Source organism: Gluconobacter sp. P5B12 (assembly GCF_018812035.1).
GTDB lineage: Bacteria > Pseudomonadota > Alphaproteobacteria > Acetobacterales > Acetobacteraceae > Gluconobacter.
The window spans coordinates 115,344-173,014 of record NZ_JACRVV010000006.1; the positions used below are offsets into that span (position 1 = coordinate 115,344).

Here is a 57,671-nt window from a genome sequence, read left to right on the forward strand (position 1 = left end):
TTACGTTCTGAATCACGTTTGCCATAGTTCCTGCGCATATTCGCCAAGTTTATGCTTCACGATAACCTCTGAAAAGGGGAATGATATGCGTTATTTTCTCATTATTCTACTGGGGGCTGTCGTCACCCGTTTCTGGCTGCGGATAGCCTCTGTTCAAACCGTCCGGCGGGTCGCTGCACCCGTGCCGGCTCTTCCAACTCTATGATATTTATTTTTGTACGGCAGAGGCATAAGTCAGCCTGTAGAGCGAGCCGGAAAAATCGTCGCTAACGAGAATGCTGCCGTCAGGCATTGGTTGAACATCTGCCGGGCGGCCAAAAGTCCGTCCGTTCCGCCGAAAACCCCAGATTAAGGGCTCTGGTTGCTGTGGATGGTCTGCATTATCAAATTTTACTGTAACGACCTGATATCCTGATGGAACGCTCCGGTTCCACGACCCATGTTCTGCAATCAGCAATGCACCATTCAAGGAACGTGACGCGGCAGGACCTTCGTAAAATCGTAGACCTAATGCTGCGACATGGGCTCCTAGCTTCAGGACCGGCGGAGTAAACTCACTGCAGGAGTGGTCTGTTCCGTAATGGGGATCGGGGACATCTCCTTGGTGGCAATACGGATAGCCGAAAGACTGTTGGGGCCGTGTAAGGGTGTTCAATTCGTCAGAAGGGACGTCATCGCCCATCATATCGCGGCCGTTATCCGTAAACCACAGGTCCTTTCCTGTTTTTCGCCATGCTAGACCAACTGAGTTGCGAATGCCGTAAGCCACGTCCTGCCTGTTGGTGCCGTCGGGCTTTATGCTGATGATTTTTCCAAAATCATGCCCAACATCGCAGACGTTGCAGGGCGCCCCGATGGTTACGTACAGCCTTCCATCTGGCCCGAAAGCGATAAACTTCCAAAAATGGTCACCGTCTCTGAAGGGCAAATGATCTGTGATGACTTCCGGTTTTGGGGGATCATCCAGATGAGCCTCGATATCCCTTAAAACCAGAAGTCTTTCTGGTTCAGCGATGTAGAGATTTCCGTCGTGAAATGCGACGCCTGAAGGCGTCTCGAGGGCACTGGCGACAGTTCGGACCTGAACCGGTTTTCCGGGATTTCCAACACTGGAGACGGCATAGACCTTTCCGGGCCCCATGGAGCCAAGGAAAACAGTTCCCCTGTCTCCAAGGGCGATTTCCCGCGCGCCACGGACATCCGCGGATACGATCTCTAGATGGAAGCCCGGAGCGACAGACAAATGTTTCGTGGAGGGAGCACCCCATGCTGGCAGAAAAACGCATGAACCTATTATTGAGACGAGCAGAAGCTTCCGGAGCATGACGCACCTATTAATGGGGCAGTTCTTGAAGAACAGCGCCGTTCATAGCAAACGGATGAGGGGAACAGAGGTTTTTAGCTAAAGCCCACCTTCTTTCGTGCGCTTATCAGAAAATGTGATGTCACGAAGCATGTCTGGAAGCGGGTTCACCTTGTCCTTCCATGGTTCTCATGCGTTAGCGCTCCAGTTACCATCCTTAATGTACGCAATCTGTCCTGCTCACTGAAATGGCCATACCTCCAGAGAGCTGGCTGCGGACAGTCATGGGAGTTCCGGTTCTATGGTCGACACGTCTCCTCGTACGCCGCGCGCAGCAGAAGCAGCTCTGCGAATGCTGGCGCTTGATCTGCATTGGACATGGAATCACGAGGCGGATCTGCTTTGGCAGATGATCAATCCAGACCTCTGGGACAGAACTCATAATCCATGGATCACTCTGACCCGCACACCCCAGGCTCAGCTACGCGATGCTCTGCAGAATACGGACGTTCGGCGTCTTCTAAAAGCCAGTATAGAGCGCCGCAAATATGAGCTCGAACGTCCAACATGGTTTGCGGAAAACCATGGTCAAACGGAGCTGTCTGAGGTCGCCTATTTCAGCATGGAATATATGCTTAGCGAGGCACTCCCGATCTATTCTGGTGGTCTCGGAAATGTAGCCGCTGATCAGCTCAAGGCAGCGAGTGATCTGGGTGTTCCTGTTGTCGCTGTCGGGCTCCTTTATGCGCAGGGCTACTTTCGCCAGGTCATTACTCCAGCAGGCGAGCAGCGCGCGCTCTATCCGTTTAATGATCCTGACCAGCTTCCGATACAGCCAGTCCTGACCCCGGACGGGGACTGGTTCCGACTTTCTGTCCAGACAGCGACTGGTGAAATCTGGCTTCGGGCCTGGAAAGCCGTTGTAGGCCGGGCAACCCTCTATCTTCTGGATACGAACGATCCGTCCAATCCCCCGGCTGTTCGCTGCATTACAACTCAGCTTTATGGTGGAGATGCGGAGCTTCGCTTACGACAGGAGATGGTGCTGGGAATTGGGGGCTGGAGGTTGCTGCATGCTTTAGGGCACCGGCCAGATATCTGCCACCTGAACGAGGGGCATGCTGCATTTGCAGCGCTGGAGCGGGCCCGCTGCCTTTCGGAAGAAGAGGAAATCCCGTTCGCGCAGGCTCGGGCTATTGTCCGCGCTGGAACAATCTTCACAACCCACACTGCTGTGCCCGCCGGGTTTGATCTTTTCCCGCCCAAACTCATTGAGAGCCATCTCACGTTCTATGCCGAAGAGCGTCTCGGGATGCCCATTCAGGATTTTCTTGCGCTAGGGCGGCTTGATCCAGAGAATGGCGATGAATTCTTCAATATGGCTTATCTGGCCGTTCGGTGCAGCGGTGCTGTCAATGGCGTGAGCCAGTTGCATGGAGCTGTTAGCCGGTCCCTGTTCACGCCCTTATTCCCGCGGTGGCCACAAAGCGAAGTCCCAGTCTCTCATGTGACAAACGGCGTTCACACTCCGACCTGGGATTCAGTAGCGGCTGATGAACTTTGGACCCAGGTCGGGGGGAGAAGTCGGTGGGAAGGCAATCTGGAAGGTCTGGGCGATGCTGTGCGTCGCCTTGACGACACGACTCTTTGGCAAAGCCGGTGTGAGTCCCGCGCAGGATTTGTTCAGGCTCTGGGAGAGGAGCTCTCTGCCCGGCAATGTATCGTTGGTGAAGACGGGCTATGGTGTCTGCCCGCGCCAACCCTGAACCCGGAGGCTCTGACAATCGGGTTTGCGCGGAGGTTTGCCACTTACAAGCGCCCGGACCTTCTATTGTACGACGAGGAACGGCTCGTCCGTCTGTTGCGACATGCTGATCGCCCGGTTCAGATCATTCTTTCAGGTAAAGCTCATCCGCGTGATCAGGAGGGGCAAGCTATGATCACGCGCTGGGTCCGCTTCTGCCAACGTCAGGATATCGTAGGGAAAGTCATATTCCTCGCCGATTACGACATGGCTCTGGCGCAGAAAATGGTTCAGGGGGTGGATCTGTGGCTGAACACACCGCGGCGCCCTTGGGAGGCCAGCGGAACCAGCGGCATGAAAGTTTTGGTGAATGGTGGCCTGAACCTGTCGGAACTCGATGGATGGTGGGCTGAGGCCTATGCGCCAGCAGTTGGCTGGGCGCTCGGGGATGGTCTGGAACATGCGGGAGATCCGGCTTATGACCATTCTGACGCGCAGGAACTTTACAGACTATTGGAAGAGCATGTTCTTCCTGAGTTCTATGAACGCGATCCCAGCGGAATACCGCGCGCATGGGTGGCGAAAATGCGCGAAAGCATGGCGCGTCTGACGCCTCAGTTTTCCGCGAACCGAACGGTTCGCGACTATACGGAACAGTTCTATCTAACAGGCGCACAGCGCTACAGACGCCGCTTGACCGAACACGGGGAGGATGCTGGAACAGTTCTGGACCAGCAGAAAGCCCTCTCTGCCGGTTGGAGTAGTCTCAGGATCGGTGAGGTTGTCATTCCCGAGAGTGGGGGAGAACAGAAAGCTCATGCATTCATTCATCCCGGTATGCTCGACCCTGCTTTGTTTAGTGTTCAGTTCTATGCCAATCCGCAGAATGGTCATCCACGCATCAAGTCCCTGACACAGGCAGAACATCATCTTCAAGATGGTTGGATTGCCTATACTCTTGAGACCGAGCTCCCTGCGCCTGCGGCAGAGTGTACGCTACGGATCATTCCAGCAGAAGACATTCTCAGCGTTCCGCTGGAAGCTCCTTTTATCCTCTGGCAACGTTAGGGCATGAGGGCTTACGCTTCATGAGTGGTCATGCTGGAGGGGAAAGAACAATGATCCGAAGCCTTTTGCCGCAACGTATGACATTTCGCTTTCTGCCAGAAGCATGGCCTCTCATTCGACATCACCCGATTATTGCTCCATCGTTGAAAAGTATCAGGCCTCGCCATCGGGTCTGGACGTTTCATGACACGGCATCGTGTCTGCTGTCTCGCCATGATTGGGCGCTGTGCACAGGGCGGGAAGGCCGTTTTTCGGTTCAGGGGCTGGAGCCTGTAGCATGGTCTGGCTTACCGAATATGAAGTCTTCAGAACGATGGGTCTGGTCCAGGAAGGGATTACGTCCCGAGACAACGCTGCTTGAAGCCACTCCGGCTGCGAACCTGGATCTTTCAGGTGCATTGCTCCCAATATACCGATCGGATTTCTGGCAGTTACAGGGGGAGCAGGCGTCTGATGGTCACACCATCAGGATTACTCTATCTCGCGGATCGGTGCAGGCTGGAGAATTGGCGGAAGCTGTTTGTACGTTGGATCTGATGCTGGTCAGAGGGGATGTGAGCAGTCTCTACGGCATGGCGCAGACCCTGAATGATCTGCCCATCTGGCTGACCGGGGAGACCGTTCCTATGAGGGGCGTCCGGCTGGCAACAGGCCTCTATCCCGATGGTGCGATGATTAAAGCCCCTGTCTTTACAGGTGATGTAACTGTTGGGGAGGGCTGGAGCCAGTCTGTCCGAGGGCTTCTGGCGGCTTTTCTGACCCTTCAGCCGTCAGCCGAGCAGGGAAGCGTCGCGGGCGTTCACCAGATGCGAGTGGCTCTTCGGCGGCTACGGACAATCCTGAAAGCCTTTCGCCCTCTGTTTCCAAAAGGCGCGTTTGCGAATGAGGCGATGGTGTTGCAGAAAATTGGACGGTCTCTTGGGAATGTCAGAGATTGGGATGTTTTCCTGACGGAGATTGTACCGAACCACATGACCGAAAAGGCTCGGGCCGAATTTAGCCAATTTGCAGAAGAAAGACGATCAGACGCTTTAGGGCAGATGCGGCAGAATTTGACCGATCCGCGCATAACTTCTGCACTGCTTTCTTTGGGGCAGAGTACGGAAGATCCCGCTGCTGTCTTTGGGCCAAAACTCACCGGAGCACTTTTGGAAGATCATGCGCCTGTTTTGCTGGATAGAATGGCGCGCAAGGTCCAGCATCGGGGGCGTCATATCGGGAAACTATCAGACCTGCAGCTTCATAACGTCCGCAAGGCATTGAAAGGGCTGCGATACAGTATCGAGACTGTTCTTCCCCTTTATAAGGGCCGCCACCTCGAAACCTACATGAGCCATTGCAAGGATTTGCAGGAACTGTTCGGTCGTTTCAATGATGCCGCAACAGCAGAGGCCCTGGTGAACCAGGCGATCCGGGAAAGGCCGGATCTAGCCGAGGCAGGGGACGCGATCATCCAGGCTGCACATCAGGATCGGAAGAAAATCCTCAAGAAACTCCCCAAACGATGGAAGAATTTTTCGAAAGATGCCCCGTTCTGGTGCGAGTGAGGTTATTTCCTTGTGTGTAGCGGAAACCCTTGGTCATGCTCTGGCTTATGATTTTCAGAGGCAGCCGACAAATATGGCTGATTGCTGCCGGGAGTAAAGATCATGGAGAGACGCTGGGTTTTTTTGACAATCATTGTCGTGGTTGCCGGACTTATCATGATATTGTTGTGGTCTAGGCAGACCGATCCTGGAACGACCGGACCGGATACACATACCGAAAAAACGGCCCCACAAGCTCTGAACGCGGTAGATCCTTACCTATGGAGCCCCGCCCATTTGCAGAGAGCTTATGAAGCCGCCTGAAATATCCCTCAGAAATTCGACCTGAGTGTGAACATGAAGTTCCGCGGCTCTCCATAATAGTTGTAGTAGTAGAGATTGCCCAAGCGCTGATAATAGCGCTTGTTGGCAATATTATTGAGCGTCGCGGAGAGGGAAAGATACTTGTTCCACTGGTATCCCGCCTGAATGGATCCGATGATATATCCACCCTGCGTTACGGTGCGGTTTGTCCCGAAGGTACTGGTCTGCGCATTGAGCCCGCCGCCAATGCTCCAGACGTTTTTCTGCGCACCGCGATAGGGTTCGAAACGGTAATGTGTCCAGAGTTTCCATAGATGTTTGGGCGAGTTGCCAGCATAGGTCAGGCCAGACTGTGTCGCGCTACCGTTATTGACGATCCTGTTATCGTTGTACGTATAGCTGGCATTGATGTCCCAGCCTTCCAGAGGACGCCCGATCAATTCTGCTTCCGCGCCCTGACTGCGCGTCTTACCTGTGGCGACATAGCAGTCATCTATGCCACCGGGGCCACAGATAGCGCCGATTGTGCCGTTATATATAGCCTCATTTTTCTGGATGATCTTGTAGCCAGACAGGGTCATACCGAGGTGTCCGCGGAAGAACTCTCCCTTGATGCCTCCTTCAAGCTGATTGCCGCGGACAGGCGCAAGACGTCCCGTTGTGTCAAAGACGGACTGGGGCGAGAAGGTGGAGACGTAACTGGCATACATTGAGATGTTCGGTCGCAAGTGCCAAACCCCGCCAATATAGGGCGTCAGAATGCCTTGCTGGTCGATATCTGTGTTGGTTCTGCCCACATAGGGCGAGATTCGACGTGTCTTGCTGACGTACCCGCTAACGCGTCCACCGATCAGGATAGCAAAGCTTGAGATCGGTTTGATCTGCGCCTGACCATAAACGCCCCATTGTGTGGACGGCTCCCAATAGCGATTGGTGATTGTAGGGAGGGCAAGGGACGGGATGGCATTGTTAGCACTGATCGGGATTCCAGCCAGGGCCGTATAGGTGCGAGAGTTTGCACTGGCGCCCCCGCCTTCATAGAGGTAACGGTCATAGTTCGCTCCCATCATCAGGACGTGTTTCTGTCCAAAAAGATGAAGAGGCCCAGTGACGTAGGCGTCCAGACCGTCATTGGTCTCATCGTAGCGTGTGTTGGCCTCGACGAAATTCCCACTCTTTGCGCCGGCATTATAAGCGTTGAGATAAGCGTATTGCAGCGTCGTGGCTGAGATCCGATGACGGTAGTTGAAGCGCCCGCGCCAACCATGAGAAAAAAGATGTTCGAGTTGTGCCTCGATTTCTGTCATGGGCACTTCGGATTTACCCCAGTTCGCGCCTATGAAGGTGCTGGTGGGTAAATCAAGATCTGCACCATTGCTGGCTCTTGGAAGGCCCATGTAGCGGGTTGTATCGTTGCTTTGAGACGTCACGGAGACTGTCAGGGTGTCGTGACGCGTCAGGTGCACATCCGTAACCCCATAGATCGTCCATCGCCGATCATAGGCGTTGCTATAAAACTGATTACGGTCTGTTCCTGCGACGACCAGTCGTGCCGAGACGATTTTCGAATTCGCGATGGGGCCGCCAATATCAAAGGTGGCGTGATAGTTGTTCCACGAGCCGGCAGAGAATGAAGCATTCCCCTGAAACTGCTCTGTCGGGCGCTTATGAACGAAATTGACACTCCCGCCTGGTGTGCTGGAACCTTGCAGCATTCCATCCGGTCCCCGAAGGACTTCAATCCGATCATAGATGGACAAATCGTATTGCTGACTGAACGTAAGACCACTCATGGAAGGAACGCCGTCATACTGAGCCTGAAGCGAAAAGCCACGGGCTGTGTAGCCACCTGTTCCATCACCGTACATGTTAACGTTGACACCAGCGACCTGTTTGAGAGCTGCATCAATCGTATTGAGATTCTGGTCCTTCATCTGTTGACTGCTGAGAACAGAGATGGATTGCGGAATATCCATCGGTTTGAGAAGCATCTTGGTCGTGGAGACCGCGGAAACCGTATAGGTTCCGGTGCCGTCTGTGGACGCATTGCGTCGATGTCCCTGTACAAGAAGCTGTTCAATGCTACCAGGCGTATTATCTTCCTGCGCAACGTGTTTGCGCTGCACATTGTGAGACTGTGTCGAAGCGGAACGTTCCTTTGCGTTACTCGTCGCTAAAGATGATTTCTTGCGTGTATCTGGCGAACCCTCATCAACTGCAGCAGCGAAGGCACCATTGCATGTGCCAGAGAGGAGGAGCGCCGTAAAAAGCATTGGACCAAAATTTGTACGTTGAGGAACGTTCGACGCTGGAAGTCTCATGGAACGGGCTAACTGCCTCCGCTGGAATGAATTTTCACGGGAATTTCAACCGAGTTCCCGTCTTTCTTAAAGTTACAAATGATATTCATTCTCAAAAACTTCAATCTTTAATTCACTCAAATTCGCAGTTGTTACATTCAGCACAGCTTTCCTGCCACCTTGAGCGGGCAAGTATTTTCTACAAAAAAAAGAATTACGAAAGCGGATGTTTTTTCAAGAATCGTGCTGTGTGAAAGTCTTTCTATCCGTTCAGGCGTGAGTTGACCTCACGGTCTGCCTTTGAATGCCAAGCCCTTCGATTTCCAGCTCTACGACATCCCCTGGTTCGAGATAGACTGGGTGAGGCTTGATGCCCATTCCGACGCCGGCAGGTGTGCCTGTAGCAATGATATCGCCCGGCATCAGGGTCATGTAGTGGCTGACATGTGAAATGATGCTGCGGACGTCAAAGATCATGTTGGAGGTATGCCCCGTCTGCCGACGGTGTCCGTTGACATCTAACCGCATGGAAAGCGATTGCGGATCGGCGATTTCATCGGTCGTCACAAGCCATGGTCCCAAAGGCCCGAATGTGTCGCAGCCTTTGCCTTTGTCCCACTGGCTTGTCTGCATCTGAAATGAGCGTTCAGAGACATCATTGGCGACACAATATCCCGCCACATGCTCCAAAGCCTTCTCCGGGGAGACGTAGGACGCTTTTGTGCCGATAATGACTGCGAGTTCGACTTCCCAGTCCACTTTGGTGGCTTGTTGGGGAATCAGAATACCATCGCTCGGACCCGTCAGGGCAGAGATGGCTTTCATGAAGACGATTGGCTCTGAGGGGAGGGGAAGGCCTGCTTCCTCGGCATGATCCAGATAGTTCAGACCAATGCAGATGTACTTTCCGGCACCGGAGAACGGAATACCGTAGCGTGGTGCTTCTGAAATGACAGGGAGAGTATCCGGATTAATCGCCCGCAAGGCGTCCAACTGCTCTGGAGACAGATGGGCAGCTGTAATATCAGGCAAAACCCCTTCGAGGCTTCTCAGGATGCCAGTGTCATCAATGAGTCCGGGTGTTTCCTGATTCAAGGGACCAAAACGACAGAGCTTCATCCTGCAACACTTTCTGTCCAGAGTGGGGAAGCATGAGATTAGGCATGTTTAGGCGCTACTTCCAAGGGATTGAGGGGCCTGTTCATGGCCGCTGCCCCAAACGCGAAGGCGCCCCATTGTTCAAATTGATAACTTCAGTTATTGATATGTTATAACATACGTGTTTGACTATATGGGAGTTTCGGTTATGCCCCTGCTCAATGATGGTTCCCCGGAAGGGGATGAAAAGGGAACGCAGTGAAATGCTGCGGCTGCCCCCGCAACTGTGAGCGGTGAGGCTGATCACGATGGGTTCCGGGAACCCGGCCACTGGGGCGTCAGCCTTGGGAAGGCTCGCGATCTGCCGATGATCTGCAAGCCAGGAGACCTGCCATCGAAAATGGTCATGGACGAAGCGAAAGGGCGGGGTGCACCGGACGCAGCAGGATGTTTATCCTGCTCATCGTAGTGACGCATTGTTGAGTGAAGTTTGCGTTATCCATGAGGAAAATTAGTTTTGTCGGTGTGTTGCCCGTCGCGGCATTGACCGTCTTTCAGCCCGCATTTGCTCAGACAGAAGATGTCAGGAAGGCAGCAACCAAGGCGAAAGAGGAGCACATTACGGCGCATGGCCGGGCGCAGCCATTGAAGGACAGTGCTGTTATCGGGGGCAGGCTCGGGCTGACGGTTCAGCATAACCCTGCAACCATCAATGTCATTCAGCGCAGCGTGATGGAGCAGCGCGGCTATGCGCATGCTGAAGACGCCGCAGACAGCGCACCGGGCGTTTCTTCCGGTGGATCTCCTGGAAGTCCGGCGCAGATGATGATGCGCGGCTTCAGCGGAAATCAGGTTCTGATCCTTCGGGACGGAATTTATTACGGCCCGACCACGATGGTGAACCGTCCGCTCAACAGCTTTAATCTTGAGAGCGTTCAGGTTCTCAAGGGGCCGTCGTCCGTTCTTTACGGGCAGGGCGCTGTCGGCGGCACCGTGGACATGCGCACGCGTGATCCTGCATTTGATGGGCCGCATGCCAATGCGCTGATATCTTATGGCAGTTTCAATACATGGAATGCTGGCCTGGGCGGTTCGGTTCCCATTACTGACACGTTGGCCATTCGAAGTGATTTTAGTCGTACCTCGTCTGATGGATACGTTGCTGGCGCAGACCCACACAGCAACGATTTCACGACAACGTTGCTCTGGCACCCTTCGAAGAAATTTACAGCCCGCTTTGGCGTCGACTATCTGACAGATCGCTTGTCGACGTATTATGGAACCCCTTTGGTCCCGCTGGCTCAGGTCCATGATGGCGTGGGCGGCCTGCTGTCGTCTTCCAAGGGGTTAGGCGTAAGCCGGTCATCGCTCTGGCGGTATTACAATGCCAAGGATGCAAAAGCCGGCTCGGTCAATGTGACCCCGACGCTCCATCTGACGTGGCAGTCAACGGAGAACATGACGTTCCACAATAAAACCTATGTCCTTTACGCCAAGCGGAACTGGAATAACGCTGAATCCTACAGTTATATCGGTTCATCTGGGCAGACAGACGCAGCCGGAAGTGCCATTGCACCCGGTCGGGTCGGCCGGGATCGGTTCTATGTTTATATGAACCAGCATCAGGTTGGTGACACGCTGGATGGCCAGTTTGATTTTCATGTTTTCGGAATGAAGAACCGTCTGGTCGTCGGTGGAGACGCGTATTATGTGCGGCTCATCCGGAACCGTGGTTTTCCGGACGCGACATATGCAGACAGTGTTTCTCTGAGTAGCCCCGAAAGCACGGCCGTGGGGAGCTTTGCAGGGGAGTATCCATATACGAAATCTCCTACAACCATGGTGGACGCAGGCATCTTCATGGAAGATGTCCTGACCGTGCGGGACGATCTGCGTGTGGTGGGTGGATTTCGCTACGACTGGCTAAAACTGGATCGTCAGAATTATAGCCAGTCTGGTGCGTTCAACCCTGCGACCAGCTTCAAAGGGAACTACAATCCTGCCAACTTCAGGATTGGCCCTGTTTATGATCTGACAGACAACATCAGCCTTTACGGCGTGTATACGACGGCTGAAGATCCGCCGGGCTCTAATATCTTCCTGGTTAACAAAGGTCAGTTTTCGCGCCTGAGTCATTCCAGACAGGGGGAAATTGGCGCGAAGGGCTCTTTCTGGAAAGGCCGTCTGTCCTCTACATTGTCTCTGTATGATATCCGCCGTACCCGAGTTCTCGTTGCCACCGGTGTGGACAGCGTGGCAACGGCGGGCGTTCAGAAGTCACGGGGTGTGGAATGGCAAGGGGACCTCACGCTGGGCAAACACTGGAGCCTGTCCGGAAATGTAGCCTATACGTGGTCTCGTTATGGATCATTCCATCCTTCAGCGTCAGTGAATGCCTCCGGGAACGAGGTCCCGAACGTTCCGGCTGTAACGGCCAACCTGTGGGGTGTCTGGTCCCGGGTTGCAGATCTGCCGGTCGATCTGGGGGCTGGCATGCGTTACGTATCTGCCCGCAAGGGCGATTACGCCAATACCCTGAGTCTGAAAGATTATGCGCTCGTCAATCTTTTCGCGGCATGGCACGCCTATCGTGGCGTGACGGTTTATGGCCGGGTAGACAATGTGGGAAACAAGCACTTCATTCAGTGGGCGGATACCAGTTATCCGAGTGAAGTGATGCTGGGGGCGCCGCGGTCTTTCTCGATCAGTGTTCAGGCTGGTTTCTGATCGTGTCTGAGGTTGTGCTTCAGACGCATGCTGCCGGGTATGACCGCATACTCTCTTTGACGGATCTCTCCGTCAGGGAGGGTGAGCATGTTGCACTCATTGGCCCCAATGGTGCTGGGAAAAGCACGCTTCTGAGGCTGCTCGCTGGATTAATTTCGCCCACGGAAGGGGGGATATTTCTGGAAGGAACGCAGCTCTGCGCCCTTTCCAGACCTGCGGTAGCGCGCAAGGTTGCGTGGCTTTCCCAGACCGATGATGTAACTCCTGACTTCATAGTTGAGGATTACATCGCACTTGGTCGTCTCCCGTTTCGGGGCACTCCTCAGGCGCAGCAGGATACTGCGGCTCTGCAAACGGCGATCCAGTATTTCCGTGTCGAACCTTTTTTAAAACGGTCGATTGGCAGTCTTTCTGGTGGTGAGCGTCAGCGTGTGATGCTGGCGCGATGTCTGGCCCAGACCCCCAAAATACTGTTGCTGGATGAACCCACCAATCACCTGGACCTTGCGGCCAGAGCAGAGCTTTTAAATCTGCTTCGTGACCTCCCTCTGACAATCGTGGCCGTCCTGCATGACCTGTCTTTCGTGCCTGATTTTGCGCCGCGAACTCTCTTGATGAGGGACGGAAAAATCATTCTGGATGGGGCGTCTTCTGAGGTTTTGCTCTCTTCAGAACTAGGGCATGCGTTCGGCTTGAATGTTCATTCCGTTCAACTGGATGATGGCAGCACGACGTTCGTTTTTAGGCCGCGAGGCGCATGAAAGCGCCTGCCTTTATACTGTTTCTGGGGTTTTGTGGCTTTGCCGTGCAAACGGCCTTCGCCTACCCGGTTACCGTGCAGAGCTGCGGGAAGCCCGTAACGATCACGCATCAGCCAGAGCATGCTGTCATCCACGACGTTAATATGGCAGAAATGGCTTTTGCTTTGCATTTGCAGCCCTATATTCGTGGTTTGACGGGGATATCAGGCTGGGACAAATACACACCGGGATTTAAAGCTCAGCAGGGCGATATCCCGGAAATCGCGACCCATTATCCCAGTCTTGAACAATTGCTTGATGCTGGAACAGATTTTTTCTTTGCCGGCTGGAATTATGGGATGCATGTCGGTGGGGATGTGACACCTGAGACCTTGGCAATTCAGGGTATTCCGACGCTTGTTCTGTCTGAAAGCTGCTTCAGGGCAGGGCAGTCTACGGCTCTTCCAACGTTAGACCTTCTGTATAGCGACGAAGAAAAACTTGGACAGGTTTTTGGCCGGGAGCAGCAGGCTCGGCAACTTGTTGAAGGTTGGCAGAGGCGCGTTCAGCACATTCAGGATCGTCTTAAGGGCCATCACTCGTTACGTGTTTTTCTCTATGACAGTGGCCGCGATCGGCCATTTACAGCTGGTCAATATGCCCTCGCGACAGAGCTGATCCGGCTGGGCGGGGGCGAAAATATTTTTCGTGATTTACCGACAAACTGGGGCGCTGCCTCATGGGAAAACGCAGGTTTGCGTAATCCTGAAGCTATTTTGGTGATGGATTATGGGGCCGGTGTTTCAGACAGTCTGAAATTTCTGCGAAGCCAGCCATTGCTGATAGAGAGTACGGCCCTGAAGACAAACCGTGTTCTGGTTGTGCGTTATGATGAAATGACGCCGTCTCCCGCCAATATCGATGTGATCGAAAAGATTGCCACCTTTCTCCATCCGGACGCAGCACCTTGATGAAGCGTGTTCTTAGCATCAGCGCTTTGCCGGCTCTGAGTGTGCTGGCATTTTTGGAAGTTGCGCTCGGAAGTGCTTCTCTTCCCTGGCATTCGTTGCAAGCGGGTCTTTTGGGCGGTCCAGCCAGCCATGATATTGCCGCCCGGATCATCTGGTCCCTGCGAATGCCAAGGCTGGTTCTGGCCTTCTTGACCGGAGCAATTCTTGCCGGTGCAGGAGCGCTTCTTCAGGCCGTAACCCGTAATCCCTTGGCAGATCCGTTTCTCTTCGGGCTATCCTCGGGTGCAGCGACAGGCGCTGTTGCTGTCATCGTATTGTTGGGGGATGTTTTCGGCGTCTGGACGATCGCTTTTGGTGCAGTCGGTGGGGCATTTCTGGCAACTTCTGCGCTTCTACTGCTGGTATCTTTTAGATTACGGTCTGGCGTACGGGTCTCAACGGAACGGATGCTACTGTCCGGCCTGGCGATTTCCTTTGTCTTCTCTACTCTGACAAACCTGCTGATTTTCTGGGGTGACCGTAATACGGCGCAATCCGTCCTGTTCTGGACGATGGGCAGTTTTTCCGCCGCTCGCTGGTCGGCCCTGCCACTTGTCGTGTTGGGGCTTTTGCCCGTGATCTTCGGTAAATGGGCTTTTGGCGCTGATCTGGATGCCTTGATGGCCGGGGAGGAAACCGCAGCGTCCCTCGGGGTGCAAACCAGAAGGCTACGGCTTGGTGTTCTTGCCCTTTGCGCGTTTAGCTGTGCAACGACAGTAGCATTATGTGGGCCGATTGGCTTCGTCGGATTGATTGTGCCTCATCTCATAAGGCCCATCTGGGGACGGTCTGTTCGAAATATTCTTGTCCCCGCTATGGTCGCGGGGGGGATGCTGACAATCCTTTCAGATCTTCTCAGCCGCTGTCTTTTGCCGTCTCAGGAGCTGCCAGTTGGAATAGTCATTTCTGCGATAGGTGCCTGTTTCCTGATGGGTCTTCTAACAAGGCGCTGATGTGTCTTTGGCGCGTTTGCTTCAGAGAGACACCGTGATACCGCCGTCCACATACAAAACATGGCCATTCACAAACGAAGATGCGCCGGAAGCAAGGAAAATACAGGCCCCCGTCAGCTCATCAAGCTGTCCCCACCGACCCGCAGGTGTGCGTTTTTCCAGCCATGTTGAAAATTCTGCATCATTTACGAGCGCAGCGTTGAGAGGCGTGTCGAAGTAACCCGGCGCAATGGCATTGCACTGAAGGCCGTGTCTTGCCCACTCGGTTGCCATCCCCTTGGTCAGATTCCCTACGGCACCCTTGGTGGCCGTATAGGGGGAGATATTCGGGCGGGCGAGGGCCGTCTGGACGCTAGCGATATTGACGATCTTACCTCGTCCACGGCTTAGCATATGTCTCGCAACAGCCTGTCCAACATTGAAAATGGAGGTCAGGTTTGTTTGAAGAACCTTCTGAAACATTTCTGGTGGGAAGTCTTCCAAGGGCGCGCGGTGCTGCATTCCTGCATTGTTGACCAGAATATCAATGGGCCCGGTATCTTCTTCGAAGCGATCGACTGCCGTTCGAACAGCTACATGGTCGGTCACGTCAAAAACAAGTGTCTCGACACCTCCCAGTTCCTCGGCTGCGGCCGAGAGTTTGGAAGCATTCCGCCCATTCAGAACAACTTCAGCGCCCGCCGCTTGCAGGCCTTTAGCCAAACTGAAGCCGATACCTTGAGACGATCCCGTAATCAGAGCGCGACGTCCCGTCAGGTCAAAAAGAGATATACTCATGGAAAATCCTTCTTCCTTTACTGTGTCAGCGCTCTGCAAACGCGGATCAGATGAACATTGAAATACCAACGCAGAAGACCAGTCCCAGAACAGCAATGATCGTTTCCAGAACTGACCAGGTCTTGATTGTCTGCGGCACTGTCAGGCCAAGATATTCTTTCATCTGCCAGAAGCCGGCATCGTTCATGGGGCCGAAAGCCACGGACCCTGCGCCGGTGGCAATCACCATAAGTTCTGGCGATACGCCCTGCGAGTGCGCGAGGATTGGCCCCGCAATGCCGGAGGCCGTGCTCATGGCAACAGTAGAAGATCCGCAAGCGACGCGGACGATCGCGGCCAGAAGCCATGCGAGCACGAGAAGTGGAACGTGCGCGCTGACGGCCGCGTCCGTGATGGCTTTCGAGACGCCGCTATCAATGAGTTCACGACCAAAGCCCCCGCCCGCGCCAACCAGAAGCATGATCAGAGCCGTTGGGCCAAGACACTCATTGGTGAAGCGAAGAATGGTTTCCCGCGAAAATCCACGGGCCAGCCCCAGCACGTAAAACGACATGACGGTCGCCAGAAGCAGCGCAATGTCCGTATTGCCGATGAAGTGCAGGAACATGTTTGGTGCGCTTCTCGGAGTCGTAAACATGTCCGCGGAAGAGCCGATCAGCATCAGGATGACGGGGCATGTGATGGTTAGGACGGTAACCGTAAAACCTGGGAGGTTTGTCGGGATCTCACGCCGTACAAACTGTTCTGCCAACGCATTCTTTTCTGTGATGAGAACACGAGGGCTGATGAAGCGCGCAAATAGCGGGCCTGAGATGGCCGCAATCGGTGTTCCCAGCAGAACGCCCCAGAAAATCGTTGTGCCCGTGTTGGCGTGATAGGCCGAGAGGGCGAGCAGCGTTGCCGGGTGAGGCGGGATCATGGCGTGCGTAACGGAAAGCGCCGCCCCCATGGGAAGGGCCACTCGCAGCAGCGATGTTTCCGTTCGGGCTGCAAGAACGAAAGCGAGCGGGAAGAGCAGGACAACGCCAACTTCGAAGAAGACTGGCAGTCCCACAAGCAGGCCAATCACCATCATCGCCCAGTCAATCCGTTGACGACCCGCGCGCTCTGAAATTGTCAGGGCAATCCGGTCAGCACCGCCGGACTCAGCCAGCATTTTTCCCAGCATGGTCCCGAGAGCAATGATCGTGCCAACGTGCCCGAGGACGTGTCCGGCCCCGGCTTCGAATGATGCGACAACCTTGTCCGCAGGCATACCCGCGCAAAGAGCCAGCAGAATAGAGACGCTGAAGAGAACGATGAAAGGATTCAGACGAAAACGCGCAATGAGTACGACGACTGCAATGATTGCGGCTGTTGCCAGCAGAATGGCAAAGGTTGTTGTCATATGGAACGCAGCCCTGTCAGAACGAGGAAACAGTTCAGAAGCGGAAACCAGAAAAAACCGTTACGTGAAAGGCTCCTGCAGAGAACTGAAACTTTCTCAGACCCATACGCCGATTGCCTCAAAGAACGGATGTAAAGTCTGCGTCATGATCTCGGCAGAAGGCTTTCACCATCGCTCAAATGCGTGCGTTGAAGAATATGGAAGCTGTGAATTTTTAAATTATTCCTGCATTTTTTGGTCCTGACCCGACAGTAATGAAGCGCCTGAATGACGGGAACTTGAACGCAACGCATCAGTGAAGTGCCGCGTCAGGAGTCTGTACGGTGACAATGGCTACGGCTTTGTCGGTTCGTGCTACGGTGCCGTACGTCTGAACGCATTGACCTCAAGGACCACACAATGATCCCGTTTTCTGTTCTTGATCTCTCAATCATCACACGGGGCGCAGGCCCTCGTGAGGCGTTCAGGAATACAATCGATTTTGCCAAGCTAGCGGAAAATCTGGGGTTTCATCGCTACTGGCTGGCTGAACACCATTCCATGCCGGGAATTGCGTCTGCGGCAACGGCTATTCTGATCGGTCAGGTGGCTGGGGCAACGACCCGTATTCGGGTGGGCTCTGGCGGAATCATGCTCCCAAATCACTCGCCCCTTGTTGTTGCAGAGCAATTTGGAACATTGGAGACGCTCTTTCCTGGCCGCATAGATCTGGGTCTGGGCCGGGCACCAGGTGCCGACCAAAGAACAGCCCGTGCTCTGAGGCGCGATCCGTCAGCGCCTGACAGGTTTCCGGAAGATGTGGTTGAGCTTCTGCATTACTTCGAGCCCATGGCGGCGGAAGATACGCATTTGATACGTGCCATTCCCGGAATGGGCCTGCGCGTTCCGGTCTGGATTTTGGGGTCGTCTCTGTTTTCGGCCGTTCTGGCCGCCCAGTTGGGGCTACCGTACGCCTTTGCATCTCACTTCGCGCCAGCGCAGATGGAAGAGGCCATTGCTCTCTATCGGTCACGGTTTGAGCCGTCCGAAAGATGCGCGCGGCCTCATGTGATGCTGACAGTCAATGTCATTGCAGCGGATGAGGAAGCAGATGGCAAGCGCCTGGCGACGTCACTATACCAGTATTTCATGGCCTTGCGTCGCGGACGGCCTATCGCGTTTCCGCCTCCTGTCAGCAATATCCTGTCGTTGTGGTCGGCAGAGGAGCAGGCGCTGCTTGAGCAGACACTGGCTTATACGTTTGCCGGGTCCAGAGAGAGTGTGACGGGACACCTGAAACGCTTTTTGGAACGCCACAAGCCTGACGAGCTGATGGTGGCTGTCCCGATTCATGATCAGGACAGCCGCAAGCGCTCGCTTGAAATTACAGCCAGGATCAAGGCAGACGTGGGGGCTTGATTAAGCCTGGGACATGCGCCGCTTCAGGTCCTGATGGATTTGAATGAAAAGGTCTCTCTGGGCGTGGCTGCCACCAATGTCCTGCAAGTGAGGAAGCGCAGCGTTGAAAGAGAGCAGGGCTGAAGCATTTTCATTGTGAAGATAGGCGTTCAGCCCACGGCCTAAAGGAATGCCTACCAGATCCCATGCTCGCTGGTCTGGCAGGTTTTGCCCGGAGAGGCCCTCGATACGTCGCAGCAGATGCTGCCCTTCCGGACGATGGGCGCGAAGTAGTCCGTAAAGATATTGCAGGGTCAGAAAGGGCTGACTGACATCGTCCTGCCGTGAAGCGAGCCAGTTCGCCAGGTCCGTCCATCGGTCCTCGACATCAGCTCCCGCCAGCTCCAGACGGACCAGAAGGGATACTGCGCCAACCTGATCCTGTGAGAAGCTGCGTTCTCTGGTCCAGCAATGCTGGTCATAAACTGAAACAGCGTCGCTTACCCGATTGCGTGCAAGGTAAAAGAGAGCCAGATGCCACCATAGGTGGGTGTCCATGAAGGAAGTGAGCGTTTTCCAGCCAGTAGACCGCTCTTCAAGAAACGCAGTACCTTCATCAATGCGTCCCTGCGTCAGGAAAACATGAGCAAGGGCATGTTGGGCCCACGGCTCCGATGGATCCATGGCAAGAGCTGTGCGGGCAGAACGCTCAGCGGCAGGCAAATCGTGGCACTGCTCATAGGCAAAAGCCAGCATACCGTGGAGGGCGGCAACGTCTCCGGCGGCATCTTCGCTGCGTAACGCAACGGCCAGCATGTCCTCAAAGCGACCCCGGATGAAATCGTGGTACTGCCGAAGTTTCAGCGTCACCAGATCGCGCGGCCACTGGGCGAGAATACAATCTGTCAGGCGAATAATAGCCTCTGGGTCCTCACCAATAGAGGCCTCCAGAACTGAAAACAGAAGCTTTTCACGCGGAAGGGCACTCGTAACGGATTGAGCTGCGCGTTCATGATATCGGCGCGCTTCTGAGGGGACATCACCTGTTTCAGACAGCATCCAGAGCAGCCCGGCATAGGTGTTCGCCAGGCAGTCTTCTGACTGGTCTGCAACTTCGAGAATTTTGACCAGACGCAGGTCATATCCAAGGTAACCAAGGATAAAATCATTGATGCCAGCGATCGTAGACGCTTGGTCAGCAGAAATATCGTTGTTCAGAACGTCCTGAGTCATGGCGCCTCTCCCGGAGAGGAGGAAAGTCGCTGAAGTTCTTTTTCAATGTACTGGTTTACGATAACAGGCTGTTCCAGCATGATTTGATGACCACAGGCTGGCAGGATATCCAAGGTGCTGTTGGGGAGAAAATCATGCACTTTCTTGACTTCCGTCAGGGGTACGATGCCATCGTTCTGACCTGCAAGAATATGCACGGGTTTGTCAAAACGGCGCAGGATTTCCGTATTGACCGGGGCCGCACCTGAACGGACAGCATTGATCATGAACAGGCTGTTGCGCTTCGTCGCCTGACGCTCGGTTTTGAGTATCTCTGGATCTACATCTGGAGCCCATGCGAGCTTTTCGAAGCGCGCCTGTAAAGCCGGTCTTGCAAACGAGGCAAGCCAGAAGGGCAGTCGGTCCATCCAGTTTCCAAACATCGGCCCCTTCAGGGACGGGACAAGAGATGCCGGACCCAACAGAATGAGGCCATCAACGGGTATGTCCTCTCCAGCCGCAAGTAATCCGGAAATCCATTCCAGCGTGATGCGGCACCCAAAGGAATGAGCGACGATGATGCGTTTGCGGGAGGGGAAAGCTTCCAGAACAGCGGCAAGGTCTTGTACCGAAAACTGACTGGAAAAAACCTGTTCATGCTTGGAGCGCGCACTCTCGCCATGTCCAAGCGCATCCCATGCGACGAGATTGACGGGCTCTTTGGAAAACCGGTCCCACTGCAGCCGCCACTGCTGACGGTTCCCGCCCAATCCGTGCACGAAAAAGAGCGTTGTGTCGCTTCCAGTCTGTTTTGAAGATATGGCAAGCCTGCGGCCTGGAACGCGGAAGAATGTTTCTGCTGGTGGAAGTGTCTCAGTCATGGCTGGTATTCCTCCCAAAATGTTCCTGCCACGTGGGGCGAGTGGGCGCGCCTGGCAAGGGCGATGCCTCATAAACGCCGCGCGCGATCGCTCGGGCTGTGACCTGCGTGGCCGTATGCAGAATTTCGGTCCACTCCTCAATGGAAGCGGGCGCAGGTGCAGCGCCTGTAGCGATGCCGAACACTGCGTCTCCGTCCTGCGGAAGATGCGCGGGGAAAACGCCACGTGCGACGCCATCCTGCGCCAGAATGGCCAGCCGTTTGGCTTGCGCTTTCGTCAGGGTGGCATCAGTTGCAATAACGCCGATTGTGGTTCCAGCGACGTAATTCGGCTTCATGCGGAGTTTGAGGTCATCTGCTGTCAGATGTGGCGGGTAACCGAGCCCTCCGAATTCCGCGTCCTGTTCGAAAGGCGCGCTCCAGAAGTGCGGTCCGTCTCCAACTGTGGCCGTCCCGACAGCATTGACGACCATAAGCGCTGCGACGGTGTGCCCGCTGGAGGTTATGGCGCTGGCTGATCCAAGTCCCCCTCTCACGGTCGCGGTGGTTGCGCCGGTTCCGGCACCTTCGGTCCCTAGTTTGAAGGGACCGTGACATGCTGTTTGTGCGGCCTGATAGCCCAGTTCCGCATAAGGCGAGTATCGCCCCCAGTCCTTATCCCCGCCGTTTACAAGGTCAAAAAGACTGGCCTGCACCACAATAGGCACGCGGACCTGGCCGTCCGGCGTAGGAAGAGCGTCAAACTCTTCTCTCAGCCAGGCCTGAACACCAGCGGTTGCATCCAGACCATACGTCGATCCACCGGAGAGCACGATGGCGTGAATGCCATCCACCAGCATTTCTGGCTCCAGAAGCGCATTTTCCCGAAGGGCAGGGGCTCCGCCAAGAAAGCTGCCTGAGGCGACAACTGGCCGGTCGAACATAAGCGCCGTCACGCCAGTTCTTTGCTGAACATTGCGCACATTTCCGACGCGAATACCGGGAATGTCCGTGATGAGATTATGGCGGATTCTGGAAGTCATGGCGGGTGTGATTTCAGAGGCTAGCGTTAATGAGGGCACGGGTTGTCGGGTGTTGAGGGTGCGTCAAAACGTCCGCTGTAGGCCCCGTTTCGACAATTCTCCCACCATCTAAAACAGCAATACGATGTGAAATGTGTCGGATTACAGCCAAGTCATGGCTAACAAAAATATATGACAACCCATGACGCTCTTGCAGATCCAGCAGAAGGTTCAGAACGATGGCTTGAGTGGAGACGTCCAGCGCCGAAACAGCCTCGTCTGCCACGATAACATCAGGCCGGGTTACAAGCGCACGGGCGATTGCGATACGCTGTCTCTGGCCACCCGAAAATTCCCTTGGATAGCGGCTGATGGCGTCTTCCGGCAGAGCCACGTCGGCCAGAACGTCAAGAACACGGCGATTCCTCTCTTCAGCATTCAAACCGGTCTGATAAAGAGGTTCTGCGACGATTTTTTCAACGGTTTTCCGAGGGTCCAGAGCTCCTTGGGGGTCCTGGAAAATCATCTGGATGTGTGGTCTGAAGCGGTGTCGGGCAGCGCCGGTGATGGACGTAATATCCTGTTCTTCAAAGAAGATCTGGCCACTTTTAGCACCGACTAAACCCGTTAGGATACGAGCCAACGTGGATTTTCCGCTCCCTGAGGACCCAATGAGCCCCAGTGTTTCGCCCTTATCTACGTGAAGCGAGACATCTTGTAGAATGCTCTTCAGTTTCTGGGGGCGAAACAGCGATGTTCCCCAGCCTGCGACATCGTACCGGATATTCATGGCTTCCAGAAGATGGCTCATGGCTCCACCCCAGACGCCAGTTTTTCTGGCACTGGAAGGCGTGTCAGCGGCGGATGGTTCACTCCGTGCAGGGACATGCTCAGTAAAGCACGCGTGTATGGGTGCTGAGGTGCTGAAAAAAGTGTTTCCGTCTTTGCGCTTTCCACGAGTGTCCCGTGTTGAAGAACCAGAACATGACGGGCTTTATGGCGGATCAGGCCCAGATCATGGGAAATCATTAGAATGGCCATCTGATTTTCAGAAGCGAGATCCTGGACCAGATCCATGACCTCGGCTTGGGTCTGGCTATCCAGTGCGGTTGTGAACTCGTCAGCAATCAGCAGTGCTGGTTTGCATGCGATTGCGATAGCCAAGAGCACACGCTGTCGCTGACCGCCTGACAGCGTGTGAGGGTAGTCGCTGGCTGAAACCCCTGCGCGATTGAGGCCAACACGATCCAGAAGCTGATGAACGGCCTCTTTGATTTCGCGACCTGTCATGGCGGTGTGCAGTCGGAACGTATCCCCGATTTGCTGACCAATCCGCCGGATTGGGTTAAGCGCGGTCATGGGCTCCTGAAAAACCATGGCAACCTTCTGACCGCGCAGGCTTCGAAACTGGTGCTCCGGAAGAGAAATGAGGTTCTGCTCTTCAAACAGAGCCTGACCTGACGTTTCAAAGCCATCGGGGAGCAATCCCATAAGCGTACGGGCAAGCGTGGATTTTCCCGAACCAGATTCTCCCGTGACAGCGACCGTTTCACCAGCGTTTATGGTGAAGGACAAAGGGTGCAAAATGGCTGCGGAGCCAGCACGAACTGACAAATTTTGAACGGAAAGAAGGCGGCTCATGACGGCTGTCCTTTCAGTCGATTGAAAGGGCGCTCCAGAAGGTCACGCAGGCCGTCGCCAAGCAGATTAAACCCGAGCACCAGAACCATCACGGTTACACCCGGAATTGCAACAAGCAGGGGATGGTCAAAAATATGGATTTGATAAGATGCGAGCGTTCGTCCCAGATCCGGCTGAGGGGGCGGTGCCCCAAGCCCTAGGTAGGATAGGCCGGCTTCTGAGAGAATGGCCAACGCCAGAGAGGTCGAGGCATGAACGATCAGGATAGGCGCGATGTTCGGAAGAACATGGCGAAGGATCGTATCGATTGAGTTAAGTCCTGCCATGCGGGCGGCTGCAATGTAATCGAGCACAAGAATGGAGTGTGCGGCCTGTCGGGTAATCCGGATCTGGGCTGGGATGCCGAAAAGTGCAATAGCAAGAATTTCGCCAGTGGCAGAGGCGCCTTGCGCTGTGACGAGCATGGCGGCAATCAGAATAGGGGGAAAAGCCAGCCCCAGATCTGCTGTGCTCATCACGGCTTTGCCGCGCAAACCGCCGTAAGCCGCAACGAGCCCCAAGGCTGTCCCAATGACTGTCGCAAGTGTCACCGCAATCACGGCGATTACCGTGCTGTTGAAAGCCCCTGTCAGGACATAACTCGCAATGTCACGTCCGAACGGGTCCGTTCCCAGTGGGTGAGAGAAAGAAATCGGAGCGTAACGATGCGCGATATCAATCAGAGGAGAGCGGCCACCCCGCCAGATCCATGTAAGTGTTGCTGGGACAAGGCACGCCAGAAGAAGGGCACTTCCAGCAATTAGGCTCCTGTTCGTGCGAAGCCAGGTCATGCACTTTCTCCTGCAAGACGCGGGTCCAACCAGCGAACAATGATGGAAAGTGCCAGATTGAGCAGCAGGACACCCGCGACAATCAGCATGACAAGGTTTTGTACGACCGGAATGTCACGCTGGTTCACGGCTTCCAGAAGAAGTTTTCCGCAGCCGGGAATATTGAACACGCTTTCGACAATAATTGCTCCGGTCACCAGAACGGGAAGCTGAATGCCGATCAGGGTTAGAACCGGAATCAATGCATTCGGGATGGCGACTTTCCAGAGAACGGCCGTGCGGCTGTAGCCTTGAGCGCGTGCTGTCCGGATAAAGTCCTGATTCAGAACATCGATGAGAGAGGAGCGCATGAAGCGTGCTGTGATGGCTGCCTGGGGGATGGCCAGTGCGACTGTGGGCAGGAAAAGAGCGCGCAGTCCGGTGAAAAATCCTGCGTTCCAGCCCGTAAATCCTCCTGCCGGAAACCAGTGGAGCGTCAGGGAAAACAGCAGCGTCATCATCATGGCCAGCCAGAAATCCGGAATGGATTTGAGGAACTGCAACGTCGCCATGACGGCAAGATCAAGACCTTTTCCACGATGAGTGGCTGCGATGGCTCCCGTGGGTAACCCAATGAGAAGAGCGAGGCCCGTAGCCAGCAGGATCAGAGGGAGGGTGCTCTGGAAGCGCTCAAGGATCAGTCCACGAACGGGGACATCATAGGTGTAACTCGTTCCAGCCTCTCCGTGCATCAGGCCAGAAATCCAGCGCAGATACCGTGTTGCGGGGGAAGCATCGAGGCCTAGCTGGTGATGGAGAGCCGCAATGCTGTCCGGGCTTGCATCCAGCCCAAGCATCACTGTGGCAGGATCTCCCGGAAGGAGGTTCAACAGAGCGAACACGATCACACTGGCGACTGCGAGAACCACCAGTCTTCCTGAAATGGCAGAGGCAAGATTGGTCATCATGGTTGCCACGTCACATCTGCCATAGGGCAGGCTGCGATTTGCTGGTCGATCCATAAGCCTGAGATATGCCGGTTCAGAACGGTGTCCCGAGGGCGGGAATACAGGAAGACGTTGGGCTCATCCTGTGCGAGGCGATCTTGCAGTGCGACAGAAAGTCGATGCCGATCCTCCGCATTGTCGCTGGCTTCATACTGTTCGAATAGCTCATGAAACTGCGGGTTCTTGTAATGAAAGTAGATATTGTCCCGATCGTAGATCCCGATGTCATGCGGCTCTGTATGGGCAATGACTGTCATGTCAAAAGAGCCTTGGCCAAAAACACGGCCCAGCCATGATGGCCATTCCAACGGCTGCAACGTGACGATCAGGCCAACCTGCTCCAGGTAAGCGGCAACGATTTCGCTCGTATCGCGAGCATAGGTGATGGGCGGGTAAGAGAGCGTCAGTTGTGTTCCCGGTTTGATGCCAGCCTCTTTGAGAAGCTCCCGTGCACGTTCCGGATTGTATGGGTACCGATCGGGGAGTGCAGTGTAGTCTGGATCATTGGGAGCCATATGAGATTGCAGGACTGTCCCGTCTCCATCGGCCCCAGCCTGAATGAGGGCTTTTCGATCGATAGCGTAGGCAAGAGCCTGACGTACGCGTAGGTCATTGAATGGCCTGCGCGCATTGTTCAGTGCCAGAATGGCTTTGAACGGGAAGGTCCCGCGCACGACCTTGATGTTAGGATTTCCTGCAAAACGGCCAAGAATTTCAGGGGCAGGGAATGAGGGATAAGCATCCAGTTCCCCCGCCAGAAGCGCATTGCTGGCAGCAAGCGGATCAGGCATGAACCGGAACGTCACCGTTTTCAGGGCTGGCGCTTTTCCCCAATATTCGGAATTACGAGACAGCGTGACGTGATCGCCTCTTTGCCAATCTTGGAAGAAGAACGGTCCTGTCCCTATGGGATGGCTGGCGTTCTTGTCTGCAGATGAGGGTGACAGGATGGAGGCATCATTCCACGCAAGCTCATAGGTGAAGCTGCCATGGGCTTTTCTGAGTGTGATATCTGCGTGGGTGGCATTAGGGCAGCTTACATCCGCTATGTTTGTAAAAAACGTACGGTCGGGGTTTGTACTGGAAGTCGCCCCTGCACGCAGCAGCGAGAACCGCACATTGTCACAGGTGAGGGGCGTTCCATCATGGAAATGGACGTTCTCTTGCAAAGTAAAATGATAAACGCGGCCTTCATCTGAGACAGTCCAATCCCGTGCAAGCAGGGGTTGGACGTGCCCGTCGCGGTCCAGCCAGGTCAGGCCCTCATAGACATTGTTGTATGTGATTGTGCCGATGGCCTCACTTGGACTGCGGGTCGGGTCCAGGCCAGGCGGCTCAATAGAGACGCCAATGCTCATTGTGTCGCGCGTCTGAGCCAGCGCAGACGTGCCCAGACTCAGGCCTGCCATGGTTAAAAGCGCAAAAGTTGACTTCATGGGGTCTCGCCGGGAGCCGGGCGCTTCAGGCCAAGATGCTCGCGCAGGGTGGAGCCTTCATAGGCTGTGCGAAACAGGCCGCGTCTCTGAAGTTCTGGCACCACATGATCCACAAACGTTTCAAGGCTCTGCGGCAGAATGGGAGGCATGACATTGAACCCGTCTGCCGCGCCCTCCACAAACCACTCTTCAAGCTGATCTGCAATCTCCTTTGGGCCACCATAAATGGACCAATGGCCGCGAGCGCCGCTGACTTCGAGGTAGAGGTCGCGCAGGGTCATGTTGCGCTTCTTGGCCATTTCTACGAGCAGTGTCTGCCGGCTACGGTTTCCGTTGAAGTCGGCAGGGGCCTCTGGAAGGGGGGCATCAAGGGGGAGGCCACGGAGATCTGTGCCTGTCATGCCGCCAAGCAGAAATAGCCCGACGTCAGGGTGGGTAAGTTCGTCAAGTTCAGCCCTCAGATCTTCCGCTTCCATCTGTGTGCGTCCTACAAGCGGATAGACGCCTGGCATGACTTTCAGGGATGCGGGGTCTCGCCCAATTTCCCTCATACGGCGGTGGAGATCGAGGCGGAACGCTTTTGCTTCCTGAATGTCCTGCTGTGCGGTGAAAACCATTTCTGCGGTTTCCGCAGCCAGTTGGCGCCCCGGTTCGGAAGAGCCCGCTTGCACGAGAACGGGTCTGCCCTGTGGCGAGCGGGGAATATCGATCTGACCCGCTGCAGAGAGAAACTCGCCCTTGAAGTCGAAAGGACGTCGGCCCTCTGGCGCAAAAAAGGCGCCGCTTTCTGTGTCCCTCAGGAAGGCGTCATCGCTCCAGCTATCCCAGAAATTTTCTACAATCTGTGCAAACTCTCGGGCCTGACGATAACGGTCCGCATGTGGGACATGGCTCGGACGTCCGTAGTGAATGGATTCCTTGACGTTAGCCGTTGTGACAAGGTTCCATCCGGCACGTCCGCCGCTGATCTGGTCAAGTGAGAGGAACTGCCGGGCGAGGTGATAGGGGACAGAGTATGTTGTGCTGACAGTGCCGATCAGGCCAATCTTATCTGTTGTGGCAGCAAGCGCGGCAAGAAGCGTTAAAGGTTCGAAAGATGCTGCATATGTCATTCTGCGGAAGCCATCGATTGTGGCTTCGTCGATGGAGCTTGTAAAATCTGCGATGAACACGGCATCAAATAATCCCCGTTCAGCTAGGCGTGCCTGTTCAAGCTGACGCTTGAAATTGCTTCCTGCATCAGGGGCAGATCCAGCATGACGCCAAGCCGCCGCATGATGGCCAGTAGGGAGAAGAAATGCGGCGAGTTTCATCTGGGAAGCCATGGATCTTGATCTCTTGTTTTCAACGCGTTCAGAAACACAAAAAAATTGTTGCATTCACAACATAACCTGTTGTGAATCGTTTTTCTATCCCTTAAACGCAATTAAATAGTTGTTTTAAAGAACGACGAAGAAACTTAGTTATTAGGCGGAACCGATGCACGACGTCCTCACTGCTCCGTACCGCAGGAATGCCCTCCTTGTTCGTGGGCGTATCGCACTGATTTCCAGCGTTGCATTCCTGCCGCTCTGGAATGTTGCTGCGGCTGCGGAAGAGAATGCTACGAAAAAGCCCACCCAGGCTGCGTCACGGAAGGGAAGCACTGTTCCTACGGCGGCTCATTCCCAGATTGCATCCAAAGTGCATGCGGCTGAACCTTCACGGGTGGAAAATGTTGTCGTGACGTCTGAACGTCGTGCAGACAGCCCGCAGAACATTGGTACATCAATCAGTGTGGTTTCCGCAAAAATGCTGGAGAACCGAAACATTAACAATGTGTTCGATCTCCAGTATGCCACGCCATCACTTCAGATCCAGCCTTCCTATGGAAGTGGACAGTTCACGTATACCATCCGTGGTGTCGGCTTTAACAACTACTCCAGTAACAATTCCCCAACAGTCGGTATCTATATCGATGAGGTGGCAAACCCGGTTCCGTTCGGCATCAATGGAATGATGTTTGACATGCAGCGCGTGGAAGTTCTGCGTGGGCCTCAGGGCACGCTTTATGGACGCAACACCACGGGCGGCGCCATCAATTATATTACGAATAAGCCCACCGACAAGCTGGCTGGGGGCGTAAGTGCTCAGTATGGCCGTTTCGATAGCGCCAAGATCGACGGTTATATTTCCGGCCCAATCAATGACAAGCTGAAATTCCGTCTCTCCGGCGAAACACAGCAGGGCGGGGCGTGGCAGTACAACCCTGAAGCGCAAGCGCATCTTGGCAACGTCAATCGTGGTGCCGCCCGCTTGTTGGTGGACTATGCACCGTCAGAGAGCTGGAAAATCGAATGGAATCTGCATGGCAGCCGTGACCGGTCTGACGGAACAGGGGTTTACGCCTGGCGCCCGATTACCAGCCTGAGTTCGACCAATCCAATGCCGGCATCTACCAGTCGCTACAACACGCGCTGGGGTACGTCAGCGCAGTTTGCCAAGGAAACCGGACTGACACCGGACCAGAAGCCTTACAGCCATATTGATACGGGCGGGAGCAGCTTGCGGGTTGAGAAGCACCTTCGTGATTTCACGATCACGAACCTGGCCAGCTATGACTACATGCAGCGGAATGAATACGACAATTTTGATGACTCATCGCTGTCACTCGCCGATGTAAAATTTAACACGCGCGCCAATGTGGTGGCAAATGAACTGCGGTTCTCATCCAATACGTCTGGGCGTCTTCACTGGATCGGTGGCATTTACTACGGGCACCAGTGGTTGAATGATCGCTACCAGTCTGGCTTTGAAGCGCTCTATAATACAGATGGCGATGTCCGTTATTCACAGACGGTCAATACCATCAGCGGATTTGGTCAGGTTACGTATGACCTGACGCCAAAACTGCAACTGGTCGGTGGAATTCGTGTCGAACACGAAAAGCGGACACTCGACAATGTGTATGCTCATTATCTGGTCGGGGGCGTCGTCACGAACCCGAACAACTCTCTGGCTCAGCAGTCTCAGTCCTATACGCTGCCATCTGCAAAGTTCAGCGTTCAGTATCATCCGTTCAGTCATGACATGACGTATTTCACCTTCAGCAAAGGTGTGAAATCCGGTGGCTTCACGGTGTACAATTCATCTGACGTCACGCAGATGACCAACCCATTCAAACCTGAGCAGCTTTATTCTTTTGAAGTAGGCAACAAGCTGATCCTGCCACGGTATAATCTGCGGGTGAATGCCGACTTTTTCTACTATGACTATTTTGACCGTCAGGTTCAGTCCATCGCGTACAGCCCGACCACGGGCTCTGCCATTGGCCTGTTCGTCAATGCGCCACGTTCCCACATGTTTGGTGGGGAATATGAAGTCGAGTGGTCTCCGGTCCCTGGGCTGCATGTGGCGCAGTCTGGCGCTTATGTTGAAGGCGCATACGATGAGTTCAGTGCGGTCACGAGTTCCAGACGAGTTAATGGTGTCTGGGTTGGCGTGAAGCAGGACGTCTCAGGACGTGGCATTGAAGTCCCGCATTTCACAGCCAATGGTTCTGTGGATTATACGTGGCGCGTCGGCAAATACGACCTCATTTCTGGTGTTGATTACAGCCTGCGCACGACGAGTACGGCCCTGAACTCTGCCAATACGATTCCGGGATATACCCTCTGGGGTGGATATATCTCTTTTGCCCCGCATAAGGGGCACTGGAAGATCGAGGGCATTGGTCGCAACATCACGGACAAGCATTATGACGTGACGCGCGGCTATTTTGTGGGTGGCGACAACATTGCAGTTGCTGGCCGACCAGCAACCTGGGAAGTTCGCGTTCGCGCAGACTTCTGAAAAAGCGAGGGATGGCGTTCTTGCCATCCCTCTGATTTTTTTCAGAACGATGCCGCCACCGTGCCGAAGAACATGCGTGGCGGTGTAGGATAACCCACATACGTTGAGCCATCTCCCGCGGTGATGGTGGACCAGGAGCGCGTATTCGTCAGGTTGCTGACGTTGAACTGGAGCTTGAGGCTCTGCATGTGCGGGATATGTTTGAACGTATAACCAGAGCTGAAACCAAGCTGGAACCTTGGTGGCACCATGACGGTATTCGTGATTGTACCTGGACGAACGCCCATATAGGTTCCGAAGAGCTGAGCGTTGAAGCCTGCCTGATTGTAATTGATGGCGAACTTGTCAGACCAGACAGGAATAGCCGGGACTTTCTCGCCTTTTGTCGCGTAAAGCGTGGTGCCGTCTATGAAATCGCTTCCGTAAATGCTGCTGACATAGGATACGGCATCATAGATCGAGAAGTGCTGCCCGAACCGTAGTGTGAATGACAGATCCATACCATTTGTCGAAACGCTACCAAGGTTGGCTACAGTGCCACCAACGCCGGAAATTCCCTGATTAGGCGGCTTGATCGAGCCAAGACGATTGAAGAAATCGACATGGTAATATTCAAGCTGACCACTGATGCCCGTGAGTGGGCCGAGAAACAGCGGCCGATTGGTTCGAATGCCGGCTTCATATGTCCAGGACGTCTCTGGTTTTCCTGTTTTCTTGAAGTCTTCAAATGCTTCCTGGCTGGTTACGGCCCAAGGTGACGTGCTGCCATATCCGGTCTGGGCAAACGAATTCATGTTTTCCTGAATGTTGGCAAAGAGCTGCTCATGTGGCGTAAAATTCCACAAGGCACCAAAAGCAGGAAGAAAGGGCTTGTAAGACGGGATCGTTCCGCCAGCCACTGTGTGGGTGCTGGTATCAACAATCGTTTTTGCGCCTTTAACAGATGATGCCAGAGACTGCGGCAAAGCAGCGACGGGCAACGTGCCGTTGGTATAAACCATCTCGGACTTGAAGCCTGCTGTCAGAGTTAGATGCGGCGTTACACGCCAGCTATCCTGCAGGTGCGTGACAAATGTGTTCGTGTAAAACGCATTCATCCACTGAGTAAAAAGAGGATTGGTCGCGCGCTTATAAGGCGTCAGCGTGTCCGTTGCGGTGAGCGGATACCAAAGACGCCCTTGTGTATTGTTGTTGCGTTCGTACCATCCGCCAACCTCAATATTATGGTGGCCCAGATGATAGTGCAGGGTGCTGGTTAGGCCTCCGCGATAGTCTTTATACTCGGTCGTACGAACGGCAAAACCCGTTCCGCCGGTTGCATTCCAGACCTTCGGGTCAATTCCGGCATTGCTATACGTGAACTGACCATTCTTGATATATTTGGATCCAGTCGGGTCCAGGTAACTCCCAAGGATTGTCAAAATAGCGTTGGTGCGAATGGACGTTGCGACCACACCTGCGCCATCGTCATAGTGAAAGTAAAGCTGGTTATCCCACGTTAGGTTTGGAGAAAATTTGTGCGAGATTTTCAGATAGGTGAGGTAATCGGTTCGCTGCGCTGCTGAGTAATAGTATTTATTATTGGGCGTTCCCGGGGCTGCGGATTTGGAGGTCATGGCAGGGTAGTTGGCCATGGCAGCGTTCAAATCAGGGAAAAACGCACCGCGAGCATAGAGGTCTGTAGGCGCCGTTAGTCCTTGTGTGTTGGGCTCTGCCTTGTCCTGCCAATCAAAATACGCCGTGATGGTGGTGTTTTCACCTTTATGAACAAACTTGCCATTTACCTGATAGCCACCCTGATTGTTTCCTGCACCAAGATTCCAGGGTCTAGCATCTTGCCGTGAGAAAGAGACGTAGGCCGCGTTTCCGTTCCCAAAATTATCGGTGTCTAGGCGGGCATAGGTGCGAAACGTGGAATAGCTGCCGAAAGTCTGCCGGATTGTTGCGCCGGCTTTTGCTTTCGGGTCCCGCGTATTGAACTCAATCGTTCCGCCTAGGTTACTGGTGGACGCTGTTCCGAGTGCGCCGGCTCCAGAGGACAGGGACGTTTGGCCGATATTTTCGCTGATGGCGGCTCGTTGCGGAGAGAGGCCATTATAATTGCCATAAGCGCCTGCACCGAGCGGCACGCCATCAAGGGTGTAGCCAAGCTGACTGTTGGAGAAACCGTGAACGTAAATGCTTGAGTTCTGTTCGTTGTTGCCCCACGGATCAACATTGGTGAACGTCACGCCCGGTAGAAGATCCAGCGCCTGCATCGGGTTCTGACCCGGCATCATTTCCTGCATCTGGTCGCCGCTGATGCTCAACACAGACCGCGTCCGATGGCCAGTTGCAACAATCTGCTCAATGTCGCGCTCATCCCGGGTCCGCGATGCGCGTAGGTGCTTTGGGAGGCGTTTTGTAGCGGCACCACGTCGAATGACCATTCCGCCGCCTGGAGCAACCTCGGCAACCAGACCGCTCCCATTGAGCAACCGTGCGACGGCTGCGTCAGCTGACAGGGCACCATTAACGGACGGAGCCTCAAGGTGGTCCACCAGTTCAGGGGAGAAAATGACGCTCTGTCCGGTCTGTTGGCTCAGGGATTCCAGTGCCTGTGCCATTGGCTGACGGTTAATGTGAATATTCGCTGTGGCTGACGGTGTAGCCAGAGCAGAATGGGTCAAAATGGTCGTCCCTACAGTCAGAAGCAGAACTGCGCGAAGGGGGCACCGGACGTTGACGGCCATGTATTCTCTATCCTGTTGGTGATCGCAGAAGGCGGTCTCAACAGGAAGACAAACGAAAACTGAAAAACCTCAGCATTGTTCAACGGTTTTCATGAAACCGTCATAAAGCACGAAAGATGAAAACGTTTCCTTGTTCCTGGAGCGTCAAGGGAAGAAGGCGCGGAAGCATCCGCAAAAACATCTCGCCCTGCGACACAAAATAAACCCCGCTTAACCGCATATTTGAAACAGTTGGCGACGCCAGGATGATCTGACGTTGGCTATACCGTCGGATTTCTGAAACAGCCTCCTGCAGAGGCGTATTGCGGAAAATCAGACGTCCGGTCTGCCAGGAAAGAAGCGCTTCGATATTGGGATAATCGATGCTTACCGCACCATTCTGGGCAATGCGAAAGCGCTGCCCCGTCCGGATCCAGATATCACGCGCGGCAGTTGTTCCGCTTCGGAGCAATATCCTGCCCCGAAGCGCCGTGATGTCTGTGCAGTTCTGTTCCATGCGGACATTAGCTGAGGTCTGTCGTGAGAGCCGAACTGTGACGTTTCGAACTGAGAGGTAGAAATCTGATGGGCTTTCAGGTGAAAGCAGCACTTGTCCATGCTCCAGTCTCGCGCGTTGCCCATCTTCAGACAGCGTCATCCGGCTTCCTGAATCCAGGAGGCATGTGCCGTAATCAGGCAATGCAATGCGAAGAGTATGCCCAGTCGATGCCTGCAGAACACGGGATGCCCGCGCAGTCTTGTTCATCGGCACAAGTGCGATGAGCGCAGCTGAGGCAAGGGCCAGTGCACTTCTACGCCCTAACGAAAAACCATGCGTATCTGAGCGTTTTGCGGGTGTTGCAGGAATGCTTTGTGTTGGAACGCCGCCGCCAAGCTCCCAGTAATCCGTCAGGAGTTCAAAAGTATTGGCGTTACAGGTGTCCTCACGCATCCACTGTAAAAAGCGGGCACGATCCGTGTCGTTACAATCGTCAGCGTGCAGGCGCGCAATCCAGAGAGCGGCCTGTTCCCGAACTGCGAACTGCTTTTCGGAAGGCATTAATGGTCCATCCAGGAAGCAAGGAAGACAAGGGCTTTTGCAATATGCTTTTCCACGCTGCTTTCGCTCATTCCCAGCGTTAAAGCAATCTCCCGATACTTCATTTTTTCAACACGATTGAGAAGAAAGGCCTGCCTTGTCTTTTCGGGAAGCTGTCTGCAACCCTCGTGGAAGCGATCCATTCTTTGGCCTGACGCATAAACGTCTTCCTGGGATGGCCCAGGATCTTCTATTTCTAATGTAATATCCCGATCATCGCTGAAAGATTGCAGGCGCGATGAGGCTTTTTTCAAATCATTGAGATGCAGGTTGAGCGCACTTCTGGTGATGTATGCCTCCGGATGCGTCACGTCGTCTTTGGCGCGTTCATAATAATTCGCCAGCGCCGTCTGCAGATGATCTTCAGCATCATCGCGATGTGTCAGGCTTTTGATGCGGCGGCAAAGGTGCAGCCATTCCTGCTGACAGGGAAACCAGTTTTCCGCCAAAGCTTCTATCATCCTGTTTTAAAGATGGACTGCCTGAAGCGCTCCATTACGGATTTTGGCGGGGTGGGTCTGTGACAGTTTCATGAAAAGAGGCTGAAGGGCATGGGCAAACGCTCTCATTCGCTGTCTTGGAAAGAGTGCGACCGCTCGATTTCAGCGAAAGATTTTCCATCATGCTTTTAAACCGCCGACGGGTACTGACAGGTCTGGGAGCCGGGCTCCTGTTTTCCTATCGCCTGAAGCAGTTGTCTGCTGCCGCCCCGAATAATCTGGACAAGACTCCTGAGTTTGATGCATCGCCCTTTCAGTTGGGTGTCGCGTCTGGAGATCCGGCACCAGACGGTTTCGTAATATGGACACGCCTTGCGCCACACCCGCTGGAAGAGGCGGGAGGAATGAAGCGCCTGAAGCCCGTTCTGGTGGACTGGGAAATCAGCGAGGATGAGCGTTTCTCAACGCGCCTGCGGTCGGGGCAGACCATTGCTCACCCAGAACTCGCTCATTCCGTTCATGTTGAAGTTTATGGGCTCCAACCCGATCGGCCTTACTGGTATCGTTTCCATATTGCCGGACATGAGAGCCCGATAGGTCGTGCCCGTACTTTGCCGTTGCCCGGTGCAAGCGTGCAGCGTGTAAGGTTCGCCGCGGCAGGGTGTCAGCACTACGAATTTGGATATTACAGTGGCTGGCGAGCTATCGCGAATGAGAACGTCGATTTTGTTTTCCATTACGGTGACTATATTTACGAAGGCCCCGATATTGGGGCAGGCGTACACACGGTTTATGGAAAGCCATTTACGGCAATCCGTCGGCACATCGGGCCGGAAATCTATTCCCTCGACGAATATCGCCGCCGTTACGCGCAGTACAAAATTGACCCGGATCTACAGGCTGCTCATGCCGCTGCGCCATGGCTGGTAAGCTTTGATGATCATGAAGTTGATAATAACTGGGCAGGGGATACCGATCAGGACGGAACTCCGGCGGATATTTTCCGTCTGCGTCGGGCATCCGCCATGCAGGCCTATTACGAACATATGCCTCTTCGTATCAGCTCTCTTCCAGATGGCAGTCACATGCAGATGTACCGAAGCTTCTGCTTTGGTGATCTGATGAATACGTTCGTGCTGGATACCCGTCAGTACCGGAGCGATCAGGCTTATGGTGATAAAGACGTTCCGCAGGGACCGGATGTCTGGTCACCCGAACGCACAATGATGGGACAACAGCAGGAGGCCTGGCTTTTCAACGGGCTGGGACAATCTGACACGCGGTGGAACCTGCTGGCGCACCAGGTGATGGTTATGGATCTTGCTCACCGCAAGTCAGCCCATTCGGAACTGCTTTACAGCATGGATCAGTGGTCCGGTTATATGCATAGCCGTAACAGACTGCTTCAGTTCATCGGAGAGCACTGCCCCGGAAACGTGGTCAACGTGACGGGCGACGCACATCGGCATTATGCGGGCAATCTTGTGATTGATCCCGCCAAGCAGAAGCCAGTGTCGGTGGAATTTCTGGCGACGTCCATTTCGTCAGGCGGTGATGGCGTTGGAGATAATGACGCCCATAGCCAGTCGGTTCGGCGTGAAAACCCACATCTTAAGGCGACGACAGACAAGCGTGGCTATGTGTTGTGCGATGTTGGCCGGGATGTCTGGCGAGCAGATCTTAAAACTTTGGATCAGGTGAGCAATCACGATGGACAGCTCTCAACCTACGCCAGTTTTGCAGTTGAGCATGGCAACTCAGGCCTTCAAAAGGCCTGAGCGGATATGTCGGCCATCAGGGCGTTTCGTCCTGATGGTTTGAGGTCATGCGAAAGCAGGTCAGCAAGCCTGCGAGAGAGGTAAAGAACAGAACCAGTCCCATCGGTAAGGCACTGGTTTTGCTCAGTCCGACGAGAGGAGCAGCAACGCCGCCAACCAGGAGGTTGAGAGAGCCGAGGATGGCACTCGCACTTCCTGCACGGTGGCCCTGCTTGGCAATGGCGAGAACAAATGTAGCCGTCAGAATCATGCCGATGCACGTCATGTAAAGGAAGATGGCTGCTACCAACAGGAAGAGCGGTCCTTTCAGTGTCGCGATAAGCGTGATCAGTGCGGCCGCGGTTGTGATGCAGATCACGGATGCTCGAAGCAGTGTATTGGTGCGCGCCATGCTGCCTGCACGGCCAATCAGCCAGCTCCCCCCGACGAGTGCCAGACCATTGATTCCAAACAGAAGACTGAATGTCTGGGGCGAGACGCCGTAGATGTCCTGATAGACGAAGGGCGTGCCGGCCACATAGGCAAAGCTGCCGCCATGGATCAGTCCCACAGTCAACGCATGCCCAATGAATTCCCGGTCCGTCAGCAGACTATGGAATGTCTCTAGCGTCGAGCGTGCTGAATTGGGGAGGCGGCGGTGTAATTCAAGCGTTTCATTCAGACGGCCGCCAACCAGACCTAGCGCCACGACGCCAAAGCCTGTCAGGAACCAGAACATGGTGCGCCATGTTGCTGATGGCAGGGCCAGAATGGCTCCACCCATCATTGGTGCCACCATAGGGGCGACAGCATTGATGATCATGAGTCGGGAAAAGAAGCGGGCAAGTTCCGGTCCATTAAACACGTCTCGCACCACCGCCCGGGACAGAACCAGTCCGGCTGATGCTGTGAGGCCCTGAAGAAAGCGGGCAACGATGAACGCTGTGATGCTGGATGAAATGGCGCAGAACAGGGATGAAAGCGCAAAAAGCGCCATCGCTGCCAGCAACGGCCCTTTCCGGCCGCGTGAGTCGCTGAACGGTCCTACCATGAGTTGTCCCAGAGCCAGCCCGATCAGGGTGCTGGTCAGGCTGAACTGAACTGCGGTCTCTCCAGCGTGAAAATCATGCCCGATACTGGGGAAACCCGGCAGGTACATGTCGATGTTAAGCGGACCGAGACAGGTCAGCAGCCCGAGGATGAGGATAAGATCCCGTTGGGCGGGACGTGATGTCTCGGTAGTGGGATCAGTCATGGACTGGAACCTTGATAATAGTGACGCCAGAGGCAGTCATGCGGGTGAGTTCGTCTGTTGGGGCATCATCGGTAACGATCAGGGTCTGGACAGTTTCAAGAGGGGCAACGGGGAAGCGCCCCCCGGACCCGATCTTGCTTGCTTCGGCCATGATCACCACGCTTTCGCTCCGGCTCAGAACCTCACGTTTGAAGGCGGCTTCTTCATGATCCCAGACACTTGGTCCTTCGGCGGAAATGGCCCAGACGCCCAAAGAGCAGAGATCAAAACGGTAATGCTGAAGGGACTGGACGGCGACTGACCCTGTCACGCCACCCGTTGTTCCTTCCAGACGCCCGCCAATCATAATGGTTTCAATCTGGTCTGCGTCGCTCAAAGCAACAGCAACGGCGGGACTGGATGTAACCACAGTCAAAGGCGTATCGCGGGGAAGCGATCCAGCCAGCGCAATATTGGTTGAGCCCGTGTCGATGAAGACAACCTGCCGCGGCTTGAAAAGCGTTGCGGCCTGACGTGCGAGGGCGTTCTTCAGTGGAACCTTTTCGCCCATTCTCGCCCGGATATGAGACGCATTGGGCTGTAGCCGCAGTGCACCGCCATAAACGCGATGACATTCTCCTGCTTCAGAGAGCTCACGCAAATCGCGCCGGATCATATCGACCGGGACGGTCCATTCCGTGGCCAGATCAGCCGCGACAACACGGCCGTGGCTTCGCAGACGGGCCCGAATGTGGCTGAGACGTTCGTCCTTGAGAATGGGACTTTCTCCGAAACGGGTTAAAACACGCGCAAACCGTCATAAACGCGCATAACCTGTCAAGGAGTTTTGCATCTCCCTCTGTTTTGAAAGGGAAGGTGTGGCAGATCAGAAACTCAGGACAGCATCCAGATTGAACCACAGCATGTTGTTCGTCCCGTTATTCACCGTTCTGGAAGAGACTGTGCCGGATTGATTGAAAGGGTGCGTTCCATTCAGGGATTTGTCCAGACGGATTTCAGGTCGGACAGTCAGGCTGGCTGGACCCAGATGTCGGTTGATGAAGGTGGGCCGGTACGCCACCCCAACTGTCAGGTCTCCGTATGTGGTCGGCAGGGCGTTATAATACTCGAACGGGCGGTTTCTCAGTGAGTTTGTGTAGGACATGTCGCTGGAATACTGGTTGATGATGCCGCCAGTGTTGTCTCGGAAGATCTCACCTCGGACGTTGAGTGTGAGGGATGGCTGGATGTCCCACGACAGATATGAAGAAACGCCATACGCATCGTCGCGCGACGCATCGTCGTGCAGATAGAGGGCTTCTGCCATGACGGACAAGGCATCTGTAACATGATAAGTGGCGAGAAGGTCCGCGTTATACTGCATGAGATCGTTGGCGGATCGCCCGATGCCTGCACTATTCCACCCGGCGGGTGAGACGATCGTGCGGCCATTATTTGCCTGCGGACCGAAATGGCCAATGGCATGGACATTCAGCTTGCCGCCCATCAGGTTATTCCAGGCAAAGCCAAAGTAGCCTTTGGGGCGGCTATTGTTTCCAGCGCCTCCGAAGGTTGTGGAATTGCCTGCATCGATGCCAAGGATCCAGTCCATGTGATGGCTCAAATGCATCGTGGCCACGACGCCGACCGTCTCGAAGGGAACGATATAGTCGGCAGCATAATTGAAAGAATAGAACGGACGGGCGAGGGCTGGTGTGCCCTCAGCGCCCATCAGGCCGTACATTTGACCGGCCTGGAAGTCGATGCCGTGATGGAAAATCCATGGCGTATGGATGTCGATATGGGCCTGTGTCGGTGCCCACTGGTACAAGCCGCTAATCGTACCGTCGCCCATTCCGATCGTCGGGTCGAAACGTGAGTCAGATCCGTACATCATCTCTACGACAAACCCGATCCCGTAACCGCTTCCGATGGAGGTGACGGGATGCGACAGAGAGCCCATGATCTGGTTAAGGGTCACGGTATTCGCGCGATCAAGATAAAACTGCCCGAAATTCCGTCCGGATCTCGTCCACGGGTTCCCGCTGATACCAGCTTCGACCGTGAGATGTCCGACCAAGCCATCCCAATAGGTAAGGGGACGTCCGGCTTTGGGGGAGAAAAGATTTCCGGCTTTCAACGCCGGAAGATCAGGATCTCCGGCATCGTTCGTATGGGATGCTGTTGGCGGTGGTGTCGGGTGATTGGGGTTGGGCGTGCCGTTTGGCGTGATAGTCGTGTTTGAAGAGGCTGCCGCCTGCGCATAGGCGAAAGACGGCAGGGCGGTTCCGGCCAGCAGACAAAAGACTGCCATGACGTGTTTTTTTGACACGCGAAATTCCGTTCCTGAAGGTTTCGGAAGGGTCGTGAGGAAAAACGGATCAGATTTCTGATGCTACCTGCTTCTGCCCGTTCTGGTATTTCCGCATGAAGAAGAGGCTCAGTATCGTCATGAAGGCCACGTAAATCAGGCAGACTTCTGGGTTGTAATACGTGACGGCGACCAGAAGGATCACAGCGCCTGCCAAGGCAACGCCCGGAAGAACGGGGTAGAGCGGGGCACGATAACTGCGCGCAAGATCTGGTTCCGTCTGGCGTAGGCGAAACAGGCTTACCATGCTGAGAATGTACATCGTCAGGGACCCGAAGACGGCCATGGTGACAAGCGTTGCCGTCAAAGACTGACCGTGGATCGAAATGACGTCATCAGAGAAAATGGCAGCAATGCCGATAACGCCACCGGCAATGGTCGCGGTGTAGGGAGTGTGGAAGCGTGGATGCACCTTGCCGAGAACAGCGGGCAGAAAGCCAGCCCGCGCCATTGCGAAAATCTGGCGCGCATATCCCATGATGATCCCGTGCAAAGACGCGACAAGTCCAAACAGACCCAGCCAGACCAGCATATGCAGCCATCCGCTATGTGCGCCGACAACATGCTTCATCGCCTGAGGCAGGGGATCATTCAGGTTGGCCAACGCATGCCAATCCCCCGCACCACCAGCAAATACCATGACGCCAAAAGCCAGTGCGACCAGCGTTAGAACCCCTGTAACATAGGCGATGGGGATGGATCGGCGAGGGTTGCTGGCTTCTTCCGCCGCCATGGCGACGCCTTCGATCGCCAGGAAGAACCAGATGGCAAAAGGAATGGCCGCGAAGATGCCACCCATGGCCTCCAGTCCGAAATGAGGTGCAACGCCCCATCCATCGTGCAGGAAGTTGTCCCATGAAAAAGCGGGAGCAACGACGCCCATGAATACCAGCAGCTCAATGATTGCGGCGATTGTGATGAACAGTTCGAACGTGGCGGCAATATGGACCCCCACGATATTGAGCGCCATGAAGACGATATAGGCGCCCAGTGCTGCCACCTTTGGGTTCAGATGAGGAAACTGAACGTTCAGATAGGCTCCGATGGCAAGCGCGATGGCTGGTGGTGCGAAAATGAATTCAACCAGTGTGGCCAGACCTGCAATTAAGCCACCCCAGCGGCCAAGCGCACGCTGGCTGTAAGCAAACGGGCCGCCTGCCTGCGGGATCGCACATGTCAGTTCCGTGAAGCTGAAAATGAAACTGGTATAAACGAGCGCGACAAAGACTGTGGCAATCAGAAAGCCTAACGTCCCCGCTGTTGCCCAGCCGTAGCTCCATCCGAAATATTCACCCGAAATGACGAGACCAACCGCAATTCCCCAGAGATGAAACGCACTAAGGGACTTGTTGAGATGCGTCGGAGCAGTGCTCATTGGTCATTGTCCTTTTCCAGGGTTGGAGTGGTGTTTTCGATCAGAGGGGCATCTGGAGCCGCATCTTTGAGGCCGACGCCAGTGAGTTTCAGATGGCGGGCTTCACGCATGAGCCAAGCCAGCTTTGTCGCGGCGGCCGGGATGGTCATGCCATGAGCATGAATGTTGGAGAGGCAGTTACGTGCTGAGTCCGGGCAGCCCACAAAAGGCGCATATGTCAGGTACACGCCCAGACTATCCGCGACGCTGAGACCTGGTCGCTCGCCAATCATCATCACAACCATTTTCGCTCCGAGACTGGCGGCAATGTCGTCCCCCAGAGCGACGCGCGCCTGTGTTGCAATAACCAGCGGGGCGATTTTCCAGTCCGGAAGGCGGCTCTTCATGGCCCGAAAGAGCGGGATGGCGTTTTGCTGGGTGGCAAAAGACGACAGACCATCGCCCGCGACGAACACCACGTCCCAGTCACCTTTTGTGAGAGTGCCGAGCGTTTCTGGGGCCAGCCGGCGGCCAAGATCGGGGCGACGCAAATAAGTGGACCGGTCTGATGCGCGGCTATGGACGATCAGATAGGGCTCAGGCCCTAAAGTCGCTGTCAGGGCTGAAACGTCCAAAGGTGTGTGGACCGCGTCGCGGGCCTGGGCATGAGAGGCCTGAAAATCGAGCACATCCTCGGTTTTCAACGCGTTTCCTGCGCGACCCAGGCCGATCCGGGCACGGGTCAGACGCCGCAAATCCTGCCAGAGGTCCGCTGTGTGCGGTGGAACGGAGGGCGCGTTGCGATCATCCGTCATGGTCAGCGCGCCATTTCACCAAGAAGGGTCTGGCCGGGTGGAATATCCAGCATGCGCTCCGTTTGCGGATCATAGAGGCCCATTTTTTCCAGCCAGCCTGCAAATTCTGGAGCGGGCTTGAGGCCCAGAAGCTTCCGAAGGCTCAGAAGGTCATGGAACGACAGGCTCTGGTAATTGAGCATGATGTCATCAGCTCCTGGCACCCCGATCAGAAATGTGATCCCGGCAGCTCCCAGCAACACCATCAGGTTGTCCATATCATCCTGATCCGCTTCGGCATGATTGGTGTAGCAGGCGTCACACCCCATCGGGACGCCCAGCAACTTCGCGCAGAAATGATCCTCCAGCGCGGCACGGATGATCTGCTTTCCATCATACAGATACTCCGGCCCAATGAATCCGACGACCGTATTGACGAGAAGGGGGTCATAGGCGCGAGCCACAGCATAGGCGCGTGCTTCTACCGTCTGCTGATCAACGCCGTGATGGGCATCGGCGGACAGTGCAGCGCCCTGACCCGTTTCGAAATACATGACATTGTTGCCAATCGTACCGCGGTTCAGCGCTCGGGCGGCCTCATGGGCTTCCTTCAGAATTGAGAGGCTGACTCCGAAACCTTCATTGGCTTTTTGGGTGCCTGCGATGGACTGAAACACCAGATCAACCGCGCCACCACGGTTCATGATCTCGAGCGTGTTGGTGACGTGCGTCAGAACGCATGTCTGTGTGGGAATGTCATAGCGCTGGCGGGCATGGTCCAGCATCTCCAGCAGGGCAAGACCATTGGAGACGCTGTCTGTTGCCGGGTTGATACCAATGACGGCATCGCCCATGCCGCGCAAAAGACCATCAAGCGTAGAAGCGGCGATACCTCTCAGATCATCTGTAGGATGGTTGGGTTGCAGACGTGTGGACAGACAACCTTCGAGGCCGATGGTGTTGCGAAATTTTGTGAGAACGCGGATCTTGCGGGAAACTGTCATAAGATCCTGATTTCTCATGATCTTACTGACGGCAGCAGCCATTTCCGGTGTGATGCCTGGAGCTACGGCTGCCAGTGCTACTGTCGTGGCGTCTTCGGACAGCAGCCAGTCCCGGAAGCCAGCAACAGTCAACGATGAGAGCCGGGAGAAGGCGTTCCGGTCGTGTGTATCCAGAATCAGGCGCGTCACGTCATCCGTTTCGTAAGGGATGAGTTCTAATTTTAGAAATGTATCCAGGGGGAGGTCTGCGAGAGCGTAACGGGCGGCAACGCGTTGAGCGTCGGAAGAGGCAGACAGGCCCGCGAGTTCATCACCAGAGCGGGCAGGAGACGCTTTGGCCAGCAGCGTCTTCAGATCATCAAAGGTGTACTGTTCCCCTCGCAGGGTGCATCTGTAAGCCATGGCCAGAGTCCTCTGCCTTTGCTCATCCCGAAAGTCGCATTTGGGAGAATCAAGGTTTTGTCCGTTATCGCAATTATATCTCTTTCGGACCGAGTTTGACTTGACCCGAAACAACAACGTTTTGACATTTGACGACAATGCGGCCAACACTCGTGTCAAGTGAGCAGCAACAGGAAGACACCATGTCATCCTTTCCCAAGTCTTCCGGATCAGACGTGTATGTCCTGGCGGCCGCCGCTGCCGGTGTGGAAAAATTCCTTACGGAGCAAGGCGGAGACATGGACCGGATTGCTGGGCGCTCGGGTCTTTCAACGCATCAATTCGCCATGCCAACAGATGCATTGAATCTGGGGGCGTACTGCCGTCTGTTTTCCGAAGCCGAAACAGATACGCATGACGGAAACATCGGTCTGCATTTCGGGCAACAGTTCAAACCACGACAACTCGGCCTGATTGGTTATATCGCGCTTTGTTCAGAAACAGTGGGGCAGGCGGCGCAGAATCTGGCGACTTATTTCGGGTACCATCAGGCGCAGACCATCACACGGTTTGTTGAAACGGATGATCATGTCCGGCTCGAATACATGATCGCGGATACGGCCATTCAGGACAAACGCCATGATGCCGAGCTGACGATGGGCATGTTTGCCAATATCTTAAGGGCTGGTCTTGGTGCGGACTGGTGCCCGCAGGACGTTCTTTTTGCTCACGAGCAACCGGAGCAGGCTTCCGAGCATCGAGAAGCGTTTCAGGCCGATGTCCGCTTTTCTGCCGGGATGAATGCTTTGGTGTTCCGGAAAGAGGGGCTGAAAAAGCCCATGCCAGACGCTGATGCCGCTTTGCTACAGGTGATGAAATCTTCACTTGTGACGTTGGCGCGAGGGGCAGGGCACACGGTGCCTGATTCAGGGCAAAGCCTCAAAGAACAGGTTATGGTTCAGGTCCGAAAGTCGATGCGGCAGGGCGGCTCTGAATTCTCTGATGTGGCGGAAAAACTATCCCTATCGCCCTGGACCCTTCAACGCAGACTTGCCCAACTTGGCCTTTCTTATTCCGGTCTCCTGGATGAGACACGTCAGATCGATGCGTTGCGATATCTGGCAGAGCCGAACAAAGATGTTAGTGAGATTGCGTCTCTCCTTGGATATACTGAAACCAGTGCTTTCAGCCGTGCGTTCAGACGATGGTTCGGGGTCTCTCCGCGGGTCTGGAGACAGCAGAACAGCGTCTCAGCGAGCTCTAACTGACTGTCGCACGTTCATCTGTCGGTGTGGTATGGAAGAGGAATGAGTGTTGAAGTCATGCCCGGCCTGTCCCTGCGGGAAGAGGACCTAAGAGTTACCTATATCCTGGCGTCTGGCCCAGGTGGACAGAACGTCAATAAGGTTGCGACAGCTGCGCAACTGCGTTTCGATGTCTCCGGTTCTGCTGCTCTGTCAGAGCGGATACGAACCCGTCTTTTAGAAATTGCGGGCAGTCGGGCGACCCGGGATGGGGAAATCGTTCTGACCGGGCGGCGCTTCCGGACGCAGTTACGCAATCGGGAAGACGTTATCGAGCGTTTGGCAGAAATGATCCGTGAAGCCGCGCATCGACAGGCCTACCGGGTGCCGACACGCCCCGGAAAAGGAGCGCGGCAGCGCAGACTGGATGGAAAAGCCCATAGGGCCGGGATCAAACGCAATCGTCGCATCCGGCTTGATGATTGAGAGGGAGAATAGATACATGACGTTCCAGCTTTCTGCCCTGGAATGGGGCGCAGGACCCAAGGTTCTTGAAGTCTTTCTGGAACCGACCTGCCCATTTTCCGTCAAGACCCTGCGTAAAATACCAGATCTCCTTCAACTTGCGGGGCAAGACCGTCTGACGGTTCGTGTGCGGCTCCAGTCCCAGCCGTGGCATATGTTCTCCGGCGTCATTGTACGGGCCATTCTGGCAGCATCCTTGCTGGAGGAGGGGGCAGAAGCGGCTCTAGCCGTCATGACAGCTATTGCAGATCATCGGGAAGAGTTCGAATTTACCGATCACTGCCGTGGACCGAATATGGACGCTACACCGGCAGACATTCTACAGCGTATTGAGGTTTATAGCGGCGTCCCGCTTGCTGAGGCCTTTGTTCGTCCCGAGGTGACGGCAGCAGTCAAATGGCATGCTCGTTACGGTCGCCAGAACGGTATCCATGTCTCACCAACCTTCACGGTGGATGGCCTGATTGATCCAGCCTTCAGTAGTGGCGACAGTGTGGACGAGTGGGGAGCCAAGCTGTTTCCCGTAAAGGACTGACGAGACAGAGAGATTGGACGTTATGCGGCTTCTTCAATACAGTCGCCATAACGTTTAGCAGTCAGGACTTTTCAATGACTTCCAACCTCTGGACCAGAGCGGCTTTCGCACTCTCGTTTGCCGCGCTCGTTGGCACTGAAGCACATGCTGCCGCAGAAAATCCGTTCTTCAGCGCCAGCACGCTCCCCTATCAGGCTCCCCGCTTTGACCTGATCAAGGACAGTGATTACGCGCCCGCTTTTGAGCGCGGTATGGCAGATCATCTGCGCGAGATCACAGCGATTGCCAACAACAAAGCCGCTCCGACATTCGAAAACACGATTGTCGCCATGGAGAAGTCAGGTCGTCTGCTGGATCGTGTGCAGGAGACGTTCTTTGGTGTTTATCAAGCCAATAGTGATGCCGAACTGGACAAGGTTGAAAGCCGTGAAGCGCCACGTCTGTCTCAGCATGAAGATGAAGTCTATCTGAATGAGCGGCTGTTTGCGCGCGTAAAGGCAATCTACGATGCTCGCGCAAGCCTGAATCTGAATGCCGAGCAGGCGCAGCTTCTGGATGTTTATTACCAGCAGTTCGTTCATGCGGGCGCCCAGCTTTCCAAAGCTGACAAGGTCAAGCTGCGGGCCATCAACACCAAGCTTGCCAATCTTGAATCTGCCTATCAGCAAAAGCTGATTGCTGCTGCAAAAAATGGCGCTTTGGTCGTTGATAGCAAGGAGGCGCTTTCAGGCCTGGATGACGGGACGATCGCCTCCGCGCAGAAAGATGCTGAAAGTCGCAAGCTTTCCGCTAAGTGGGTTCTGCCGCTCCAGAACACAACGCAGCAGCCAGCGCTGGAAAACCTGAGCAAGCGCGAGACGCGTCAGGCCTTGTTCGATCAGAGCTGGAACCGTGCAGAGAAGGGCGACAAGAACGATACGCGCTCAACAATCGCAGAACTTGCCCAGCTTCGCGCGCAGAAGGCGGCTCTCTTCGGTTACCCGAGCTTTGCGGCATACACGCTGTATGATCAGATGGCCAAGACGCCGGAAGCTGCCGAAAATTTCATGAAGCAGCTTGTTCCAGCGGTTGCAGCTGAACAGAAGCGGGAAGCTGGTGTCCTTCAGGATGCCATCCATCGGGATGGTGAGAACTTCACACTGAAGCCCTGGGACTGGAGCCGTTATGCGGAGCAGGTGCGCCATGAGAAGTATGCGCTCAACCAGGATGAAGTGAAGCCATATTTCGAACTGAAGACCGTTCTGACAGACGGTGTTTTCTTTGCTGCCAACCAGCTTTACGGGGTGACCTTCAAACAGCGCACTGACATCCCGGTTTATAACCCTGATGTCATGGTGTTTGAGGTTTTTGATAAGGATGGTTCACAGCTGGGCCTGATGTATTTCGATTACTTCAAGCGTGATACCAAGTCCGGCGGCGCATGGATGTCCAATTTCGTTGGTCAGTCCACCCTGCTGGGCACGAAGCCGGTCATCTACAACGTGGCCAATTTTACAAAGGCCGCGCCAGGTCAGCCGCAGCTCATCACGTCTGATGACGTGACGACCATGTTCCATGAGTTTGGGCATGCCCTGCATGGACTGTTTGCCAGCCAGACATATCCTTCAATTTCAGGGACGAGTGTCGCAAGGGATTTCGTGGAGTTCCCGTCTCAGTTTAACGAGAACTGGGCGCTCGATCCGAAGGTCCTCTCCCATTACGCTCGGCACTACAAGACTGGCGCTCCGATGCCGCAGGAACTGGTCGCCAAGATCAAAAAAGCTGCCCGTTTCAATCAGGGCTATGCCTTGGGTGAGATCGTCGCTGCAGCAGAACTGGACATGAAATGGCATGCCCTCCCGGCGTCAGCACCACGTCAGGATGTGGACAAGTTTGAAGCTGACGCCCTGAACAGCATGGGACTGGACGTGGCCAACGTGCCACCGCGTTACCGTTCGAGCTACTTCCTGCATATCTGGTCCAATGGCTATTCAGCCGGATACTATGCATATCTGTGGACCGAAATGCTGGATCAGGATGCCTTTGCCTGGTTCACGCAGCATGGTGGCTTGACGCGTGAGAATGGTCAGCGTTTTCGCGACATGATCCTGTCCAAAGGGCACACGATGGATTACGGCCCGATGTTCAGTGCATTTTACGGGAAAGACCCGGACATTGAGCCGATGCTGGCGCATCGTGGCATGACAGCTGATAGCCAGAAGTAAAATGTTACGGACGGGTGGGAGACCATCCGTCCGTAAGTGTCTTTAGAAACTGGATGATTTGACTGCGCTCCTGAGGTGTCAGGGCAGGCAGGTCATTTGATTTTCGATCCATCGGTGCGTCCGTGCGATCAAGGTTGGAGCGATACTGGGGCGGGATATCATCCGGAACCTGAAGATGGCCGTGTGTGTCACGGCTGTAGAAGCGTTCTGGGTGGATGTCTCGTAGGACGTAGAAATCCAGAACCTGATGAAGGTCATGAAACACGCCATTGTGGAAGAAGACCTTGCGTTCTGCCACATTGCGTAGGGTGGGCGTCGCGAACATACCGCAATAAGCCGACGACGTCTCAATGCCCCCCGGCATGACTTCACACAATCCCAGATCGAAATGCCCCGTGTCGTACGGCCCCATCAAAGCCTGATTGCGCGGGGCGCCCAGTGCTTCGTATTGGCGATCCGTGAACAGTGGCGGAAGATTACCTGGAAGCGGCCGATCCAGGTGGCAGGCCGCACAGTTGCCTTTTGTCGGATCGTTGAAGAGCCGATATCCAGCACTCTCTTCCGGTGTGAAACGGGCTTTTCCTTCAAGCCAGGAATCGAACTTGCTGTCATAGGCATGGAAAGACGGATCTTCGATCTGGTAGCGCGCAAGAGCAAACAAGGCTTCAGACAGCAGCAGGTCAGGGGATGCGTCAGTCGCAGGACCGCCTAGAGCTTTTAGCCGTTGGATGTACTGGGCATTTTCAAGCCGATGAAGCGCAATCTCCGGGGTAGAGGCCATTTCAGCCGGATCATAAAGGGGGCCTGAAGCCTGCTGCTGGAGCGTATCGGCCCGACCGTCCCAGAACATTCCTCCTTGAGGCACCATACTGATCGTTGCGGACGCGGCTGCATTCTTCGGTGACCGATTAGCATCGGGTGCTGCCGAAGCCAGAACGGGTGCCGTCTCACTTTCTGGATTATCCGGGCCTATGCTGAAATTTGGCACGTGCTCCAGATATGTCAGGGAAGGAATGGCTCTGCGGCCATGGCTTGCCAGTGTTGGGCCTCCCAGAAACACGGAGGCAGCACCGGAAGGCCCGTAATGATGTTTTGGGCTGTGACAGGATGCACAGGACAGACGTCCTGAGCCCGATAGCAAGGGGTCGTAAAAGATTTCACGCCCGATCTTCGCCATCTCGGAAAGAGGGGCATGCGCGGGCCGATGTAATTCGACCGGACATGGATTGCTGCCGTCCCGGGTTGGCAAACATTGATCCGAAGCGACAGCTTGACTGGCCAGCATGGCGGACATCAGGCCGCCAGTCAGCGCCGCTTTGAAAGAACGGAATAAAACGGTCAAAGCGATGTAGCGGGAGCCTGTTGAACAGGTTCACCTGTCTCCGGATTCAGGAAAACGGGTGTGAGGTGTGGTGTCTGCTTGAAGTCGAACAGATCAGACAGATCGGTAGCATCTGCGTCAAACGATCCTTGCCCAAGACGCTTACCGTGAAGCCAGTTATCTTCAATGAAGCGGGTGATGGAACTCTGGGTAATCTGGGTATGACTGACGTAATTATGCTTGGCCCATGGAGACAGCACGATTAGAGGAATTCTGGTTCCCGGACCACAACGGCCGTTGACCGGCTGACCAGATACACCGGTTGAAGCTGGTGCCGTACCGCAGCGTCCGGGTCCATTGAGCTGATCTGCCGGATTATCATAGGAGCCGTGGGTTGGCGTGACATAAGCATGATCGTACCAGCCATCGGAATCATCGTAAGCGATTATAATGGCCGTATCGTGCCAATGCGGGCTTTGCTGAATGAGATTGATAGCGTTCACCACGCCCTGCTGTTCGTCCAGTGGGTCCGAATAGCCGGCATGGCCATCCTGAAAGGCTGGCATTTTCAAAAATGATACGGCAGGCAGATCTCCTGCCGCGACGACTTTATAAAAATCTTTCAGGTCATATTGATGGTTAGCCGGGTCTCGGTGGATACCATCCTGCTGAAACGTACGCCCGATGGCGCTGAGCGATGATGGTCTCGCATGCGTCGGATTGGACGTTGTGGCGTAATACTGGAACCAGTTGTGATGAGGAATGTAATCAACCACATTCTGGGCCACGACAGAAGAATAGGTTTGGCGGTTGCAGCCTGTCGTGCCGTCAGCGTTATGAGCGGTCAGATCAAACCCACCCATAAACCCGCCCCATGTCAGGTTCTTTTCGTTCAGCAGGTCGCCGATGTTCCGGCTGGTCATCATGACCTGTTCAGTCGGAACAGAGCAGACATCTCCAGCCGGATCGATATCATTAACCATGGTCCAGCCACCTTGCCCGTCCGGAATGAAGGGTGACTGGACAGTTAGGGTGGACCGTCCCTGCGAGCTTTTAACGATCTTCATGCCATTGGTTTGCCCGGAGACCACTTCCAGAGCACCAGGAGTGGAGGGGCCATAAGTGTCCGTATAGGTGGCGTCACTCATGGCGAAATTCTGAGCGTAGTTCCACAAAGCCGTAACGGTGTTACCGTCAAAATAGCCCATCACTTGGCCGCGCGTTGAGAAAGCTCCGACGCCCCCCGGCGCACCACGACCAGTGTGACGAGGGAACAGGTCTGCCAGCCCATGATGATAAGCCTGTTGCTCAGCCGTGTAGGCGTGGTTCTGATCGGCAGTGCTGGCCTGTGTTCTGTCTAGACGGAAGGGCAAAGACGCATCTCGGCCGTTTTCAGCGCGAGTGTTAGGATTTTTTAGCAGAAGAGCGGCCGCGATGAGCGTATTGGCGTTCGGCGTGGCTGCCGCCGCATGAAAAGCAGGCTCTCCGGCAGGGTTCGCTGCCGATGGATACGTTCCGAAGTAATGATCGAAGGAGACGTTCTCCTGATAGATCACGACCAGATGATGAATTGGAGTTATTGCCTCCGGAGGCTGCGTTTCAGCGGCATGGGCCGGGGCGTGCAGGAATGGGAGGAGCGTGGTGAGGAGGAGAGCTGAACGTAAAGTCATGCAGGCAGAAATCTAGCTTCTCTGGTGAGACTGGGAAGTGCGGCGTTTGTTATCTTGTTCTGTACTGGCAAACAGGAGGTGGAGGCTAGAACTTTTGTCCTGTACGATCTGGTTGTTCCAGGCGGTCATGAGTGTTTCCCGCCAGAGTTCGTGAGGCTGCTTTAAGGTGGGCTGGTTCATTGGAAAGCCTTCTTGATGAAGCAGGCGACAGAGCCAATGGCACCATAGCGGACGAATGAGCGGGGAAATATTATGGTTTGATTAAATAGAAACCAAATATACTTTTATTTTGGTATGACATCTAAAATTCTGCACTTTGCCATTGCGTCAACAGGGTCGATCATTGCGTTTGGGGTGTGCTTTTTTCTGGCCCATTTGTTTGATCTTGCCAATAGCTTCCATGTACTGAAAATGCTGGTGTGACAGTCATTGGCATGAATTCTCTCAAGCTGAAGAGCGCAGTGGTCTGGCCCGGCCTGATGAATCTTCTAGGTTTGTTGCTTGCAGTATTGCAGTTGCTTACACCTTGATAGAATTGTTGCTGCACAATGTTCGATCGTCCCAAAACTCTGTCGCTCCAATAATAGTCGCCCTGTTTGCTCGGCATCCGGACAAGGGTCTAAAATTGTTTTTCATGCTGAGTCAGTAAAAGATTGATTCTTCGATCATTGTCCGGAACCTTTACAAATTCTTCGTCCGGATGAAAGGTCTGGGTATTTTCTTCAATGATTGAAGAAGCCTATTACGGTGAGCCAATAGGGCTGGGATCTAGAATTTCGTAACGCCAGACACCATTCCGGCGTTTGGAACGGCAGCACACGTCTTGTACTCTGCTATACCGATTAGAAGGCACTTACGACCGTACTACCTGTGAGGCAGAAGACAGACTCTCTTATGCCTCACAGGTAGTACAGGAGCAATTGGGCCTGTTAGACAGGCCCAATTGTAGAAAGGTATTTACCAGACGGTAAAGCCTGCATCGACGTTAACGATGGCACCGGTCATGAGGCTGGCGGCGTCTGAAGCCAGGAACTGCACGACGGATGCCACTTCATCCGGCTGGCCAACTCGGCCCATTGGGGTTCCGGCGATCCAGGCGTCATAGAGTTCCGGCTTTTCCATGCCGAAACGCGTCAGGGTTGTCTCAATATAAGTCGGGGCCACGGCATTGGCGCGAATGCCATGAGGGGCCCATTCTGCGGCCAGCGAACGAATATACTGATGTACGCCCGCTTTTGACGCGTTGTAGGCAGCCTGCTGCTGGGGGCGATTGACGATCTGGCCGGACATGGAGCCAATCGCAACGATGGCGCCCTTTTTCTGCTCGATCATGATCCGGCCAACAGCCTGACAGCACCGGAACATGCCGTTCAGGTTGATGTCCACCTGTTTGAGCCACTGCCCATCCGTCATATCCTCGGCTTTGACTTCTGAAATACAGATACCGGCACAGGCAACCAGAATATCCAGATGCCCCTCTTTCTCGTGAAGGGTTTTGATTGCGGACTGAACGCTCTCCGTGCTGGTGACATCCATCCGAATGCTATCCACATTCAGGTCCTGCTTGCGCAGATCTTCCGCAGATTGTGCAGCAAGTGTTTCGTCCAGATCTGCGATGATGACGCGCGCGCCTGCTTCTGCCAGAGCCGTGACGCAGGCGAGGCCAATATTCTGTGCACCGCCTGTGACCACTGCGACGCGACCGTCAAGGCGAAGTTTTTCCATGTACATGATGTATATTCCTGGGAAGAAAAATCAGGCGGCAAGGGGATGACGGCGGCAGGCCTCGAACGCCAGGCCATCAGGGGCGAAAAGGTGGCAATGCTGCGGAGGAAGCTTCAGGCTGACCGGCGTGTCGACTTCTAGGGTTGTGAAACCGTCTGTCTGAACAACGATGATCTGCCCGTCGGCACAGCGGACATGAACCAGCGTGATGGCGCCGAGGCGCTCGATAACTTCCACAACCCCACTATCATCACTCGCGGGAGCCAGCTCAACGTGTTCTGGGCGAATACCGACTGTAATCTTGGTTCCGGGCAAAATATCCGGTGGCGAGACCGGGACATGCAGAAGAGTACCGTCCCGGAGCTGAACACTCGATCCGTCCTGCCCGCCATTCTGGAAAATAGCGGAGAAGAAGTTCATGGGAGGTGAGCCGATGAACTTGGCGACAAACAGGTTGCGCGGGTGGTGATAAAGCTCCAGCGGTGAGCCAATCTGTTCCACGACACCTTTCTGAAGAACCACGATCTTGTCCGCCATTGTCATGGCTTCTACCTGATCATGGGTCACATAGATGGTGGTCGCGTTCAGCTTGCGATGGAGGGCCGAAAGCTCCACTCGCATCTGGCCTCGCAGGGCTGCATCCAGGTTTGAGAGAGGCTCGTCAAACAGGAAAACCTTCGGGTTACGCACAATGGCGCGGCCGATAGCAACACGCTGCCGCTGGCCGCCTGAGAGCTGACCCGGCTTGTGATGCAGATAGGGTTCAAGCTGAAGCGTGGCGGCAACATGCTTGATCTTCTCGCTCCGTTCTTTCTCCGGCACCCCAGCAAGTTTGAGGCCAAATTCCATGTTCTTGTAGACGTCCATGTGCGGGTAGAGCGCGTAGGACTGGAACACCATGGCAAGGCCGCGTTTTCCGGGTTCCACGTCGTTGACGCGCTGACCGTCAATCAGAAGGTCTCCGGAAGTGATGTCTTCAAGGCCTGCTATCATACGAAGCAGCGTGGATTTTCCGCAGCCGGACGGACCGACAAACACCACGAATTCACGGTCCTCGATCGACAGCGAAATGCCTTTGATGATTTCTTCCGTAAGATAGGTTTTACGGAGGTTTTTGAGTTCAAGAGTTGCCATGAATCAGGTCCCGTTCCTGAGCGTTTGGGGGACGGAGAAAGCTAGGGTAGCCATCATTTGACGGCTCCAAAGGTGAGGCCACGTACGAGCTGTTTCTGGCTGATCCAGCCCAGAACAAGGATCGGAGCGACTGCGAGTGTGGATGCGGCGGATAGCTTGCCGAAAAACAGTCCTTCCGGTGAGGAGAAGGAAGCAATGAATGCTGTGAGCGGAGCGGCATTGGAGGAGGTAAGATTGAGAGACCAGAAAGCCTCATTCCAACACAGGATCAGCGACAACAGGGCTGTGGAGGCGATCCCTGGCAGGGCAAGGGGAAGCAGGACCATTGTCATTTCCTGCCAGCGTGTTGCCCCATCCATGCGACCAGCCTCAAGAATTGGGGCAGGAACTTCCCGGAAGAAAGTAAACAGCATCCAGACGATGATGGGCAGGTTCGTCAGCATGTTGACGATGGCCAGGCCTGTGCAGGTGTCCAGAAGGTGAGTGCTGCGAGCCAGAAGATAGATTGGTACGAGCACCCCAACAGGAGGCAGCATGCGTGTCGACAACATCCACAGCAACGTCCCGCGTGTGCGCTTTGAGGGCATGAAGGCCATCGAGTATGCCGCCGGAATGGCAAGCAGGAGCGCGCCCACAGTAGCGCCAACCGAGATGATGACGGTGTTGAAGGTGAAGTGCCAGTAACTTGCGCGCTCGAACACTTCCGCGTAGCTGCTGAGGGTCGGCGCGAAGATCAGTTGGGGCGGTGTTGAGACCGCCTGAACTTCGCTCTTGAAGCCCGTCAAAATCATCCAGAAAATGGGAAAGAAGAGCCATAGCGCAATACCCCAGCCCAGACAGGTGACGGCGATTTTTGTACTGCGTTTTGTCTTGATCGCCATCTCACACCTCCAGGTTACGTGCGACAGAGCGCACGAGGAACATCGCAGCGACATTCGCAATAATGATGGCCAGGACACCACCAGCAGAGGCGCCGCCGACATCAAACTGAAGCAATGCGCGGGAGTAGATGAGATACGCCAGGTTGGTGGATGCCACTCCAGGGCCGCCTGCCGTCGTGACGGAGATCTCCGCAAAGATTGTCAGCAGATAAATCGTCTCGATCATCACGACGACGCTGATAGCGCGGCTCAGGTGAGGGAGAATGATATGACGGAACTGAGCGATCGGACCGGCACCATCCATCCGTGCGGCCTCTTTCTGCTCGCTATCCAGTGACTGGACGGCTGTGAGGAGAATGAGGACGGCAAATGGCAACCATTCCCAGCTGACGATCATCATGACTGTCAGGAGCGGGAACCGGGCAAGCCAGTCAATTGGCGTTAAACCGACAGCCCGCATCATGGCGGAATAAACGCCATAGATCGGGTGCAGCATCAGGTTCTTCCACAGCAGGGCAGACACTGTCGGCATGACGAAGAACGGAGAAATGACCAGAACACGCGCAATACCGCGCCCGAAGAACTCCTGATCGTAAAGGATGGCCAGAAGCGTGCCACCTCCTACGCTGATGATCAGGACGCCAACGACCAGAATGACTGTATGCAACAGGGAATACAGAAAATCCGGATCAGTCAGAAGGTACCAGTAGTTGCTGAAGCCAGCGAAGCCGTGAAGCGTCGGGTCAATCAGATTGTAGTTGATCAGCGAGTACCAAAGCGTCATCGCCAGTGGGACGAGGGACCAGACGAGAAGGATCAGAACGGCAGGCGACAGGAGCAGAAGCCCCGTTCGCTTGCCTGTGCGTTCTGATGCCCCTTTTGGGGGGCTATGTTCTAGAACTGCCTGCATGGCACTCTGCCTTACTTGGCGCGGCCAGACTGGCGCAGCGAACGGGTGACAGAAGATTGTGCTGCAGCCAGAGCCTGATCCACGGTCATCTGGCCGGAAAGGGTCGCGGCGACTGTCTGCCCGACCTGAGTACCAACCGCTTGGAATTCAGGAATTCCTACAAACTGCGCTCCGGTATAGGGGCGCGGGTCTGCTGTTTGTCCACTTGGGTCGGCAGTCTTGATCGCGTTCAGAACGAACGACGCAAACGGGGCAGCTTTCTGGTACTCGGAGGCAGCATATGTTGAGGCACGGGTGCCAGCGGGAACTGCAACCCATCCCTTTCGGTCCGCAACCAGCTTCACGTATTCCTTGGAGGTTGCCCATGTGATGAAGGTCTGGGCGTCCGTGCCCTGATGGGAACTGACGGGAACGGCAAGGCTCCAGCTCCACAGCCATGTTGGTCCCTTGCCGTAGGGGCCTTTGGGAGCCGACGCGAAGCCGACTTTGTCGGCTACCTGAGACTGCTTCGGATCGAACAGGAGGCCGCCGGCAACGGTGGAATCAATCCAGATGCCGCAATGTCCACTCGCGAAGAGTGCCAGATTTTCATTGAATCCGTTGGATGTGACGCCCGGTGGGCCGTCTTCCTTCAACGCCGAGACATACCATGTCAGAGCTTTTTTCCATGCGTCTGACGTGAGCATTGGCTTCCAGGACATGTCGAACCACTGGGCACCGTATGTGTTCGCCAGCGACGAGACATAGGCCATGTTCTCACCCCAGCCAGGCTTGCCACGAAGACAGATGCCATAGACCTGTCCTGACTTGTCTGTGATCTTGTCGGCGAACTGCCGGATCTGATCGTAGGTAGGTGCGTCTGGCATCGTCAGACCGGCTTTCTGGAACAGATCCTTGCGGTAGTAGGTCATGACGCTCTCGGCATAGAAGGGGAGAGCGTAAAGCTTGCCGTCTGATGTCAGGGCTTCCCGAACCGATGGCAGCACATCGCTAATGTCGTATGCGGCGTCCGGCTTGATTTCTGTGAGCCAGCCCTGTTTTGCCCAGATGGGCACTTCGTAATTCCCGATCGTCACAACGTCGAACTGACCGGTTTTCATGGCAATGTCGGTTGTGACGCGCTGGCGCAGAACGTTCTCTTCGAGAGTCACCCAGTTGAGATGAATATCGGGATGCGCTTTTTCAAACTCCTGCGACAGCTGACGCATGACGATCATGTCCCCGTTGTTCACGGTTGCGATTGTCAGGGTGCCTGCGGCTTGCGCAGTAGAAAGAACTGAACCGCTCAAGAGAACTGCAAGGGTGCAGGCTGTTTTCAGACGAGACATGGAACTCAGACCTTTGAAAAAAGAGCCGCGAACGGAGTTACGCACGACAGCTTGGGTTTTCGGGAGGCAGATCAGTGAGTGGACGTTATTTCAAAGCATCCTGCATTTTCTGACGCCATGCGAGCTGGCTTTCGAGCATGTCGTGACAGATGGAACGTTTGGCAGCGTGGTAAGTCTTCGTTTTCACATCTGGCAGGATTTCGCTGCCAGCATGGCTCATTTGAGCCATAGCTGCGCGCAGAGTGGCATATTGGCCGCTAGCGACAGCTCCCAGAATGGCCGCCCCGAGAAGAACGGAATCAGGCTCTTTTGGGAGGAGAATACGACAGCCGGTTGCATTTGCATGTTCGCGCAAGAAGATCGGGTTCTTGGTGCTTCCTCCCGTGGCCAGAATTGTGTCGATCCGGTAGCCTTGGGCGTTGAGAGCATCAATGATGTCCTGCGTGCCGTAAGCCAAACCCTGGAGGGTAGCCAGATAGAGCCTGGCGAGATCATCCGGCGTCGCTGACAGGGCGAGGCCGCTGATAACGCCTTTCAGATCCGGGTCTGCATGGGGAGAACGATTACCATGGAAATCTGGTAGTAGGTGAAGATTGGCTGTACTGCTTCCTGGCAGTTTCCGGGCTTCCAGCTCTTCAATCCGGGTATTGAGGAGGGCATAGATATTACTGCCTGATTGCTCAGCCTGCCGCTTGAGCTCAGGCCCCGCCGCATGATGAGAAATCACGAAATCAATCAGCGCTCCGGTTGCTGACTGACCTGCTTCATTCAGCCACATATCCGGGACCATGGCGTTCCAGTAAGGCCCCCATACTCCGGGCACGAAACGGGCCTCCTTTGACGCCGCCATATGGCAGCTGGATGTGCCACAAATTAAAGATATTGAGCGCTCAAGAAC

44 protein-coding genes and 1 riboswitch (1 of these 45 only partly in view) are annotated in these 57,671 nt (G+C 54.8%); of the genes, 13 read left to right on the forward strand and 31 right to left on the reverse strand.

The window, feature by feature from the left end:
• Positions 1-208: 208 nt before the first annotated feature.
• Positions 209-1,243 (reverse strand): sorbosone dehydrogenase family protein, encoded by a 1,035-nt coding sequence (locus KP702_RS11465; protein ID WP_252348682.1) that lies wholly within the window; start codon positions 1,241-1,243, stop codon positions 209-211.
• A 361-nt stretch (positions 1,244-1,604) separates the two neighbouring features.
• Between KP702_RS11465 and glgP the strand changes: the two genes are divergently transcribed.
• Both glgP and KP702_RS11475 read left to right on the forward strand, forming a co-directional pair.
• On the forward strand, positions 1,605-4,115 hold the full coding sequence (gene glgP / locus KP702_RS11470) for an alpha-glucan family phosphorylase (protein ID WP_215768975.1): 2,511 nt from the start codon (positions 1,605-1,607) through the stop codon (positions 4,113-4,115).
• Positions 4,116-4,165: 50 nt separating this feature from the next.
• On the forward strand, positions 4,166-5,662 hold the full coding sequence (locus KP702_RS11475; RefSeq protein WP_252348683.1) for a CHAD domain-containing protein: 1,497 nt from the start codon (positions 4,166-4,168) through the stop codon (positions 5,660-5,662).
• A gap of 311 nt (positions 5,663-5,973) precedes the next feature.
• On the opposite strand, the gene KP702_RS11480 is transcribed toward KP702_RS11475, so the two are convergent.
• Both KP702_RS11480 and KP702_RS11485 read right to left on the reverse strand, forming a co-directional pair.
• Positions 5,974-8,286 carry a TonB-dependent siderophore receptor gene (locus KP702_RS11480; RefSeq protein ID WP_215768976.1) on the reverse strand — a complete coding sequence of 771 codons (2,313 nt, stop codon included), beginning with the start codon at positions 8,284-8,286 and terminating at the stop codon, positions 5,974-5,976.
• A gap of 249 nt (positions 8,287-8,535) precedes the next feature.
• Positions 8,536-9,384: a fumarylacetoacetate hydrolase family protein gene (locus KP702_RS11485; protein ID WP_215768977.1), complete on the reverse strand. Its 849-nt coding sequence runs from the start codon at positions 9,382-9,384 to the stop codon at positions 8,536-8,538.
• Between the two features lie 187 nt (positions 9,385-9,571).
• A riboswitch (cobalamin riboswitch) is annotated at positions 9,572-9,774 on the forward strand.
• A 90-nt stretch (positions 9,775-9,864) separates the two neighbouring features.
• Here KP702_RS11485 and KP702_RS11490 point away from each other — a divergent pair.
• Genes KP702_RS11490 through KP702_RS11505 form a run of 4 tightly spaced genes read left to right on the forward strand, consistent with a single transcriptional unit; the run spans position 9,865 to position 14,793 of the window.
• Positions 9,865-12,090 (forward strand): TonB-dependent siderophore receptor, encoded by a 2,226-nt coding sequence (locus KP702_RS11490; protein WP_215768978.1) that lies wholly within the window; start codon positions 9,865-9,867, stop codon positions 12,088-12,090.
• A gap of 2 nt (positions 12,091-12,092) precedes the next feature.
• Entirely contained in the window at positions 12,093-12,851 is a 759-nt protein-coding gene (locus KP702_RS11495; protein WP_202207924.1) for an ABC transporter ATP-binding protein, read from the forward strand.
• Positions 12,848-13,801, forward strand: coding sequence for an ABC transporter substrate-binding protein (locus KP702_RS11500; protein WP_202207923.1), 954 nt, complete (start codon positions 12,848-12,850; stop codon positions 13,799-13,801). Before KP702_RS11495 ends, KP702_RS11500 begins: the two co-directional genes overlap by 4 nt.
• On the forward strand, positions 13,801-14,793 hold the full coding sequence (locus KP702_RS11505; protein ID WP_202207922.1) for an iron ABC transporter permease: 993 nt from the start codon (positions 13,801-13,803) through the stop codon (positions 14,791-14,793). The genes KP702_RS11500 and KP702_RS11505 overlap by 1 nt, the downstream gene beginning before the upstream one ends.
• A 21-nt stretch (positions 14,794-14,814) precedes the next feature.
• On the opposite strand, the gene KP702_RS11510 is transcribed toward KP702_RS11505, so the two are convergent.
• Together KP702_RS11510 and KP702_RS11515 are read right to left on the reverse strand one after the other, a co-directional pair.
• Complete coding sequence (locus KP702_RS11510) at positions 14,815-15,570, reverse strand: SDR family oxidoreductase (RefSeq protein ID WP_202207921.1); 756 nt, start codon at positions 15,568-15,570, stop codon at positions 14,815-14,817.
• Between the two features lie 46 nt (positions 15,571-15,616).
• Entirely contained in the window at positions 15,617-16,957 is a 1,341-nt protein-coding gene (locus KP702_RS11515; RefSeq protein ID WP_046901908.1) for a gluconate:H+ symporter, read from the reverse strand.
• Positions 16,958-17,356: 399 nt separating this feature from the next.
• Here KP702_RS11515 and KP702_RS11520 point away from each other — a divergent pair, with 399 nt between their 5' ends.
• Entirely contained in the window at positions 17,357-18,355 is a 999-nt protein-coding gene (locus tag KP702_RS11520; protein WP_202207919.1) for an LLM class flavin-dependent oxidoreductase, read from the forward strand.
• On the opposite strand, the gene KP702_RS11525 is transcribed toward KP702_RS11520, so the two are convergent.
• Genes KP702_RS11525 through KP702_RS11565 form a run of 9 tightly spaced genes read right to left on the reverse strand, consistent with a single transcriptional unit; the run spans position 18,356 to position 27,645 of the window.
• The gene (locus KP702_RS11525) at positions 18,356-19,567 is read right to left on the reverse strand and encodes a tetratricopeptide repeat protein (RefSeq protein ID WP_202207918.1); all 1,212 of its coding nucleotides are present in this window, start codon (positions 19,565-19,567) and stop codon (positions 18,356-18,358) included. It lies immediately after the preceding gene.
• Positions 19,564-20,427, reverse strand: coding sequence for an alpha/beta fold hydrolase (locus tag KP702_RS11530; RefSeq protein ID WP_215768979.1), 864 nt, complete (start codon positions 20,425-20,427; stop codon positions 19,564-19,566). The genes KP702_RS11525 and KP702_RS11530 overlap by 4 nt, the downstream gene beginning before the upstream one ends.
• Positions 20,420-21,448, reverse strand: coding sequence for a P1 family peptidase (locus KP702_RS11535; protein WP_215768980.1), 1,029 nt, complete (start codon positions 21,446-21,448; stop codon positions 20,420-20,422). The genes KP702_RS11530 and KP702_RS11535 overlap by 8 nt, the downstream gene beginning before the upstream one ends.
• Before the next feature lie 13 nt (positions 21,449-21,461).
• Positions 21,462-22,238: an ATP-binding cassette domain-containing protein gene (locus KP702_RS11540; protein ID WP_215768981.1), complete on the reverse strand. Its 777-nt coding sequence runs from the start codon at positions 22,236-22,238 to the stop codon at positions 21,462-21,464.
• On the reverse strand, positions 22,235-23,068 hold the full coding sequence (locus KP702_RS11545; protein ID WP_202207914.1) for an ABC transporter ATP-binding protein: 834 nt from the start codon (positions 23,066-23,068) through the stop codon (positions 22,235-22,237). Before KP702_RS11545 ends, KP702_RS11540 begins: the two co-directional genes overlap by 4 nt.
• Entirely contained in the window at positions 23,065-23,898 is an 834-nt protein-coding gene (locus KP702_RS11550; RefSeq protein ID WP_202207913.1) for an ABC transporter permease, read from the reverse strand. The genes KP702_RS11545 and KP702_RS11550 overlap by 4 nt, the downstream gene beginning before the upstream one ends.
• Positions 23,895-24,845 (reverse strand): ABC transporter permease, encoded by a 951-nt coding sequence (locus tag KP702_RS11555; RefSeq protein WP_237390004.1) that lies wholly within the window; start codon positions 24,843-24,845, stop codon positions 23,895-23,897. Before KP702_RS11555 ends, KP702_RS11550 begins: the two co-directional genes overlap by 4 nt.
• Positions 24,842-26,320, reverse strand: a complete 1,479-nt coding sequence (locus tag KP702_RS11560) for an ABC transporter substrate-binding protein (RefSeq protein ID WP_202207912.1) — start codon at positions 26,318-26,320, stop codon at positions 24,842-24,844. The genes KP702_RS11555 and KP702_RS11560 overlap by 4 nt, the downstream gene beginning before the upstream one ends.
• Entirely contained in the window at positions 26,317-27,645 is a 1,329-nt protein-coding gene (locus tag KP702_RS11565) for an LLM class flavin-dependent oxidoreductase (protein ID WP_202207911.1), read from the reverse strand. The genes KP702_RS11560 and KP702_RS11565 overlap by 4 nt, the downstream gene beginning before the upstream one ends.
• A 154-nt stretch (positions 27,646-27,799) precedes the next feature.
• On the opposite strand from KP702_RS11565, the gene KP702_RS11570 reads away from it, so the two are divergent.
• Positions 27,800-30,151, forward strand: coding sequence for a TonB-dependent receptor (locus KP702_RS11570; protein ID WP_202207910.1), 2,352 nt, complete (start codon positions 27,800-27,802; stop codon positions 30,149-30,151).
• A gap of 41 nt (positions 30,152-30,192) precedes the next feature.
• On the opposite strand, the gene KP702_RS11575 is transcribed toward KP702_RS11570, so the two are convergent.
• The 3 genes from KP702_RS11575 to KP702_RS11585 all read right to left on the reverse strand — a co-directional run bounded on the left by KP702_RS11575 (position 30,193) and on the right by KP702_RS11585 (position 34,410).
• Positions 30,193-32,883: a TonB-dependent receptor gene (locus tag KP702_RS11575; protein WP_202207909.1), complete on the reverse strand. Its 2,691-nt coding sequence runs from the start codon at positions 32,881-32,883 to the stop codon at positions 30,193-30,195.
• A 100-nt stretch (positions 32,884-32,983) separates the two neighbouring features.
• Positions 32,984-33,922, reverse strand: coding sequence for a DUF4880 domain-containing protein (locus KP702_RS11580; protein WP_202207908.1), 939 nt, complete (start codon positions 33,920-33,922; stop codon positions 32,984-32,986).
• Positions 33,922-34,410 carry an RNA polymerase sigma factor gene (locus KP702_RS11585; RefSeq protein ID WP_252348684.1) on the reverse strand — a complete coding sequence of 163 codons (489 nt, stop codon included), beginning with the start codon at positions 34,408-34,410 and terminating at the stop codon, positions 33,922-33,924. The genes KP702_RS11580 and KP702_RS11585 overlap by 1 nt, the downstream gene beginning before the upstream one ends.
• A 173-nt stretch (positions 34,411-34,583) precedes the next feature.
• Between KP702_RS11585 and KP702_RS11590 the strand changes: the two genes are divergently transcribed.
• Positions 34,584-36,179, forward strand: coding sequence for an alkaline phosphatase (locus KP702_RS11590; protein WP_202207907.1), 1,596 nt, complete (start codon positions 34,584-34,586; stop codon positions 36,177-36,179).
• A gap of 16 nt (positions 36,180-36,195) precedes the next feature.
• Here the strand turns inward: KP702_RS11590 and KP702_RS11595 are convergent, their stop codons facing one another.
• The 6 genes from KP702_RS11595 to KP702_RS11620 form a co-directional block, all read right to left on the reverse strand.
• On the reverse strand, positions 36,196-37,413 hold the full coding sequence (locus KP702_RS11595; RefSeq protein WP_202207906.1) for a Bcr/CflA family efflux MFS transporter: 1,218 nt from the start codon (positions 37,411-37,413) through the stop codon (positions 36,196-36,198).
• A complete protein-coding gene (locus KP702_RS11600; RefSeq protein ID WP_202208016.1) occupies positions 37,406-38,170 on the reverse strand; it encodes a DeoR/GlpR family DNA-binding transcription regulator in 765 nt (254 codons plus the stop codon). Before KP702_RS11600 ends, KP702_RS11595 begins: the two co-directional genes overlap by 8 nt.
• Positions 38,171-38,278: 108 nt before the next feature.
• Entirely contained in the window at positions 38,279-39,706 is a 1,428-nt protein-coding gene (locus KP702_RS11605) for an outer membrane beta-barrel protein (protein ID WP_252348694.1), read from the reverse strand.
• Positions 39,707-39,773: 67 nt separating this feature from the next.
• Positions 39,774-41,138 carry an ethanolamine permease gene (gene eat / locus KP702_RS11610; protein WP_202207904.1) on the reverse strand — a complete coding sequence of 455 codons (1,365 nt, stop codon included), beginning with the start codon at positions 41,136-41,138 and terminating at the stop codon, positions 39,774-39,776.
• Positions 41,135-41,932, reverse strand: coding sequence for an ethanolamine ammonia-lyase subunit EutC (gene eutC, locus KP702_RS11615; protein ID WP_202207903.1), 798 nt, complete (start codon positions 41,930-41,932; stop codon positions 41,135-41,137). Before eutC ends, eat begins: the two co-directional genes overlap by 4 nt.
• A gap of 2 nt (positions 41,933-41,934) precedes the next feature.
• On the reverse strand, positions 41,935-43,317 hold the full coding sequence (locus KP702_RS11620; protein WP_215768982.1) for an ethanolamine ammonia-lyase subunit EutB: 1,383 nt from the start codon (positions 43,315-43,317) through the stop codon (positions 41,935-41,937).
• A 182-nt stretch (positions 43,318-43,499) separates the two neighbouring features.
• Between KP702_RS11620 and KP702_RS11625 the strand changes: the two genes are divergently transcribed.
• The 4 genes from KP702_RS11625 (at position 43,500) to KP702_RS11640 (ending at position 47,804) form a co-directional block, all read left to right on the forward strand.
• Positions 43,500-44,564: an AraC family transcriptional regulator gene (locus KP702_RS11625; protein ID WP_215768983.1), complete on the forward strand. Its 1,065-nt coding sequence runs from the start codon at positions 43,500-43,502 to the stop codon at positions 44,562-44,564.
• A 39-nt stretch (positions 44,565-44,603) separates the two neighbouring features.
• Positions 44,604-45,026, forward strand: a complete 423-nt coding sequence (arfB, locus tag KP702_RS11630; RefSeq protein ID WP_202207900.1) for an alternative ribosome rescue aminoacyl-tRNA hydrolase ArfB — start codon at positions 44,604-44,606, stop codon at positions 45,024-45,026.
• A gap of 16 nt (positions 45,027-45,042) precedes the next feature.
• Positions 45,043-45,600: a DsbA family protein gene (locus tag KP702_RS11635; protein ID WP_215768984.1), complete on the forward strand. Its 558-nt coding sequence runs from the start codon at positions 45,043-45,045 to the stop codon at positions 45,598-45,600.
• 74 nt (positions 45,601-45,674) lie between these two features.
• On the forward strand, positions 45,675-47,804 hold the full coding sequence (locus tag KP702_RS11640) for a M3 family metallopeptidase (protein ID WP_215768985.1): 2,130 nt from the start codon (positions 45,675-45,677) through the stop codon (positions 47,802-47,804).
• Between the two features lie 4 nt (positions 47,805-47,808).
• Here the strand turns inward: KP702_RS11640 and KP702_RS11645 are convergent, their stop codons facing one another.
• The 8 genes from KP702_RS11645 to KP702_RS11680 form a co-directional block, all read right to left on the reverse strand.
• On the reverse strand, positions 47,809-48,981 hold the full coding sequence (locus KP702_RS11645; protein WP_215769005.1) for a cytochrome-c peroxidase: 1,173 nt from the start codon (positions 48,979-48,981) through the stop codon (positions 47,809-47,811).
• A 161-nt stretch (positions 48,982-49,142) separates the two neighbouring features.
• Entirely contained in the window at positions 49,143-50,795 is a 1,653-nt protein-coding gene (locus KP702_RS11650) for a phospholipase C (protein ID WP_215768986.1), read from the reverse strand.
• 957 nt (positions 50,796-51,752) lie between these two features.
• Complete coding sequence (locus KP702_RS11655) at positions 51,753-52,526, reverse strand: SDR family NAD(P)-dependent oxidoreductase (protein WP_046901882.1); 774 nt, start codon at positions 52,524-52,526, stop codon at positions 51,753-51,755.
• Between the two features lie 24 nt (positions 52,527-52,550).
• A complete protein-coding gene (locus KP702_RS11660) occupies positions 52,551-53,654 on the reverse strand; it encodes an ABC transporter ATP-binding protein (RefSeq protein WP_211496249.1) in 1,104 nt (367 codons plus the stop codon).
• A gap of 53 nt (positions 53,655-53,707) precedes the next feature.
• Complete coding sequence (locus tag KP702_RS11665; RefSeq protein ID WP_202207895.1) at positions 53,708-54,535, reverse strand: carbohydrate ABC transporter permease; 828 nt, start codon at positions 54,533-54,535, stop codon at positions 53,708-53,710.
• A gap of 1 nt (position 54,536) precedes the next feature.
• Complete coding sequence (locus tag KP702_RS11670) at positions 54,537-55,445, reverse strand: carbohydrate ABC transporter permease (protein WP_202207894.1); 909 nt, start codon at positions 55,443-55,445, stop codon at positions 54,537-54,539.
• A gap of 11 nt (positions 55,446-55,456) precedes the next feature.
• Positions 55,457-56,773, reverse strand: a complete 1,317-nt coding sequence (locus tag KP702_RS11675) for a sugar ABC transporter substrate-binding protein (RefSeq protein WP_202207893.1) — start codon at positions 56,771-56,773, stop codon at positions 55,457-55,459.
• 85 nt (positions 56,774-56,858) lie between these two features.
• A protein-coding gene (locus tag KP702_RS11680) for an FGGY-family carbohydrate kinase (protein ID WP_202207892.1) crosses the window boundary here: on the reverse strand, positions 56,859-57,671 show its 3' end. It continues 819 nt past the right edge of the window; only the last 813 of its 1,632 coding nucleotides appear in the window; its start codon lies off the right edge, out of view — the gene reads right to left on this strand; it ends in the stop codon at positions 56,859-56,861.

Bases quoted from the DNA above. Each gene is read 5' to 3' on its own strand.
- KP702_RS11550 (WP_202207913.1), bottom strand. From the start codon at position 23,898: ATGACCTGGCTTCGCACGAACAGGAGCCTAATTGCTGGAAGTGCCCTT.
- KP702_RS11575 (WP_202207909.1), bottom strand. From the start codon at position 32,883: ATGGCCGTCAACGTCCGGTGCCCCCTTCGCGCAGTTCTGCTTCTGACT.
- KP702_RS11645 (WP_215769005.1), bottom strand. From the start codon at position 48,981: ATGGCGAAGATCGGGCGTGAAATCTTTTACGACCCCTTGCTATCGGGC.
- KP702_RS11655 (WP_046901882.1), bottom strand. From the start codon at position 52,526: ATGTACATGGAAAAACTTCGCCTTGACGGTCGCGTCGCAGTGGTCACA.
- KP702_RS11490 (WP_215768978.1), top strand. From the start codon at position 9,865: ATGAGGAAAATTAGTTTTGTCGGTGTGTTGCCCGTCGCGGCATTGACC.
- KP702_RS11555 (WP_237390004.1), bottom strand. From the start codon at position 24,845: ATGATGACCAATCTTGCCTCTGCCATTTCAGGAAGACTGGTGGTTCTC.
- KP702_RS11605 (WP_252348694.1), bottom strand. From the start codon at position 39,706: ATGGCAGTCTTTTGTCTGCTGGCCGGAACCGCCCTGCCGTCTTTCGCC.
- KP702_RS11635 (WP_215768984.1), top strand. From the start codon at position 45,043: ATGACGTTCCAGCTTTCTGCCCTGGAATGGGGCGCAGGACCCAAGGTT.
- KP702_RS11675 (WP_202207893.1), bottom strand. From the start codon at position 56,773: ATGTCTCGTCTGAAAACAGCCTGCACCCTTGCAGTTCTCTTGAGCGGT.
- KP702_RS11595 (WP_202207906.1), bottom strand. From the start codon at position 37,413: ATGACTGATCCCACTACCGAGACATCACGTCCCGCCCAACGGGATCTT.
- KP702_RS11620 (WP_215768982.1), bottom strand. From the start codon at position 43,317: ATGGCTTACAGATGCACCCTGCGAGGGGAACAGTACACCTTTGATGAT.
- KP702_RS11540 (WP_215768981.1), bottom strand. From the start codon at position 22,238: ATGAGCCATCTTCTGGAAGCCATGAATATCCGGTACGATGTCGCAGGC.
- KP702_RS11570 (WP_202207910.1), top strand. From the start codon at position 27,800: ATGCACGACGTCCTCACTGCTCCGTACCGCAGGAATGCCCTCCTTGTT.
- KP702_RS11650 (WP_215768986.1), bottom strand. From the start codon at position 50,795: ATGACTTTACGTTCAGCTCTCCTCCTCACCACGCTCCTCCCATTCCTG.
- KP702_RS11640 (WP_215768985.1), top strand. From the start codon at position 45,675: ATGACTTCCAACCTCTGGACCAGAGCGGCTTTCGCACTCTCGTTTGCC.
- KP702_RS11530 (WP_215768979.1), bottom strand. From the start codon at position 20,427: ATGACTGAGACACTTCCACCAGCAGAAACATTCTTCCGCGTTCCAGGC.
- KP702_RS11480 (WP_215768976.1), bottom strand. From the start codon at position 8,286: ATGAGACTTCCAGCGTCGAACGTTCCTCAACGTACAAATTTTGGTCCA.
- arfB (WP_202207900.1), top strand. From the start codon at position 44,604: ATGAGTGTTGAAGTCATGCCCGGCCTGTCCCTGCGGGAAGAGGACCTA.
- KP702_RS11510 (WP_202207921.1), bottom strand. From the start codon at position 15,570: ATGAGTATATCTCTTTTTGACCTGACGGGACGTCGCGCTCTGATTACG.
- KP702_RS11525 (WP_202207918.1), bottom strand. From the start codon at position 19,567: ATGACTCAGGACGTTCTGAACAACGATATTTCTGCTGACCAAGCGTCT.
- KP702_RS11475 (WP_252348683.1), top strand. From the start codon at position 4,166: ATGATCCGAAGCCTTTTGCCGCAACGTATGACATTTCGCTTTCTGCCA.
- eat (WP_202207904.1), bottom strand. From the start codon at position 41,138: ATGAGCACTGCTCCGACGCATCTCAACAAGTCCCTTAGTGCGTTTCAT.
- KP702_RS11660 (WP_211496249.1), bottom strand. From the start codon at position 53,654: ATGGCAACTCTTGAACTCAAAAACCTCCGTAAAACCTATCTTACGGAA.
- KP702_RS11545 (WP_202207914.1), bottom strand. From the start codon at position 23,068: ATGAGCCGCCTTCTTTCCGTTCAAAATTTGTCAGTTCGTGCTGGCTCC.
- KP702_RS11520 (WP_202207919.1), top strand. From the start codon at position 17,357: ATGATCCCGTTTTCTGTTCTTGATCTCTCAATCATCACACGGGGCGCA.
- KP702_RS11665 (WP_202207895.1), bottom strand. From the start codon at position 54,535: ATGGCGATCAAGACAAAACGCAGTACAAAAATCGCCGTCACCTGTCTG.
- KP702_RS11515 (WP_046901908.1), bottom strand. From the start codon at position 16,957: ATGACAACAACCTTTGCCATTCTGCTGGCAACAGCCGCAATCATTGCA.
- eutC (WP_202207903.1), bottom strand. From the start codon at position 41,932: ATGACGGATGATCGCAACGCGCCCTCCGTTCCACCGCACACAGCGGAC.
- KP702_RS11485 (WP_215768977.1), bottom strand. From the start codon at position 9,384: ATGAAGCTCTGTCGTTTTGGTCCCTTGAATCAGGAAACACCCGGACTC.
- KP702_RS11580 (WP_202207908.1), bottom strand. From the start codon at position 33,922: ATGCCTTCCGAAAAGCAGTTCGCAGTTCGGGAACAGGCCGCTCTCTGG.
- KP702_RS11670 (WP_202207894.1), bottom strand. From the start codon at position 55,445: ATGCAGGCAGTTCTAGAACATAGCCCCCCAAAAGGGGCATCAGAACGC.
- KP702_RS11590 (WP_202207907.1), top strand. From the start codon at position 34,584: ATGCTTTTAAACCGCCGACGGGTACTGACAGGTCTGGGAGCCGGGCTC.
- KP702_RS11505 (WP_202207922.1), top strand. From the start codon at position 13,801: ATGAAGCGTGTTCTTAGCATCAGCGCTTTGCCGGCTCTGAGTGTGCTG.
- KP702_RS11535 (WP_215768980.1), bottom strand. From the start codon at position 21,448: ATGACTTCCAGAATCCGCCATAATCTCATCACGGACATTCCCGGTATT.
- KP702_RS11565 (WP_202207911.1), bottom strand. From the start codon at position 27,645: ATGGCTTCCCAGATGAAACTCGCCGCATTTCTTCTCCCTACTGGCCAT.
- KP702_RS11625 (WP_215768983.1), top strand. From the start codon at position 43,500: ATGTCATCCTTTCCCAAGTCTTCCGGATCAGACGTGTATGTCCTGGCG.
- KP702_RS11560 (WP_202207912.1), bottom strand. From the start codon at position 26,320: ATGAAGTCAACTTTTGCGCTTTTAACCATGGCAGGCCTGAGTCTGGGC.
- glgP (WP_215768975.1), top strand. From the start codon at position 1,605: ATGGTCGACACGTCTCCTCGTACGCCGCGCGCAGCAGAAGCAGCTCTG.
- KP702_RS11500 (WP_202207923.1), top strand. From the start codon at position 12,848: ATGAAAGCGCCTGCCTTTATACTGTTTCTGGGGTTTTGTGGCTTTGCC.